Below are 57,297 nucleotides of genomic sequence, written 5' to 3'. Positions count from 1 at the left end.
GCCGGGATCGGGTCTGGGACTGGCGATCGTACGTCAGGTGGTCGAACGACACGGCGGCACCGTGGTCGCCGACACGTCGCCGCTCGGGGGAGCGCTGATCCGGATGACCCTGCCGGGCCGGGCAACTGCGGCGGAACCATCCCCGCAGGTGATTCGTCAGTAGAGGAGAAGCGGGTGGCGCCGGGCCGACGACTCGGTTGTCGACGACTGCGAACAGCCTTGAACTCGCCCGGTGTGACCTGGTCTCGGATCACCTAGGGTTGACCGAAGGCGCAGTTCGGGTACGACGATGCCGAGGTGTTGCGGTCCCGGCCCGGCCACTGACAACAAGCACCGGCGCATGGCCGGGCCGACGAGGAAGAGACGAAGATGACGACTGGCGGTTCGCACGGTGACAGCTCCTACGGGGGCGGTCAGCACGGCGGTGGTCAACACGGTGGTGGTCAACACGGTGGGGGCCAGCCGGGCGGGGGCCACCGCGCGGCGTCCGGCAACGAGGCGTCGGGACAGGGCGGGCCGTTCGGTCCGCCGTCGGGCTCCTTCCCCGCACCGGGCGGCCAGGGCTACCCGGGTACCAACGCGCCGACATCGTCGTACGGCAGGCCCGGGACGAGTCCGTTCCCGCCCCAGGGCAACTTCGGTCCGGGTCCCTCGTACGGACAGTCGGGACAGCCGCCGTTCGGCTCCCAGCCCGGCTTCGGGAACCAGGGCCCGGACGGCCCCTCGGCCGCACCCGCCAAGAAGAAGAGTGGCGGACGCCTCGTGGCGCTGGGGGTGGCCGGACTCGTCCTGGCGTTGGTCGCGGGCGGTGTGGGTGGCGTGGCCGGATACAACCTCGCCGAGTCCGACGGTGGTTCCAGTTCCAGCAACGGTCCGCTGGGCGGCGATCCCGGCAACGACAACACGACGCCGGTCGCCGCGCCGGCCGGTTCCGTGCAGGAGGTCGCGGCCCGGGTCACCCCGTCGGTGGTCTCCATCGAGGTCGCGTCCGGCGGGGCCATGGGTTCCGGCTCGGGCGTCGTCCTCAGCGAGGACGGCGTCATCATGACGAACAACCACGTCGTCAGCGCCGGCGGCGACGGCCCGGCGTCGAGGGTCGCGGTCAACTTCGCCGACGGTTCGCGGGCCGAGGCCCGTGTCCTGGGCGCTGACCCGATCTCCGACATCGCGGTCATCAAGGTCGACCGCGACGACGTCACCCCGATCACCGTCGGCAACTCGAACAACCTCGCCGTGGGGCAGGACGTGATCGCGATCGGTTCGCCCCTGGGACTCGCGGGCACCGTCACCACCGGCATCATCAGCGCGCTCAACCGTCCCGTGCTGACCTCGCGTGACCCCGGGACCAACACCACCTCGGTCATCGACGCCATCCAGACGGACGCGGCGATCAACCCGGGCAACTCCGGCGGTGCCCTGGTGAACGCCCGGGGCGCGCTGATCGGGATCAACACCGCGATCGCCACCCTCGGTGGGGGTGAACAACAGGCCGGTGGCAGCATCGGACTCGGGTTCGCGATCCCGATCGATCAGGCCATCCGGGTGGCCCGGGAGCTCGAGGCCACCGGCAAGGCCAGCCACGCCAACATCGGTGTGTCGGTACGGCCGAGCGGCGCGTCCGACGCACCCGGGGCCGTCGTCACCGCGGTGACGCCCGGCGGTCCGGCCGCGAACGCGGGCATCCCCGAGGACGCGGTCATCACGAAGGTCGACGACCGCGTCATCGCCTCCGGGGACGCCCTCGTCGCCGCGGTCCGATCGCACGCCCCGGGCGACACGGTCACCGTGACGTACCTGGACAACGGCGCCACCAAGACCGCCCAGGTGAAGCTCGGCACGCTCGCGGCCGGCTGACCGCCCACCACAACTGCATCGAGGAGGCTGTTCCGGCGCCCACCGCGGGCGCCGGCACAGCGCAGCACGAACGACCGTTTCGACGGTCCCACCCATCAAGAAAGGGCCTGTCATGTCCGACGCTGCTCCGCGCAACCCGGGTACCACCGCCGTCTCCGCCGAGACCGATCTCGACGAGAATTCATTGGACGTCCGCCTCGCGGGCGGGCCGGGTCCGGTCGACCCCGCCGACGTGGTCGCGGCCGACGCCGCGGCACGGGAGTTCGTCGCGCGCCACGAACAGGCCGCTCACCGCCCGCAGGGCGAGGAGATCGGTCGTGCGCTGGTCGTCGTCGTCGACGACGAGGCGGCCCACGGCGAGGACCAGCGCCTGCTCGGGCCGCTCGTGAGTGAACTGCTGGCCGAGGCGGGGTTCCACGTCGACGCCGCCGTGGTCGTCTCCGGGGACGAGGTGGAGATCCGCAATGCGCTCAACACCGCGGTGATCGGCGGAGTGGACCTCGTGGTCTCGGTGGGCGGCGTCGGCGTCGGCGCCCGGGATGTGACGCCCGAGGCCACCGAACCCCTTCTGGATCGGCGTCTGCGGGGTATAGAAGAGGCCGTCCGCAGCTCCGGGCTGGCGGCGGGAGCCACCGACGGCGGACTTTCGCGCGGGCTGGCTGGAATCTCCGGACAGACACTCGTGGTGAACCTGGCCAACTCGCGGGCCGCGGTGCGCGACGGCATGGCGACTGCCGCTCCCCTCGCCAAGTACGTGATCGAGTCGATCAGCGAGTTCTGAGCCGGTCGCTCCGCGAGGCCTCCGAGCGACCCCGAAATCTGTTCAGCAATACAAAGAAAACTCCTGGTTAACAGGGTGACGGGCCACTTTCGATGGGATATCCGACCGGTGGGAACAGAGTCTTCCGAACCCGGAAATTGCCGATGAGCAGCGATGATGACGCCGCGCAGCACCGAGCTGCGCGGCGTCGTCGTCTCGACGCGGTGTTCGGAAATGCGCTGCCTGAACTGACTTCAGACGAGAGTGACGAACATCACACAGGGCGCTCTAAGGATTGGTACGAGGCGCAGCGGCCGCCGCATCACGGCTGATTTCGCTCTTTACGCACGTAGTCACATCAGCGTGTTTTCCTGTCGTTAACTTTCGCCGTTCTATCGTTGGCGAATCCGAGATTCACGCTGGTGCGTGGCCTCTTCGTGACACGCTCGAGTCCTCCTGTTGCTCGACTTGAGACCGCTCCGATAACGTTCGGCTCGACAACACGCCGGTCCTCAGAGTCGGGGACCGGGGGAGTCCTGCGATCTGTCGCGAGTGACGACGCAGCAGTGACCAGGAATTCGATGGATTCTTAACGACGGCTAAGACATGCGTAAGAGCGGGCTTAGTGGTAACTGTGTGGAAGCCATCGAACGTCGAGGGTCATGACTTGCGGGTGTGAGTGCATTCCGCGGGGTAACAGCCGAATCCTGTGAGAGGGAACGAATGAGCAAGTTCAGCAAGCTTGGGCTGCGCCGCGCCGCGGGCGCGGCCGCGATCGCCTCGGCCGCGGTCGTGGGCCTGGCCGGCATGGGCGTCGGTGAAGCGGCCGGAGCGCCGCTGCCGAACGGGTACAAGAACGCCACCGGCATCGACGGCGAGTCCATCCAGACGTGGCGGACCGGTGAGAACTCGTACCCGATCCCGACCGTGGCGAACAACCCCGCGTCGCGTGGCTTCGTGATCTCGGGTACCTACACCGCCAAGGCATCCGCCGGCGTCGGTGGCAACCTGGCCGTGAAGTACATCGTCGGCTGCCAGGTCGACGTCAGCGGCATCACGCTGGACCTGAGCGGAGCCATCAGCCTCTCCGCGACGACGCTGTCGGGTGAGCTCGGCCTGCCGCTCGCGCCGGGTCAGGTTGCCGTCGTCGACATCACCGACAAGGACTTCTCCGACTCGGGTGTCGCCGCCATCCAGCTGTCGCAGCTGTCGTTCAACCTCAACAAGTGCGGTGGCTACGCCTCGGCCCGCTCGGCTGTGAAGACCATCGGCGCCAAGGGCTACAGCACCGACGACGGTTCGCTGAGCGGCGAGGGCACTCTGATCCAGTCCACCCTGTACGGCAAGCCCTTCACCATCGGTTGATCCGGGCGCAGATAACAAGCTTTACCTGACTTATCTGCCCTGAGCAGATCGATATTCCACGAAGGGGAATCATGAAGAAGAACATCACGCGTCGCGTGGTTGCGGCGGCCGGTCTCGCCGGTGCCGTCGCGATGGGCCTCACCAGCCTCGGTGCCGGTGGCGCCACCGCCGGCCCGCTGCCGGGTGGCACCATCACCAAGACCCTGGTCGACGGCACCCCCGTCACCGTCCAGCTGTTCGACGAGTACGTCAACGTGCAGCGTCCGATCAGCAACGTGCCCACCACCCGTGAGGTGTGGATGTCGGGCAAGGTCCGCGTGACCGTCGGCGGCAAGGCCGAGGGTGGCTCGATCAAGGTCGGTTACGACGTCGGCTGCCAGGTCAACTTCGGCGGTCCCGACGTCAGCGTTCCCGGTGTCACCGGTGGTGTCGACTACAGCGATCCGTCGAACATCACCGCCGGCGGTGGCCTCGATGGCGACTCGGTCGGCGCCGGTGTCTCCCTCGGCCCGGGCGAGGTCAACCGTGTGTGGCTCATCAACGAGACCTCCGGCTCGGACACCTCCTACAAGGACTACGAGCTGAACGCCTACTCCTTCAAGGGACAGAAGGGTGGCGTGGCCTACAGCCAGCAGCAGTTCAAGGTCGAGAGCTGCGCCGGTTACGCCGCTGCTCGCGCCTTCGTCCAGGTGACGGTCAGCACCGACGCCGTCAAGGGTGTCGTGGTGCTCAACGGAAAGCACTTCAGCCTCGGCTGATCGACTTCCATCACGCCGCGGGGCGGGAATCCGAACGGATTCCCGCCCCGCGGTCGTTGGTGTGGGGTCGGTTCGGTGTCGCTGTGAGTCTGCTGTATTCGGCTGCCTGACAGTGAAACTCATCAGTTCTCGGTCGTAGTCTCGGTGCCGGCGGATCTCGTCCCGCCGGTGAGGAGCCATCGACATGTCCACCGCCACCGAACTGCGACCGGTTGACGATCCGAGCACGGGCGACGGGGGGCCACGCGTCCCGACGTCAGAGTCCCGTCCGGCGACTCTCACCTTGTCGGCGACCGTCCGCCGTTTCGCGCCCCTGGTCGTCGGACTGCGATGGCGTCTCGCGGTCGCTGTCATCTGCCACCTCATGCAGGTCGGCACCACGGTCGTCACCGTCGCGCTCTTCGCGCACATCGTCGACGACGTGCTGGTGACCGGCGATCTGAGCGCGCTGTCCACCCCGATGATGATCTGGGTGGGTGTCTCCCTTGTCGGCGCCGTGTCGTCGTATGCGGGCGGGATCCTGACCGCGGGCGTGACCGAGACGGTGCTGCTGCGTCTCCGGGGTCAGCTGTACGCGCACATCCAGCGACTCGCACCGCACACACGGGACCGGTTCGGTGACGGAGACCTGGTGTCGCGCACCACCGCCGACGTCGAGGCGGTCGACAGTCTCGTGTCGTCGGGTGTGGTCTCCGGCGTCGTCGCCACCGTGAGCCTCCTCGTCTACGGTGCCGCCGCCTTCGCGACCAACTGGCAATTGGCCCTCGTCGCCGCCCTTCTCGCTCCGCTGCTCTGGGTGACGGCCCGCCGATTCGGCGCCGTGGTCAAACGTGCGTCGCGTCGCGAGCGGCAGGCTGCCGGCCGGATCAGTTCACTGGTCGCCGAGGGGATCGGCAACATGGTGGCGTTGCAAGCCGACAACCAGACCTCGCACCACCGAGCCCGGGTCCTGGAGCAGAACCGCCGATGGCGGGAGGCCCGGATGTCGGAGTCCCGCGCCGGGGCGGCGTTCGCCGAGGCGGTCACCGTCGTCGAAGTGCTCTGCATGATCGTCGTCATCGCGTTCGGGGCGTGGCTCATCGCCGGCGGTGATGCGCAACTGGGCACGCTCATCGCCCTGACCGGATATCTCGGGTACCTCTATCCGCAGATCCAGACACTCGGCGGTCTGCTCGTCGAGGTCACGTCCGCGACCGCGAGCGCCGAACGGGTGGCCGAGGTCCTCGACGCGCCGGCGGGCGTCGCCGAACCGATTGCGCCCGAATCGATTGCGCCCGAATCGATTGCGTCCGAACCAGCGGCCATTGACCCGATTCCGGCCCGTCGTCCGGTCGCGCCCGCATCGGTGAGTCTGTCGTTGACCGGGGTGTCCTTCGCGTACCCGGACAACGGGTCCCGAGTCCTCGAGGACGCCCACCTGGAGATCCGTGCGGGCGAGACAGTCGCGGTCACGGGACCCAGTGGTGCCGGCAAGAGCACCCTGACCCGTCTGCTGCTTCGTCTGTACGACCCCGACGCGGGGTCGATCCGACTGAACGGCACCGACATTCGCCATCTCGACGTGAGCGATCTGAGAGAGCATCTGTCGGTGCTGCATCAGCGGCCGGCGTTGATGCGCGGCACGATCGCGGACAACATCCGTTTCGGCTGCACCACGGCGACCAGAGCGGACATCGCAGCTGCCGCGCGGGCCGCAGGGGCCGCCGAATTCATCTCGCGGTTGAACGGCGGCCTCGACGCCGAGGTCGTCGAACGTGGGGAGAACCTGTCCGGTGGTCAGCAGCAGCGAATTGCGCTGGCGCGCACGATCCTTCGAAACCGCCCGGTACTCGTCCTCGACGAACCGACCACAGGTCTCGACGACGAGACCGTCAGCGGGATCCTCGAACCACTCGCCGGGGTCGCGTCACTTCGGACCACGATCCTCGTCACCCATGATCCGCGTGTGCTCGACCTCGCCGACCGGACAGTCGAGTTGCGCGACGGACGGTTCGCCGAGGCGGTTCCGGTGGCGCCGCGGTCAGGCGAGGGCGCGCTCGTAGAACGACCACGAACGGTGCAGCTGGTCCTGCCAGTACAGCCATGAATGGGTTCCCGCCGGCGGGAGGTCCACCGTCGCCGGGATGTTCAACTGCCCGAGACGATTCAGAAGCTGGACGGTGCAGCCCAGGGTGGCGCCCTCGATGACTCCGCCCACGACGATCTGGTCGGCCAGGGTGTCCAGGTCCTTCACGTAGCGAGGATTGTCGTACTGCCCGGGCAGACCGCCGGCGTTCGAGATGTAGAGCTTCTGGCCACGCAGCTTGGCGGCGTTGACCACGGGATCGTGGGCGCGCCAGCCGGAGCCGCCGTACGGACCCCACATGTTGGTGGCGTCGCCGTCCCCGCGGATCTCCACGACGAGTCGGATGTACTCCTGACCGAACGGGTCGGACGTCGTCGGACATCCGCTGTAGGAGCCGACGGCCTGGTAGAGATCGGGATGCTCGATGGCGAGATTCAGCACCGACGTCGCCGACGAGGAGATCCCGCCGATGGCGTTGCGCCCTGAGGTGTTGTAGGTGGCATCGACGACCGCGGGGAGTTCCTTGCCCAGGAAAGTCGACCACTTGTGCACGCCGAGAACCGGATCGGGCTTCTGCCAGTCGGTGTAGTAGCTGTACTGGCCGGCATTCGGGATGACCACGTACAGGTTCTTGTTGCGCGTGAACTCGACGATGTCGGTCTTCTCCAGCCAGTTGGCGCGATCCTCGCCGCCGCCGGCACCGTTGAGGAGGTAGAGCACCCCGCGCGGCTTGGACTCGTCGGCCGGCTTGATCACGGTCAGCGGTACATCACGGTTCATGGCGTCGGAATGCACGACGATGTCGGTCACGCGCCCGGGCGATCCGGCGTCGACGAGTCGTGGTGCGGCGCTCGCCCCGCCGGTCATCGGAGCGGCGAGCGAGACACTGAGGGCGACCGCCGCTGCCATCCCGAGTCTGCGCAAACCTCTGTACACGTTTCCTCCTGATCGGGAGACGGCGGGCCGGTGGTCCGACTCGCGCTGGCTCCTGCCTTCTGTCACGGGTCCGACCTCGCGTCCGGACCGCTGGGACTGCTGCCGCTCACACTCTCGTCGTCGCCGGCCGTGGCGTCCGCCGGCGGCAGTCCGCACCGTCGGGCGTAGATCCCGCCCGCGGCGAGCAACTCCTGGTGGGTCCCTGCCTCGGCAATCACCCTATCGTCGAGGACGACGATCTCGTCGGCCAACGCCGCGGTCGCCATGCGGTGGGTGATGAGCAGGGTGGTGGTCCCCGCACGCAGACGGTGCAGGGCACGTTGAACGAGCAACTCGGTGCGGGGGTCGGCGGCGCTGGTCGCCTCGTCGAGAATGAGGATCTTGGGCGACGCGGCAATCGCGCGCGCGACGGTGACCAGCTGTTTCTCGCCGGCGCTGAGATTCTCGGATTCCTGGCCGATCACGGTGTCGATGCCTTCGGGTAGTGCGGCGACGATCTGCGCGACGTGGCTGTCCGTGAGAGCCGCATCGACCGCACGGCCGTCCTCGATGCCGAAGGCGATGTTCTCGCGGACTGTCCCGGTGAACAGCCACGGTTCCTGGGTGACGACGGCCATGTCCGCCCGTGCCCGGTGCGGTCCGAGTTCGACGAGATCGACGCCGTCGATGGTGATCGAGCCCCGGCTGGGTGCGTAGAACGCCTGCAGGAGATTGGTCAGCGTGGTCTTGCCCGACCCGGTGGTCCCCACCACGGCGGTGGTCGTGCCGGGTGCCATCCGGAAGCTCACCGAGTCGAGAACGGGGTTGTCCTCCTCGTAGGCGAAGCCCACGTCGTCGAAGACGATCTCGGGTGGGAGCTGGTGCCGGCCGGACGAGACCGGCACCGGCTGGCCGGTGTCGGCGCCGGCGTCCTCGGGAGCTTCGAGCACCTCGCGGACCTTGCTCGCCGACACGGTGCCGGACTGCACCTTGGTGACGAACCCGGCGAGTTCGCGAACCGCGCTCGTCAGCTGCTGGGCGAACACCACCACCACCTGAGCCGCCCCGAGACTGAGGTGCCCGTCGACCACCATGATCCCGCCGAGGACCGCCAGGATCAGGAACACCAGGGCGTTGACCGCGGTGAGGACCGAGGGCAGGGAACCGCCGATCCACTGGGCAGAGCGGACCGAGGAGAAGAGTTTGTCGTTGAGGTCGTCGAAGCGGCGCGCGGCGGTCGGTTCGGCGTTGTACGCCTGCAACATCCGGCGCGCGCTGAGTTCCTCTTCGATGTGCCCCGTGAGGGCGGCCGTGGTCGTCCAGCGGGACTCGAGGTGCGGTCGTGCCCGGCGGGCGAGCAGGACCGCGGCCAGCGCCGACACGGGTGCTGCGACCAGGGCGACACAAGCCAGCACCGGGGAGATGACGAACAGCACGGCGGTGACGACGACAAGCGTCAAGGCATTCGTCGGAACGGTCACCAGCACCGGTGCGATCACCGTCGCGGCGTTGTCGGTGTGGGCGGTCAGCTTGCTCACCAACACGCCGCGTGTGGTGTTCTCGAAGTAGCGCAACGGAAGACGGTGGATCTTGTCCTCAATGCGTGCGCGCAACCCGGCCACCGACCGCTGCACGGCGACGGTCAGCAACCGGCCCTGGGCGAGGCTGCAGACCGCGGCCGCCACGAACACCCCGACCTGGATCGCCAGCAGCGTCCAGAGCAGTCCCCAGTTCATCGTCACGTCGCCGACCGTGCCGTCGACGATCACGTTGGTGACCGCACCGAACAGGATCGGCGCGACGACGCCGCCGACCGCGGCGAGGATCGCGAAGAGGGAGATGGCCGCCCCACGTCCTCTGCTCAGGTCGAGTTGCCGGACGATCCAACGCAGCGATCCATCGCGCCGTCGAGCCGTCGGTCGGTCTGCCGACGCCTGCTTCCCCCTCGGCCCGACCGCCGGCGCCTGCGATCTCTGGTCAAGCATTGGTCACCGCCTGCGCGTAGGCGATCTCCCGATAGATGTCGCTGCGGGACCGCAACTCCGAATCTGTTCCGAGGCCGACGATCCGCCCCGCGTCGAGCACCGCGATGACGTCCGCGTGCTGGACCGACGACACACGCTGCGCGGCGATCAGGACCGTCGCATCCGGATCGGTCCGGCGCAACCGTCCGATGATCTGGGCCTCGGTGTCGACGTCGAGAGCGCTGAACGGGTCGTCGAGGACGTACAGCGCGGGCCGGCGGAGCACGGCACGCGCGAGTGCGAGCCGCTGGCGCTGGCCTCCGGAGAAGTTGCGACCCTCCTGCGCCACCGTGGCGTCGAGAGCGCCGGGGCGAGCCGAGACGAAGTCGGCCGCGGCGGCGACCTCCAGGGCGTCCCACAGCTCGTCGTCGGTGGCGGTCGGTCGGGCGATCCGGAGGTTGTCGGCGACCGTCCCGGTGATGAGCTCCGCACCCTGACCCACGGAGGCGCTGCGTGCGCGAACCCATGCGGGCGCCAGGGCGGTCACGTCGGCGGCATCCCATCGGAGCACGCCCGACGTGGGGTCGGCGAACCGCAGGGGTAGGGACAGCAGCGTCGACTTGCCGCTGCCGGTTCCGCCGAGGACGCCGGTCACCGTGCCGGGTGCGCAGAACAGGGAGACCTGGTCGACGGTGGGGGACTCGGCGCCCGGATAGGCGACCGACACCGCGTCGAAGACGATCGCGGGCGGTGAGGGCGCCCGGCCGTCACCGGGGTCGCCGGGGTCGAGCGGCTCGGTGTCGAGTACCTCGGTGATTCGTCCGGCGCTGGTCACCGCACGCGGGATGACCCCGGCGATCATGGTCAGCAGCGACACCGCCAGCAGGATCTGGGCGAGATAGCCGACCGTCGCGGTGATCTGGCCGATCTGCATCTCCCCGCGGTCGACAAAGATCGCACCCAGCGCGGTCACCGCGACCACGGCGAGGTTCGAGACCACGGTGACCAACGGCAGCATCAGGACCTGCAGTCGGCCGAGGCGCAGGGCCACGTGGGTGAGTTCGTCGTTCTCCACCGCGAACCGGGCGCGCTCCCGGTCCTCTCGCCGAAAGGTGCGGATGATCGCGATGCCACGCAGCTGCTCGCGCAGCACCCGGTTCACGACGTCGAGGCGACGCTGCAACTGCGCAGCCCACGGCACCAGACGCCGGACGAGGACGGCGACGACGACGACCAGCACCGCCCCGGCGACCACCAGCACGGGCGCCATCCGCCAGCCCTGCGCCAGCGACAACACCAGCGCGCCGAACAGCATCAACGGCGCGGTCACCACGACGGTCAGGCTGATGAAGAGGAATCCCTGGATCTGGCCCACATCTCCGGTGGAGCGCGTCAGCAGGCTCGAGAGGCCGATGGAGTGGACCTGCGGATCGCTGAAGGCGCTGATCCGACCGTGCACACGCGTGCGGAGGTCGCGAGCCGCGGTCGCCGAGATATGGGAGGCCAGGAATGTGGCACCGATCGACACCACCAGGTTGACCACGGCCACCACGACCATGAGTACCCCGACGCGCTTGATGGTCGCCACGTCACCGCGCAGGATTCCGTCGTCGATGATCGCGGCGTTGAGAGCGGGCTGGGCGAGCGTGGTGAACACCGACGCGAGCTGGAAGACGACGAAACCGGCGCAGGCCCAACGGGTTGTCCGGAGCGCGTCGAACAGGAGCGCGAGCAACGCGCGTACCTCATCCTTGCTCATCGAGCGGGTGACGGGCATCTGGTGAGGCTACTCCGGGTCGTCGTGACGCTGGCGCGGTGGTTTGCTCGGTGACGGAAGCCGCTCACGCCGGTTCCAGCGCAGTCTATGCAATTGATCCATGTGGCAAGCTCTTACCAGGAATGCTGATCAACAATGTGTCTCAAACGATTGTTAAATGGAGTGTTCAGCGATCAATTCGAGGAGCTCCAGAGACGAAGAAAGCCGCTCCGCAGTTGACCACGGAGCGGCTCAGTATTCGGGTCGTTCAGGCGGGTGCGTCTTCAGAACCCGATTCGATCGAGCCGGTGACGAGTTCGACGATAGCGTCGGAAATTGCGCCCTGAATCACTTCTGCCATGAGATCTCCTTCGTCGGTGGTGGTGCATACGTGCTCGCACGCACTTCGATTGGCGAGCACGTCGCAGACAGTACGTTATTCGATTACAGGAGGGCTAGCATTTCGTGCGGGGTCGATAAATAGGGTTGACCGCAAGAGTTCGGCGTTCGGTCATCTCTCGGTCATCGTCGTGATGGTGAGGGGACAATTACTAGAAGAGTTCTCGCAACCCCGTATGGTTCAGCTTTCCGAATGCCAAGACCGGGGTTGTTGCTGACCGGTGGCGCGTACAGGCAATCGATGTGCTGATATGAACCGATGACGCATCGCGTACAAGTGGGCGGCACGACGACCCGACATTTGGTCGAATCGGATCAAGATGCCGCCCTCGATCTGCTCGAACACGGCCTGCGCGAGGTCCCGGTGTACCGATGGCTGATCGGGCGGGACTCGCCAGTCGAGGCGTACCGCTGGTACGGAGAAATCTTGTTCGTCGAGTACCTGCGAGGCCTACACGGAGTCTTCGACGAGTGGGGTGACCTCATTGCGCTGATCGCGGTCTCGGCCCCCGGTGACGAGGCCGGGCGGATCGACGAGGACATGAAGGCGCGCACCAAGCATCAGGTGCATGTCATAGACGGCTTCATCCACCGCTTCACCGAGTTGCAGCGGAAATCGGAGGAAGCGCAGGTCGCGGAGAATCCGATCCGGGTGATCTTCGCGCTCGTCCATCCGGATCATCGGCGAGGCGGGACCCTCGCCGGGCTGGTCGACCCGGTCATCGAGCGCGGCCGTCGCGAAGGCCTGCCGGTCACGTGCAGCACGAGTGACGAACGACTGTCGGCCCTCTACGCGCGCCGGTGGGACGCGCAGGTCCGGGCTCAGTTCACCCTGACCGACGGGCCGACCGTCTGGGTCCAGCGCGTCGATCCGCCGGCGTGAACTGGCACTGTCCCTGAGGTGCCCTCCCCATGCTCCCTGAGGTGTGAGCGAAGCGCCCTCCCCATGCTCCCTGAGGTGTGAGCGAAGCGTCCTCCCCATGCTCCCTGAGGTGTGAGCGAAGCGAGCCACGAAGGGCTGACGAGGTAAGTCGCCAAACCCTTCGTGGCTCGTCGCTTGCGCTCCTCGCACCTCAGGGAGCAGAGGGGGCGTAGCATGCGCTCCTCGCACCTCAGGGAGCAGGAATTGTGCAGACTTTTGGATTGGGAGCGGGGTTACTCAGCTACCGAAGAACCACGGGAACGTCCTGGGGCGGGCCTGCGCACGCGGTTGGGTGCGCTGCTGCGGACGCGCCGGACGCCGGTTCTGGGTCTGCGACTGACGGTTCGGTGCGGGCTTGTTCGGCATTCGTTCATCCTGTTCTCGTTCGGTCGCACCGGTCTTTCAGGTCCGGTGCGGTCGCACGTTCCGGCGACGAATCCCAAAGTAGGGGGCCGACCTTCGGGTTCGGATGGCTCCCGCTGTCAGCTTCCTGGGAGACGGGGCCCGCGTGTCAGCGCGAGTGACGCCCCGGCGCGTCCGGGCCCTCACCCGGGAAGTCGCCCGGGTATTGCTCACCGGGATAACCGCTTCCGGGGCCAGGAGGCGGGTAGTTGCCCGGGCCGGGGTAGTTCCCGGGCGGCGGGTAGCTACCGGGTGCCGGCTGCGGCGTCGGATACGGCTGACCCGACGGGCTTCCCGGCGGCGGGCCCTGCGGAGGACGATTCTGCGGGACGGACTGGGACGGAACGTTCTGCGGCGGAATCGATTGCGGGGGAGTGGGGTGCGACGGCGGGCCCTGCGGTGCCGGCGGAGTCGAGATACGTTGCGTCGTACCGGCTCCGGCGGGTGCTTCGTACGGGGCGAAGGAGCCCGACGGCGGACCGTAGGAGTCGCCGGCCGAACCGGACGGATCGGAGAGATGCGCCGGCAGATCACTCTCGGCCTCTGCCTTGGCCTTCGAGGTGCCGTCGGGGTCCAGCAGGTCGCGGATCTCGGACAGCAGGGCGATCTCGGTGACCTCCGCCTTCTTGCCGAAACCGCCCAGCTCGGCCAGCTTGTTGTACGGCAGGATGATGATGAAGTACACCACCGCGGCGATGATCAGGAAGTTGATCACCGCGGTGATGACACTGCCGAGGTCGACGAATGTCGATGGGTTGTCGGTGATCTGGAAGCCGAGTCCCTGCGCCGCGTCGGAGCCGACGGGAATCGAATTGATGATCGGCTGGACGATGCCGTCGGTGAACGCGGTGACGATCGCGGTGAAAGCGGCACCGATGATGACCGCTGTCGCCAACTCGACGACATTGCCCTTGAGTATGAAATCCCTGAATCCCTTGAGCACGGTGTACGGCCTCTTTTCGGTGATGTTCCTGCTCTTGTCCGGTGATTCTGCGCATGATCGGAGCAAATCCGACATGCGCTGTGCGAGCTCGTACCACCCTATCCACGATCGTGAACGAACCGATCCATTTGAGTTGATTGACCCGGCTGTGTCGTCATGCGGTGACCCGGCCGTTCGTCAGTGCAGGACCACCGCGAGCGCCGTATCGAGCCCCGCCGCCGCGACCCGATGGGCGGATGCGGCGTCCATCGCGAGCAGCACCGGGGCGGCCGCGGTCCCGCCGGGAGCGATACCACCCGACTGTGATTCGGCGGCGTGGAGTGCGACGACGGCGCGGCGGGCCAGCACTTCCGCCTCTTCGGTCAATACGTCGACAACGTCGCCGGGTCGCAGCAGCGCGGTCACGGCATCGTCCGACAGTCGTATCGGTACGAGCCGGGCATCGTCGTCCCCGGTCAGGTCGGCGGGTAGACGTGACGACAGCAGGCGAGCATCGGTGAGGATTTCTCCTCCGCGGACACGCCCGGTCACGGTTCGCCCGAGTGCGGGTGCCGCCTCGGTGAGGACACCGTCGGGAACCGTGGCTTCCGCGACGCTCCGCGGCGCCAGATCGTCTATCTCGACCACCTGTCCCGGCAGCAGGTCATGCGCGGCAACCATGACCTCGACGTCGCCGTCGGCGCGTGTTCCGGCAACCCCCACCACCACGGCCGCGACGACCAGTCCTGTCGCGGCGACACGTCGGATCAGGACGCTGCGCGTCCACCCCGGTCGCAGCGCCGAACTCACCCGGTCACGAATTCGAGGCCCGAGTGAGGCTTTCGACGGAAGCTTCGACGGGGGAGACATGTGACGAAGGCTAGGTCCGTCTGCCCGGGTGATCGGCCCGTGGAACTCGTCTGTGGACAACATCAATCGGGCCGTCGACCGGTGTGGACAGCGGTCCGGCCGTGGGCCCGGAATGGCCCGCGGCATTGCGGTGGGGGAGAATCGATGTTCTGTGCTGGGAAGTCTGGTCGGCCGCTCGTCGCGCGGGCCGCGTCCGGCGCACCGCGTGCGATCGAGCAGAGGAGAGCCTATGGCCGACGAGCAACCGACAGCAGACAGCGCACGCAAGGCCGATCGCATCCGGCGCTGGGCGGCGCTAGACACGACCAGTGGGGCGCTGCTTCTGGTGGCCGCCGCTGTTGCAGTGTTCTGGGCGAACTCGCCGTGGCGGGAGGCCTACGATTCTCTGCTCCATGTCGAGGTGGGGCCTGAGGCGCTGCACCTACATCTGTCGCTGGCGCACTGGGCGTCCGACGGGCTGTTGGCGATCTTCTTCTTCGTCGTCGGAGTCGAACTGAAACACGAGTTCGTGGCCGGAAGCCTCCGGGATCTCAAACTCGCCGGTGTTCCCATTGCGGCCGCGGTGGGTGGCATGGTCACGCCCGCGCTCTGTTACGTCGTCGTGGTGGCGATCGGCGACCCGGACGGGCTGCACGGCTGGGCGATCCCCACCGCCACCGACATCGCCTTCGCTCTCGCAGTTCTCGCGATCTTCGGCCGCGGTCTCCCGCTCGCCCTGCGGACGTTCCTGCTGACGCTCGCAGTGGTCGACGACCTGCTCGGGATCATCGTCATCGCGACGTTCTACACCGAGAAGATCGACTTCGTCATGCTGGTGGCCGCCCTTGCCGCGGTGGCGCTCTTCGCCGTGCTGGTGCGGCAGGCGTGGCGGTGGTGGCCGGTCCTCATCCCGGTCGCCGTCGTCGCGTGGGGTCTGATGCACGCGTCCGGGGTGCACGCGACCGTTGCGGGCGTACTCCTCGGGTTCGTGGTGCCGGCCGTTGCGATCCGTGGTGAGGAGGAGCCGCGCACCGAGCGACTCGACGACGCGGTCCGCCCGTACTCCTCGGCGCTCGCCCTGCCGGTGTTCGCCTTCGCGGCCGCGGGCGTCACCGTCGTGGGTGGTGATGGTTCGATCGTCCAACCGGTGTCGATCGGAATCGTCGTCGGTCTCGTCGTCGGCAAGGTCGTGGGTGTGATGGGTTCGACGTGGCTGATGACCCGGTTCACGCCGTTGCGCCTACCAGACGCGATCGGCATCCGCGATCTGCTGCCCGTCGGATTACTCACCGGAGTCGGTTTCACCGTCGCGTTGCTGATCGCCGAGTTGAGCTTCGAGGGCGGCTCCGACGACCACGCCGCCGCGGCCAAGGCGGCCATCCTCGTCGGATCTGTCGTCTCGGCAGTGCTCGCCGCGTTCCTGCTGCGGTGGGACGCTCGACAGGCCCGCGATCCGGACATGAACCGCGACAACATCCCCGACATCGACAAGGACGTCATCGGGGGGTAGACACGCCCCGCCGCCGCCCGCGGTTCCCGGTGACGGGAACCGCGGGCGGTCGGCTCACTTCTTGGACAGGGTGACTTCTTCGGGGCGGTCGTCGGCCCGGCCGTAGGACTCCCAGAACGTCGCCCCGACGATTCCGAGAGCGATCGGGTCGAAGATCGGATCCTTGCCTTCCTTCTTCTGCTTCTCGTAGTCGCGCAGCGCTTTGAACGCGGGTTGCTGCAGGATGATGATGCCGACGATGTTCAGCCACGCCATCAGCCCGACTCCGATGTCGCCGAGGGTCCACGCCTCGCTGGCGGTCGAGACGCATCCGATGGCCACCGATACGAGGATCAGTGCCTGCAGGAGCATCGTGAGGTTCGAGCCCAGCGTGCTGCGCAGCGGACCGATGTAGATGGTCGCCGCCTTCCCCATCAGGAACCGCAGGTTGGTCTCGGCCATGTAGTAGTAGGCGATGATCGTGGTCAGGCAGAAGAACATCAGAGACACCGCGACGAAGGTCGAACCGGCGCCGCTCCACATGCTGTCGAAGCCGATCTGGACGAAGGTGGGTCCGACGTCGGTGGCCGTCGGCAGCAGTCCGCCGTCGGCGATCACCGCGCCGTCGGCACTCTCGCCCTCGAACACCCGGTACGCACCGGTCGAGATGATGAGGAAGCCGGTGGCCGAGCACACGAAGAGGGTGTCGATGTAGACGGCGAACGCCTGCACGAAGCCCTGCTTCGCCGGATGCGAGACCTCGGCGGCCGCGGCTGCGTGCGGTCCGGTGCCCTGGCCGGCTTCATTGGAGTAGATGCCGCGCTTGACGCCCCACATGACCGCAGCGCCGACCACCGAACCGAAGACGGAGTCGATCCCGAAGGCGCTGGCGAAGATCATCCGGAGGACTTCGGGAATCTCGGACGCGTTGAGGAACACCACCACCAGCGCGAAGAGGATGTAGAGGACCGCCATGAACGGCACGACAACGGTGGCGAAGGTAGCGATGCGCTTGACCCCGCCGATGATGACGAAGGCGAGCACGATGACGACGCCGATCGCGACGGCCCAGTCCGCGATACCCCACGCCTGGTTCATCGCCAGGGCCATGGAGTTGGACTGCACGCTCGGGAGCAGCAGCCCGCAGGCGAGGACGGTCACGGCGGCGAAGATGAGCCCGTAGACCTTGAAGAACGGGGCCGCCTTGGTGTGGGCCAGCGCCTTGCTGAAGTAGTAGGCCGGGCCGCCGCGGTACTCGTTGGTCAGCGGATCGCGGGTCTTGTAGATCTGGCCCAGCGTGCACTCGACGAACGACGTCGACGCCCCGAGGAAGGCCATCGCCCACATCCAGAACAGGGCGCCGGGACCGCCGAAGGCGATCGCTGTGGCCACACCGGCGATGTTGCCGGTGCCGACCCGGCCGGCCAGCGTGATCATCAGCGCCTGGAACGACGACACGCCGTCGGGGGAACTCTCGCCGTGCCGCATGACCCGGATCATCTCCGGTACGTGCCGGATCTGGAGGAATCTCGAACGGATGGAGAAGTAGACCCCGACACCGAGGCACAGGTACACCAGCGGATTGCTCCAGATGATGCTGTTGAGGTCGTTCAGGAAGTCGGTCATGGGACTCCAGCGTCGTGCGGGCGGCCGCTCAGGGCGTCGCTATCGGTCGGCATGCGGTGAACCGTTGGCTTCGGCTAGGGGAACACTTTGCACGACGGCACGCGGCGGTGCGCGACAAGGTGCGAAATCCGCCGGTCGGAACTCGCGCTTAGCACTCGGAATGAGGGAGTGCCAAAGTCGGTTACACTGGTCATCGTTTACTGACATTCGGAGGTTTCGCGGTGCCCACCTACTCGTATGCCTGCACGGAGTGCGACAACAAGTTCGACATCGTCCAGTCCTTCTCCGACGACTCGCTGACCGAGTGCCCGCAGTGCGCAGGCCGCCTGCGCAAGCTGTTCAACTCGGTCGGCATCGTGTTCAAGGGCAGCGGTTTCTACCGCACGGACTCGCGTCCCGGCTCGTCCTCGGACACCTCGACGCCCTCGTCGGACAGCTCGTCGTCGTCGTCGAGCTCCTCGTCGTCGGACAGCTCGTCGAGCAGCTCCAAGTCGGACTCCGCAAGCTCGGCGTCGTCGACCAAGAGCGAGGCCAAGGCCGCGACCCCCGCCTGACCGGCGTCCCGCGACGACAACGTCATAAGCCGAACCCGGGCCGGTGTCCCCCGACACCGCCCGGGTTCCGCTGTACCCGGGTCAGCCGAGTCGGCGGAACCCGTCTCCGGGAGTGAGAGTCCAACCGACCGGGACATCGTGGTCACCGGACGGCAGTGAGTCGACGACCTCGTCGTCATAGACCACGCCGACGAGGTCGGCCGACAGACCGTGCAGGGTCCGGTCGTAGTATCCGGCGCCGCGTCCGAGCCGCACACCGCTCTTGTCGATCGCGAGCGCCGGAACCAGGATCACCGACGCCGCGCGGATCGCGGTCACCCCGACGCGGTCGGTGGTCGGTTCCAGAAGTCCCCAGCGTCCGGGAGCCAGCGAGTCCGGCCCCGTGTACGGCGCCCAGTCCATCGGTGCGGGGTCGCCGTCGGGGACCACCGGGACCAGAACCGACACGCCTCGGTCGACGAGCGCGTCGAGCATCGAATTCGAGCCGGGTTCGTTGCCGACGGGGACATGCGCGGCGACCGTGACGTCGTATTCGAGCCGGAAGGGGCAGGAATACATCCATTCGGCGAGGGCCGCGGCAGACCGGTCCCGCTCGTCGGCGGACCGACGCGATCGTCGATCCTCGATCTCTTGTCGCAGTTGCTGTTTCAGCGTTGTCAAGACCCGACCGTCCTTCGCGTCGTCTCGAGACCGGTGGCATGTGCGCCCCGGCCGGGACAGCCGGGACGCCCGCACTGTATCCGACCGTCGGAACGAGCGTGGTGAGGTCCCGGTCACCGCCGTCTGTCCGGCCGAGAACCGGCACCTGTCCTAGGGTGGATTCATGAGTGCGACGGATAAAGCTGGTTTCAGTGAGTACGAAGGTGTACCCAACACTCCGCCGATCCCGCGTACCGCGGTCGTCCCGGCAGCCGGGTTGGGCACGAGGTTCCTGCCGGCGACCAAGACGGTGCCCAAGGAGTTGCTGCCGGTGGTCGACACCCCCGGCATCGAGCTCGTCGCCGAAGAGGCCAAGGCGGCCGGCGCCGATCGTCTCCTGATCGTCACCTCCCCGGGCAAGGACGGCGTGGTCGCCCACTTCGTGGAGGACCTCGTACTCGAGAACACCCTCGCCACGCGTGGCAAGGAGTCGATGCTGGCCAAGGTGCGCAAGGCGCCCAACCTGCTCGAGGTCGCGTCGGTCGTGCAGGAGAAGCCGCTCGGCCTGGGGCACGCGGTCGGTTGCGTCGAGAGCTACCTCGACGACGACGAGGACGCCGTGGCAGTTCTGCTGCCCGACGATCTGGTGCTGCCCGGAGGTGTCCTGGAGGTCATGGCGCGCACCCGTCAGCGCCGGGGCGGCTCGGTGCTGTGTGCCATCGAGGTCCCCGAGGAGCGCATCAGCGCCTACGGCGTCTTCGACGTCGAGCCGCTTCCCGATGCCAACAACCCGAACGTCATGCGCCTCAAGGGCATGGTCGAGAAGCCCGAACCGCAGGATGCGCCGTCGAATCTGGCCGCCGCGGGTCGCTACATCCTCGACCGCAAGATCTTCGACGCGCTGCGCCGTATCGAACCCGGCGCCGGTGGCGAACTTCAGCTCACCGACGCCATCGCGCTTCTCATCGAGGAGGGCGAGCCGGTCCACGTCGTCGTCCACCACGGCACCCGACACGATCTCGGCAACCCCGGCGGGTATCTCAAGGCGGCCGTCGACTTCGCGCTCGACCGCGACGACTACGGTCCCGATCTGCGCGAATGGCTCGAGAAGCGTCTCGCCGACAGCTGATTCCGCACGGGCGATCACCGGTCGCATCCGCGCGCCTCGCACGCTGCCGCGGGCGCGCTCGATAACGTTCTCCTGTGTTGTATCGAGTGCACGACGTGCCGAGAGCTGTCGGCCGCACGTCCCGGTGCACTGACCGGTTGAGACGGGAAGAGCGGTGAGATGCGGTCTGTCGAAGATCATCTGACGCTGGTGACCGCGGCGGCAGTGGCGCCGCGTCCGGTGCGCGTCGCGATCTCCGAGGCGCAGGGCCTGATGTGCGCCGAGGAGGTCGTCACCGAGCACCCGATGCCCGGCTTCGACCAGGCCGCCATCGACGGCTACGCGGTACGCGCGGTCGACGTCGGTCTGGCCGGGGTGCTCGCGCCCGAGGACCTTGAGGACTTCGACGCCAACGGCGCCGAGCTCGTCGACCTCGAACCGGGCGAGCCGATGATCGTGTCCCTACCGGTGGTCGGCGAGGTCGGGCCGGGCTCGCGGACACCGACGCGGCTGCAACCGCGTCAGGCGGTGCGTGTCGAGACCGGGGCCCCGATGCCGACGCTCGCCGACGCCGTGGTCCCGTTGCGCTGGACCGACGGCGGCGACCAGAAGGTCAAGATCGGACACGGCGTCGAGAGCGGCAACTACGTCCGGCGGGTCGGCGACGACGTCCAGCCGGGCGATGTCGCGGTCCGCGCGGGCTCGATCATCGGCCCGGCCCAGGTCGGGCTGCTCGCCGCGGTCGGTCAGGCACGCGTGATGGTGCACCCGCGCCCGCGCCTGTCGGTCATCTCGGTGGGCAGTGAGCTCGTCGACATCGACCGCACACCCGGTCCCGGTCAGATCTACGACGTCAACAGCTACGCGCTGGCCGCTGCCGCCCGCGACGCCGGCGCCGACGTGAACCGCGTCGGCATCGCCGAGCGCGAGGCGTCGCGGATGCGGGAGGTCGTCGAGGCGCAGCTCATCCGCTCCGAGATCGTGGTCATCTGCGGTGCGGTGGGGGGAAGTGCGTCGACCGCTGTTGCCGACGCCCTCGCCGACCTCGGCGACCTGGAGATCGTGCGCGTGGCGATGCACCCCGGGTCGGTCCAGGGCTTCGGGCGCCTCGGACGCGACGAGGTGCCGACGTTCCTGCTCCCCGCCAACCCGGTGAGCGCTCTGGTGACCTTCGAGGTGATGGTCCGGCCGCTCATCCGGATCGCGCTGGGCAAACGGCAACCGATGCGGCGGATCATCAAGGCGCGCACCATCGGACCGATCGCGTCGGTGCGCGGCCGCAAGGGTTACCTGCGTGGGCAGCTGATGCGGGACGAACGGTCGGGGGACTACCTGGTGCAGGTGCTCGGCGCCTCACCGACCGGGTCGTCGCACCTGCTCGCCGAACTCGCCGAGGCGAACTGCCTGATCATGGTCGACCCCGATGTCGAGGAGATGGGCACGGGCGACGAGGTCGAAGTGGCGTTCCTCGCGCAGCGCGGGTGAGCTCACCCCCGCTGGTTGAGCCGGCACCGAGCGCAGCCGCCGGGCCGAGCAAGCGACGAAGGAGCGCGTCGAGGTCGAGGAGCCGAGTCGAAGCCACCCTCGTTCGAGATACAGGTCTCATGCCGACTCGGGTGTGACAGCGCATAAACTTCTTCTCGTGTTCAGGTGGTTGAGCGGCAGTCAGGGAAGTCCGGGATGGCCGGCCACCCTCGGGCCGCTGCGCACCCGGACCGGCACGGTCACCCTGCGGCCCGTGAAGGTGCGGGATGCCAGGACGTGGAGCGAGTTGCGGATCCGCAACCAGAACGCCCTGTTGCCCTGGGAACCGACGGGTGTCGGAAGCTGGGCTGAACGCCATCAGCCCGGGTCGTGGCCGCCGCTGTTCGCGGTGCTGAAGTCGGAGGCCAAACGAGGTGCGCTGCTCCCGTTCGTGATCGAACTCGACGGCCGCTACGTCGGGCAGCTGACGGTCGGCAACATCCAACGCGGCGCGGTGCGGACCGCGTGGATCGGCTACTGGGTCGACTCGGCCGTCGCCGGCAACGGCATCGCGACCGCCGCGGTGGCACTCGGGGTCGACCACTGCTTCGGGGCCGTCGGCCTGCACCGGCTCGACGCGACGGTCCAGCCCGCCAACGAGGCATCGCAGAAGGTGTTGACCAACATCGGATTCCGGCAAGAAGGTCTGCTGCAGCGGTACATGGACGTCAACAAACGCTGGCGTGACCACATGCTGTTCGCGCTCACGGCCGAGGAGGTCGTCGGCAGTGCCGCCGAGGCGCTCGTCCGGGCGGGTCGTGCGTCGTTCCACTGACCCTCCGCTGGCGATACGGCGGTCGCCCTGAGTTCGCGGCGGCGTCACCGCCCGGTTTCGACCGGGAAATCCCGTGCGCGCATTTCGGTTTCGATCGCGGCGCGCGTCCGGAGGTACGAACTCGTCCGTATCGAGTCGTCGGCGGTGTACAGCGACGGCATGAAGGTCGCACCTCGCTGATCACGATGTGCACCATCGGCTCCCGCCTGTAGCAGGGCGAGGCAGTGGTCGATGTTGAGTACGTCGGCCGCGGTGAACAGCGGTGTCCGGCCGGCCAGGGGCTGCACGGAGTCGAGGTCGGCGCCGCGGTCGATCAGCAGGCGCAACGCATCGTCGCGACGATGGCGCACCGCGGTGTGGACCACGTTGCCGCCGATCCGGTCGGATGCCTCGACCAGTCCCGCGTCGAACTCGATCAGGGTGCGGAAGGCAGCGAAACGGTCGAGCAACACGCTGTAGGCAACTGCGTTGTATCGGCCGGCGCCGGGGAGATGCGGGTCGGCGCCCGCCTGCAGCAATGCCGCCACCGCGCCCGGTGGTTCGAACTCCACTGCCCACTGCAGCGGCGCTATGTCCACGCGGCGCGGGTCGGTGTCCGGATCACCGCCGTGTTCGTGGAGGTCAGCGCCCTGTGCGAGAAGGGATTCGATCTGCGCCCGGTCGTCCCGCCGGGCGGCGTCGAGTAATCGAACGGTGGGGGCGGTGAAGTAGTCGGCCGCGTCCACGCGCGTCGAGACGACCTCGGCGATCCACCCGCACCCGGCGACCGCGCACGCCGACATCGCTGTCGCGAACAACGCAATCAGTCTTCTCATCCGCACCACGATCGTCCCTTCACGGCACTTGAACGATGTCCGATTTGTACGATAGTCCGCGCCGGCTCGCCGACGCATAGGCTCTTCGCATGACCGAGCACACCGACCATCTCGAGATCGTCGTCCGTGGCTCCGCCCGCGGGCGCTACCGGCCCGAACGCGGGATCATCCACCTCGCCGTGCGAGTGGAGGGTGCGGACAAGTCGGCCGTCTACACGCGGGCGGTCGAGGTCCACGCAGACCTGACGCGCGCGCTGACCGATCACGAGACGGCCGGCGCGGTGGCCGGCTGGTCCGCCGATTCGGTCCGGGTGTACTCGTACCGCCCGTACTCGGAGACCGGTGATCTACGAGACCCGGTCTACAACACGCGTATCCGCGTCGAAGCGGAGTTCGTCGACTTCGAGCGGCTGTCGGAGTTCATCGACGTCTGGGCGTCGGTCGACGCCGTCGAGATCGGTGACGTCGACTGGGACCTCCGCGCGGAGACCCGGCGGGACCGCGAACGGGAGCTGCGTCGTGCCGCGGTCGACGACGCGATCGTCAAGGCGCAGGCCTACTCCGACGCCGTGGGTCGAGGGCCGGTGGTTCCCGTCCTCCTGTCCGATCCGGACATGGCGCCGCGGGTGCCGCAGGCATCTCGTCGGGCCATGCCGATGGCGGTCGCGGCCGGCCCGCCCCCGCCGTCACTGGAACTGCGGACCGACGACATCGAGATCGGCGTCGCGGTCGACGCGCGCTTCCGCACGGCCTGACCCGCTTCTGCTGCCGGTGTTGCTGAGAGGCGCGTGTGAAACCACGCCGATTCGGTTGTCCCACGGCGCGTCTACCCGGGCGTGACTGCTCGCAGCCCTAGATTGTGGAGTGGCCTCGTGTGACCAGAGTGAATGAAGGGAGAGTCGCATGCCCAACTCCGTACTGTGGGTCTGTCTCGTCGCGGTCTGGCTCTTCGTGCTGGTCCCGATGGTCATCAAGGGACGCCCGCAGATCCTGAAGTCCACCGACGCGGCACGGAAGACGCGACTGCTGCATCGCGGAGGATCGCGTGCCACGACCGCGACGAAGAACCGCCGCCGGTCGTCGGCGCGTCACCCGCACGATCCGTCCTGGAAGTCCTCGCGCCGCAGCGCCACCGCGACGCTCGAGGCCGACGCCGACGCCGACGCCGAGAACGATGTCGACGCCGAGAAGGCCAAGCCTTCGACCCGACGTGCCGGCAGCGCGAAGGTCGAGAAGCCGACGGTGGAATCCGTGGATGGCGACACCGACTCCGAGACGGTGGACGCGGCTTCCGACGACGACTCCGTGAACGGTGACATCTCCGCCGACGCCGACGCGGACACCGACCGGGACCTCGATGCGGAGTCCGACGACGAGGCGACCGCGGACGCGGACAGCACCCCTGCCGCCGAGGTCGATGACACCGACGAGCTCGACAACGAGTACGAGGACGACTTCGCCGACGTCGACGGAGAAGTCGAGAACGGCGAGCTCGAGGACGCCGAATACGACGACGCCGAATACGAGGACGACTCCGAATACGAGGACGCGACAGACGAACTCGACGAGGACGAGTACGACGACTACGCCCGCGGGTCGCGTCGCACCGAATCGTCGTCGGCTCCCGTCGCGGAGTCCGAGGAGGATGACGTCGACGACGCCGCCGACACCGACTTCGACGAGGTGGCCGACAGCCGCCCGGCGGCGCGGACGGCGAGCAGCCGTCGGACGGGGCGCAGTGTCTACTCGTCGGAGAAGGAACGCGAGCTCAAATACCGGGAACGTCAACGGGTCACGGTGGGTCTGTTCGTGCTGACGCTGCTGTCGATCGTGGCCGGCGTCGTCGTCGGGACGCCCGGCTGGGTGGCCACCGGCGTCCTCGGCCTGCTACTGGTCGGCTACCTCGCCTACCTGCGGCGCGCGGTGAAGACGGAGCAGCAGATCCGGGCACAGCGACTCGCCCGTGCCAAGCGGTCGGCGCGCGCCGAGGAGGAGCGTCGTCGACGCGCCGCCGCGGTTCCGGAGTTCGCCGCCGCCCCGCCCCCTCCGCGACTTCGGCGACCCGGTGGCGCAACGGTTCTCGAGATCGACGACGAAGATCCTGTGTTCGATCACATCCCGCCGTTCCAGCGTCGACGGATGGACCGCGAGGACCTGCAGTACCGCCGCGTCGGCTGACTCGTCGAGAGCACTTCGGCAGCGGATCCGTTCAGCAGTGGGTGTCGCCCGGCGGCACCCACTGCTGACGCGTTCAGGGCCTACTTGGTGAGTGCCGGCTTGCCGTGCGCGTCGAGCCACGCCTGACCGGCTTTCGCGGCCCGGGACAGTGCGAAACGCTCGCCGAGGTAGGTGGCCGGCGCCCCGATCACGGGGATGTAGGCCAGCATGCGGAAGAACGCCATCGGCTGCGGACGCTTCTCGAACTCGTCGTCGACGGCGCGAAGCAACTTCGCCGCATCCCAGATCGCGGCGAACAGCGACTTCTCCCGCTCCTTGGGTTCGGACGGTAGGGATTTGCCGGACTCGGCGGTGACATCGGGGTTCGTGAGGTCCCGTTTGCACAGCACCGACGCCAGCAACTGCACCTGTCGCTTGCGATCGGTGACGTCGTACTCCCGGGCGATCGCGACCAGCACCATGGCCTGGTTGGCGAACCCGAGATAGGGCGTGATCGGCAGACGCTTCGCCCACACCCCGAAGACGCCCGGGAACGCCACGGCGCCGGTGTTCAGGGTGCCGATCCGGGTCACCCACCAGCTCGCGCGCTTGTGCATCGACCGCTCGGACCAGCCCTTCGTGCCGGGCCACTCCGCGACGTCGAGCAGCTTCGACGCAGCGTGCTGGGCCTGCTGCAGGCGCGAGTCGGAATGGTCGTCATCGTGGAAGGTGTGGCCCTTCAAGCCGAGCGGATCGCGCTCGGCGAGTGCATCGAGCACCGGGTTGATCACCCCCACGACATTGTCGAGAACACCGGCCAACTGCTGATCAGACATCTGAGGCACCCGACCAGCCTAGCCGTTTGGGAGTCGGCGGCCCCGGGCTGATAAAGTGGCTCGCGGTTGGTCGCAAGGCCTCCCGGGGCTATGGCGCAGTTGGTAGCGCGACTCGTTCGCATCGAGTAGGTCTGGGGTTCGATTCCCCATAGCTCCACCGCACGAGAGGCCCCGTACGCCCGAGTAGGTGTACGGGGCCTCTCGTTCTGACGCGCTGGTCGTCGAGCCAAGGCCAACAATCTGAGAGACTGGTGAACATGATCACCGCGATCCCGCTCGACGTCGATGCGATCGGTGCGGTGTGTGCGCGTTTCGGCGTTGCCAGGTTACGAGTCTTTGGTTCGGTACTCACCGAGAGTTTCGATCCCAGCAGCGACGTCGACTTTCTCGTGGAGTTCAGGGGGGATCGTGACAACGTCTTCCATGACTACTTCGACCTTGAGGCGGCGCTCGAACAGATCGTGGGGCGCGACGTCGACCTGGTGATGGCCAACGCGGTGAAGAATCCGTTCGTGGCGAAGTCGATACTCGACAATGCCGAAGATGTCTATGCGGCCTGAGAAGAATCGGGCTGCCTACATCTGGGAGGCACTAACCGCCGCACGAAACGTCCGGCTCATCGTGGCCGACGTGTCTTTGGACCAGTACATCGGTGACCTCCTGGTCGAGTCAGCGACGGAACGTCAGATCGAGATCGTCGGTGAAGCCCTTCGCGGTCTCAGACGTCGGGATGAGGTTCTTGCTAAGCGAATACCGCATGTACACAAGATCATCGGGATGCGAAACATCCTCGTTCACGGCTACGCGCAGGTTGACAGCTCGATCGTGTGGACGGCGGCAACCAAAGACGTATGCGCGCTCATACCGGTGCTGGAGCGCCTTCTCGCCGAGTTCGACCGTGAAGCCGGCGACGTTCGAGGTGAGAGCCACGCGTAGGGTCCGCACTCTTGCCCGCAGTCGGTAGCGCGACACGTTCGCATCGAGTAGGTCTGGGGTTCGATTCCCCATAGCTCCACCGACAACCCGTTCCGGCGCTCGCCGGGGCGGGTTTTCTCGTAGTCCATCCACTCGCTAACGGCCGCATCACCGCGGGCGTCGTTGTAGATTTCGCGCATGACCGCCGCGATGCTGACGTTCGCCGGAACGCTGCTCGTCGCGATGATCGGCGCGGTCATCGCGCGGCTCGACGCCAACGACCGGCACCAGAAGCTGTCGCAGAAGGTCGACATCCTGGCGAAGCTGCCGCACGACTCGGCGGCACATGCGCGGATGAGCGGAATCGTCCTCGACGCCATCGACGAACTCGCGGAGTACGAACACCGGCGGCGGAGCGCGGTCTTCCAGCGGCGGGCACTCACCATGGCGTTACTGGCCTGGCTCGTGGTGGTCGGCCTGCGCATCGCGGCCGAGCAATTCGACGTCGGGCACTACGAGCAGATCATGCACTACGTCGCGGTCACGCTTCTCGTGCTGGGATTCGTCCTAGTCTTCGCCTCGGTGGTGGCCACCATCCGCGACATCCGGCACCGTCACGACGAGGAAGCCGCGTCCAACTGACGACGTTCCGCTCCCGGAAGCCGAGGTCTGTCGCGCTGGGATCTGCCATTTCACAGTGGGTCCTGTGAAACACACATCGTGCCCTGAGACGGTTTGTTAGTTTCCGTCCATGAGATCGCCGAGGATCGTGTGGGGCCTGGTCGTCGCCGTGATCGGGGTGCTGGTCGTGACCGTGGCACCGGCGCGCGCCGACCCGCTGCCCGTCACCTACAACTTCCTGGCCGGGATACCGAACGAGCTCGCGAACCCCGGGGATTCGCTTCCGGGGTCGAACGACTGGAACTGCAAGCCTTCGGCGCGTCATCCCAACCCGGTCATCCTCGTGCACGGGACCGGCGGATCGCAGCAGACCAACTGGGGCACCTACGTCCCCCTGCTGAAGAACGAGGGTTACTGCGTGTTCGCGTTGACCTACGGCGCGGTGAAGGGAACCCCGTGGCCGATCAGCGCGATCGGCGGCATGGGTGAGATGTCCGCCAGCGCAGCCCAGTTCGGTGCATTCGTGGACAAGGTCCGCCGGACGACCGGCGCGTCCAAGGTCGACATCGTGGGCCACTCCCAGGGGACGGTGGTGCCCGCGTACTACGCGAAGTACCTCGGCGGACGGGACGCCATCGACAACTATGTGTCGCTGGCGCCGGCGTGGCGGGGCTCCGGGGTCGGCGGGAACGACGTGATCATGCCGATCGTCCGGTCTCTCGGGTTGCGGCCCGAGCAGGTGCCGTTCTGTCAGGCCTGCGCCCAGCTCGATCCCGGCGCGGCGGTGCTGCGCAAGATCGCCGCCGGGGGCTACTACCTGCCGTCGATCCGGTACACCAATATCGCCACCCGCTACGACGAGCTCGTGGTGCCGTACACGCTGGGATTGCCACCGGGCGGATCGAACGTGCGCAACATCGTTGTGCAGGACGGGTGTTCGGTCGACTACACCGAGCATGCCGGGATCGCCGGGTCGCGTCGCGCGGCGTTCTTCGTGCTCAACGCGCTCGACCCGGCGAATCCACGACCGGTTCCGTGCGATCGCGCCGCACCCATCACCGGGAGCCCGTTCTGAACGTGAGCAGGCGACGTCTCGGTGGTGGCCGTCGGCGGGTGCGGGCCGGCGTCGTGGCCATGTCGTGCGCCGCGATGCTGCTCGCGATCTGCGGCCTCGGCGGTGTCGGAACCGCCTCGGCATCCGTTCCGCCGCTCGGCCCCGCCTTCGAATTCGGTGTCGCCCAGTCCGGTTTCCAGTCCGAGGGGTACAACCGTGACTCGAACTGGGTCCGTTACGGGAACCAGGGCCGGGTCGCCCATCGTGTCGGCAACGCTGTCGACTTCTACCACCGATACGCCGAGGACATCGCCCGCGCGAAAAGTCTCGGCGTCGGCATCTATCGAACGTCGGTCGAATGGTCGCGGGTGGAACCATCGCGCGGCCGGGACGACCCGGCCGGGTGGGCGTTCTACGACCGGGTGATCCGGGCGGTCGTCGATGCCGGGATGCGACCCATGATCACCCTCAACCACTGGGTGCACCCGGGCTGGGCGGTCGACCTCGGCGGTTGGAACCGTCCGCAGATGTCCGCGGACCTCGTGCGTTTCGCCGAGCGGGTGGTCGACCGGTACTCCTGGGCCGACCCGTTGTGGATCACCTTCAACGAACCCACCGAATACGTTCGGCGCGAACTGATGTACGGGGGAGTGGCACCGCAGAACGCGGGGCTCATGGCCGACGGGATCGTCGCCGCGCACCGGGCGGTCCACCGATACATCCACCGCGTGCAGCCGGGCGCCCAGGTGTCGTCGAACATGGCGTACTACCCGATCGCCGGCCTGCAGACATGGCTGGAATCGGTCTTCCCGCAGCGAATGCGCGACACGCTCGACTTCGTGGGCGTCGACCACTACTACTCGTTCTCGGTCACCGACGCCTCCGTCGCCAACGGTGCCTCCGGTGAGTTCTGGAAGGGCTCGCAGGCACCGGAGAGCATCTACTACGTGCTACGTCATGTCGCGCAACAGTTCCCGGGTAAGCAGATCCGGGTGATCGAGAACGGACTGGCCACCGACCCGCAGGGCCGGCGGCCCGACGGTTACCGCCGGGCCGATCACCTTCGCGACACCGTCTACTGGTTGCAGCGCGCCCGACAGGACGGCATCGACGTGGCGTCCTACAACTACTGGAGTCTCACCGACAACTACGAATGGGGCGACTTCGATTCGCGCTTCGGCCTGTACACCGTCGATGCGGAGCGTGACCCGACTCTGACCCGTCACCCGACCGATGCAGTCGCCGCCTACCGTGAGATCACTCGCGACAACGGCGTTCGCCCGGGGTACCGCCCGACGCGGATGCCGGTGACGTGTTCGCTCGTGGCGGTGCCGGACAGTTGCGCGAATCCGGCTGTCGTGCGGTGACTTTCTCGCCGTCACTCACGCGACGCCGAGGGCCCGCAGGCCGGCGGCGGTGGCCGCGGCGAGGATGACCACGACCGCGAGGGGTGCCCTCAACAGCGCCGCGATCACCCCGACCGTCACGCCGGCGGGCCGCGCCCAGCCGGCGAAGTCGTGGTCGATGAAGAACGCGCCGGTCAGCGCGACGGCGACGAGCAGGACAACGGTCGCCCGATCCATCAGCTTCTCGACCCCGTCCGAGACCGAGATGCGGTTTCGCAGAACGGGTCCGGCGGCGCGCATCGCATAGGTGCCGAGCGCGAGAACCGTGATGCCGACGGCGAGGGAGATGCCGGTGCTCATCGACAGCCCGGAGCGCTGTTGTGCTGGAGCGCCTCTCGCGACGATGCGGTCTCGTTCACGGTGTCCGTCCTCGTGCCGGGTAGGGCCGGTGCGCTCGGTGGGGTCCGCCGAATCCGGCGGAGTGACTCCACGGCGGCGAAGCCCACAAGCGCTCCCATGATGGGCAACCCGGCCGGTAGGAACGGCGTCGAGGCCACGGCCACCGCCGCGCCGACGGTCACGGCCGCCCAGGTGGCGCCGTCGCGCAGGGCCGGGATGGCCAGCGCGGCGAGCAGAGCGGGGAAGGCAGCGTCCAGCCCGAGGCTCGCGGGATCGGCGACCACACCGCCGAGCGTGGCACCCAGTGCTGCGCCGACGGGCCACGAGACCAGAACGCCGAGTCCGCACAACAGGAAAGCGGCCCGTGCCCGACGCGGGTCGGATTCGGCGGTCGCCAACGCGGCCGTCTCGTCGTTGATGAGGTGGGCGCCGAGGACGATCTCGGGGGTGCCGCGCAGGTGCTTCCCGACGGCGAGGCCGTACCCGAAGTTGCGGGTGTTGACCAACAAACCCGCCAGTGCGGCGAGGATCGGCGCGCCGCCAGCGGCCAGGATGCCGACGAAGACGAACTCCGACGATCCGGCGAGGACGACCGTGGCGATCACAACGATCTGCCAGAGGGCGAGACCCGCGCCGTGCGCGGCCACCCCGTACGACGTCCCGATGACCAGAACGGACAGGGACATCACCACGACGGCGCGCAAAGTCGCCGTGTCGAGTGTTCTCCAAGCCGAACGCATGACTATCATAGTGAACAAGAGAAGTGTGTTCGTCAAGATGGACGATCGGACGGTTTGATGAACGAGGCTCGGTCGGTGAACCCCAAAGAGCTGGTCGCCGCGTCGTTGAAGAGGGAACGCACACGAGCGGGTCTGTCGCTGACCGAGCTCGCGCGTCGTGCCGGGATCGGGAAGTCGACGTTGTCCCAGCTCGAATCGGGGGAGGGGAACCCCAGTGTCGAGACGCTGTGGGCGCTCTCCACGGCGCTCGGTGTGCAGTTCTCGGCGTTGCTGGACTCGCCCACGCCAACCGTCGAGGTCATCCGGTTCGGTGAGGGGCCCGTGATCCCCGCCGCGGACGCCGACTACTCGGCAACCCTGTTGTCCACCGCGTCGCCGGGGTCGCGGCGCGACATGTATGTCATCCGCGCCGAACCGGGCAAGCCGAGGGTGTCGGCACCACATGCGCGCGGGATCATCGAACACGTCGTGATCAGTTGCGGCCGAGCGCGTCTCGGACCCACCGAGGCCACCGAGGTGCTGTCGGCCGGTGACTACATCTCGTACCCCGGCGATGTCGAGCACGTCTTCGACGCGCTCGAGCCCGGCACTGTCGCCGTGATGCTCAGCGAGGCGTTCTGAGGTTGCGGGACACAACCTTTCAAGTTCGTGCAGGCCCGGGAAGCGCCGGTGAAAACCGCCCTCGGGCGGCGCAGCGTCGACCGCCTGCCCTCGTGAGCACCGTCCTGGGCGGTCTTCGGTCGGATTATCGACGACCCTGCCGGTGTGGGCGAAACGCGACGTGCATCACAGCGATTCGCGGTATCGATCACCGACGCGTACTGTTGCCAGAAGTGATGCGCCCGTACAGGCCGCGTCTAGCGTCGTAGAACGCCTCTCTCGCAGGTCCGGACATCCGACACCGGTCGGCCACCTGCCATTGACTTCATACGGCGAACGAGCTCGCGCACCCGCGTGTTCGCCACCGGCACCGCCCTTGCACGTCAGTCGTGCTGTTCGCGTGCCAAGCACAGGAAGAAACCTGCACACCACATGACTGCTGTCCTCGAAAACCCGGCCACCTCCACCGATGCTGCTGCGTCGGCGCCTGGTGTGTCGTTCGAATCCCTCGGTGTCCCAACCGAACTCGTCAAGGTTCTCGCCTCTCAGGGCAAGACCGACGCCTTCCCGATCCAGAAGGACACCCTCCCCGACACCCTCGACGGCAAGGACGTCCTGGGCCGCGGCAAGACCGGCTCGGGCAAGACCCTCGCCTTCTCCATCCCGCTCGTCGCCGGCCTGGCCGAGATGCAGGTCAAGCGCTACGTGGGGGCACCCACGGGGCTGATCCTGGCGCCGACCCGCGAACTCGCGACCCAGATCGCCGCGGTCGTCGAGCCGCTCGCCGCCTCCGTGGGACTCACCGTCACCACCGTGTTCGGCGGCGTCAAGCAGACCCGCCAGGAGCAGGCGTTCCGGCGCGGTGTCGACATCGTCGTCGCGTGCCCCGGACGTCTCGAGGACCTGATGCGTCAGGGCATCGTCCGGCTCGACGAGGTCGAGATCACCGTGATCGACGAGGCCGACCACATGGCCGACCTCGGCTTCCTGCCGGTCGTGACCAAGATCCTCGCCGCGACCCCCGCCGACGGTCAGCGGATGCTGTTCTCGGCGACGTTGGACAACGGCGTCGACAAACTGGCCAAGCGGTTCCTCGACAACCCGGTGCTCCACTCGGTGGATTCGGCGGAGTCGCCGGTGGCCGCGATGACCCACCACGTCTTCGAGGTCTCCTCGGCAGACAAGCAGGATCTCGTCGCCGAGCTCGCCTCCGGCACCGGTCGACGCATACTGTTCATGCGCACCAAGCACCAGGCCAAGAAGCTCGCCAAGAAGCTGACCGAGGCCGGGATCCCGGCCGTCGACCTGCACGGGAATCTCAGCCAGGCGCAGCGCGACCGCAACCTGGCCGCATTCGGCGAGGGTGACGTCCGCGTCCTCGTCGCCACCGACGTCGCCGCCCGTGGCGTGCACGTCGACGGCATCGAACTCGTCGTGCATGTCGATCCGCCGGCCGAGCACAAGGCGTACCTGCACCGCTCGGGCCGTACCGCCCGCGCCGGTTCGGCCGGCGACGTTGTGACCGTCTGCCTGCACGAGCAGCGTCGCGAGGTCGCACAACTACTGCGCAAGGCCAAGATCAAGGTGACACCCATCGCTGTCGACGCATCGTCGGCAGCCGTCGACGAGCTGGTCGGCGAGCGCGCCGACCGCGTGTCCGCTGCGGCACGCGCAGCCGCCGAAGCCGCTCGTGGCGGTGGTGCACAGGGCGGCCGGTCCCAGGGAGGTCGTTCCCAGGGCGGTCGTTCGCAGGGGAGTCGACGCGGCGGTCGTGGTCGAGGCCAGGGCGGCAACGGCGGCGCTCGTGGCGAGAGCCGGAGCGCCGGAACCGGCGGCGGCCGGAACGCCACCGGCGGTGACTCGCGCGGTACTCGCGGCGAGGGCCGCGGCCGTCCGGCTCGGAGCGACTCGCGCGCGGGCGGTTCGCGCTCGTCGGACGCGCGCACCGGAGGCCAGGGACGCGGCGCCGGGCAGTCGCGCGGCGCCGGGCAGTCGCGCGGCGGCGACCAGCAGCGGGCGGGCGCCCGCGGGCAGGGACGCCGGGCGAGCCGTCCGGCGGGTTCGCCGACCGGTCGCTGACCGGGGCTCACCCGCGAAAGACAACTGAAGAACGATGTCGAGCCTCGAGGGGCCGGTGACCACGGTTGCCGCCCTTCGAGGCTCGTCGCTTTCGCTCCTCGCACCTCAGGGGGCAGGGGCGCTCGACGTTATTGCGCGCCCGGAGTATCTGAGGCCTGGCGGCGCCGTTGTGAACTACGAAAGAACACCCGTGAGCGTCCAGATTCATGCTCCCTGAGGTGCGAGCGAAGCGAGCCACGAAGGGCGAGGTGCAACGCTCGCCAGCCCTTCGTGGCTCGTCGCAATCGCTCCTCACACCTCAGGGAGCAAGGGTTATGTGCTTCTTTCGGAACAGGGAGCGGGGGGTGGTCGCGCGCTTTGTAGCGGGCGCGATCAGGCAGGCAGGAACCGCTGGGCGAGTCGCGGTGCGAGCCACGGCCGGGCACCCCAGGCGATGCCCTTCCCGGTGAGTCCGACCCACCCCGGGGACAGGCGACCGTAACCGGCGAGGAGAGCGGTCGCGGGGTCCACGCTGATGTGGACGTCGGCCCGGCGTGGCTCCGGTGGATCGATCTGCAGCTCGCCGTCGGTGAACTCGTAGACGTGCCGTTCGCCGCACCCGCGGAGCCGGATGTCGTAGGTGCCGGAGTGCCCGGCGGCGTGCAGCGGATCGACCCAACTGGGCAGGATGTGTTGGCGTGCCCGGATGATCATCAGCACCACGTCCGGTTCGACCCACCAGCGGGCCCCAACAGCGCGTGCGATGTCGCGGGCGTGCACCACGAACTCGCCGATCAGCAGGCCGAGAGCGGCGTCGGCCCGGATGACGCGGTCGCCGTCGAAGTGCATCTTCGGGACCTGCGCGTGGAAATGCGACACCTCGTCGACGAGTTCGCGGAGGTCGTCGGTCAATCGTCGGCAGAGCACTGTCACGTCGCGCGTCGGCAGGTTGGCGATCTGCTTGGCATTGAAGTCGGGTACGTCGACCGCCGAACAGCACCACTCACCTTCGCCGCGCGCGAGTTCGAGAAAGCGCGACGGCGCCATCGCGACATGGCCGACACAATCGGTCAACGTCCAGGCGGGGGTGTCGGGGAGCCGGGTGTCGGGGTCGCCGACGCCGAGCACGAGATCGGTGAACCGATCCGCAGTCGTGAGCGCGGCGTCGATGTAGTCAAACCTCGAGAACATCCCCGTCGCGCGTGGTTCCTCCCCCCACATGGGGCACGAGATTACCCCGGCCCGTTGCGACGTGCGACACATTCCGTGCCGACACGTCGAACCTGTGGACAGATGTGCAAGGTGCGCAACATTATTCACAAACGCGCACGATGATTCTCAGTCACGCGACACCGCCGGGGCGGCTTCGCCGAGCCGTACGCAGACGACGCCGAGCACGATGAGCAGGCCGCCGGCGAGTTGAATCGGTGCCGGCAGTTCGTCGAGCACGAGCCAGGCGAAGACCACCGCGAACAGCACCTCGGACAACGCCACGAACGACATCACCCGGGCCCCGAGCAGCCGGCCGCCCGCGATGCCGAAGCCGTAGGCCATGGCGGCCGAGACCACACCCAGCAGCACGAGCGGGATCCACCAGGCCACCTCGAGCGCACCGACCTCGACCGGGTCCGTGGTCATGGTCATCGGCAGGATCCCGGTCAGCCCCGCGACGACGAGGGCCAGTGCGCCGATGAGCAGGCCACCCGCGGCCAGGCTCAGGGGCGGCCAGCCCGTGCGGTCGTCGGCGGAGATCACGAAGTAGGCGGCGGCCCCGACCATCGCGGCGAGCGCCCACAGCACCCCGATCGCGCTGATCGGGACGTCGCCGGTCAGGTCGAGGACGAGCGCGAGTCCCCCGATCGCGAGTGCCGCGCCGAGCACGGTGACGCGACCCGGACGCTGACCGTGGCGCAACCACATCCACACCAGCACGGCGACCGGGGCGGTGTATTCGATGAGCAGCGCGACGCCGACCTGCAGGTAGGTCACGGCATAGAAGTAGGCCAGCTGACAGCCGGCCACCGCGAGGAGTCCGTAGGCGACGAGCACCGTCCAGGACCGTCGGCCCGGCTGCTCGGGCAGCGGCTGCCGACGGTCGCGAAAGGCGAGGAAGCCGGGAATGGCCAGGACCAGACCGCCTAGTGCGATGCGGACGGTGACGGTCGCACCGGCCGTCCATCCCGCCTCGATCATGGCCCGGGCCAGCACCCCCGAGATGCCGAAACAGGCCGACGAGATCAGCGCGAGTGTGAGACCCAGCGCGGGTCGCGAGAGCGGGGCAGTGCGGTCCGCGGTCCTCACGGATTCTTGGCGGCGACGATGGCCGAGCGAACGGCCTCCCGGCATTCCGTGCCCGCCGGCTCACCTGTTCCGAGGTAGAAGCTGCCCGGGCGCCCTTCATGACCGGCGAACCCGGTCACCGAGAATCCGTCCGACTCCGGGACATACGGGGTCGACGACATCGACGCGACGGCGAGCGGACACGACAGCGCCGACACCCCACGTTCGGCCCCGGACACCACGACGATCAGGTGGGTCGGATGCAGCACGATGAGCGTCTGGTGCTCGGAATCGGGGTCGACGGGGTTGCTGCGTCGTCCGAAGAGCTTGCCGAAGAACGTGGTCGACGGCGGGTTGATGCTCCGGGTGATCCACGCCGGCAGGTCGTCGGTGACGGTGAGCTGTGTCGAGTCGGCATGGTCGCGCAGCGTGGCGGCGACGTCGGCGGGCAGATCGGACAGATCGGCGCGCACGGTGGTGCGCTGGTACACGGGGAGCCCCATGGCTGAAATCTAGCGCAGCAGTCCGTCAATCGAGGCCGGCGACGGACGACGCGACGCCGAGGCGTCGGCCGAGCAACCGACGGCGACGCGGCGCCGAGGCCTCGGTCGCGTTCGACTCGAGGTCGTCGAGCAACGAGGCGACGGTCTGCGCCGAGTCGGTCTTGTTGGTGCCGATGAAGCCCGACGGACCGCGCTTGATCCAGCCGGTCACATACATCCCGGGTACGGGCACGGTCCCGTCGAGCACGCGGCCGTCGAGGTGCGGGACGATCCCGGCCGCGTCGTCGAACGGGAGACCCGGGACCGCGACACCGCGGTAACCGACCGAGGTGAGGACGAGCCCGGTCTCGAGCCCCACCGTCTCGCCGGTGGGTTCGATGCCGACCGCGGCTCCGGAGTCGTCGGTGACCGGGCGGTTGCGGCCCGCGGTCAACGTGCTCGCGCGGCCGTCCGCACCGGCGGTCACCTCCATCGGAGAGGCGAAGAACGCCAATCGGATTCGACGGCCCTCGGGTTCGGGGCGGGCGGCGCACTCGGCCAGGAGATCGAGCTTGGCACGAGTCGTGGTGTCCAGGTCGGCGGGTGCGGGCAGCGCTTCGAGGTCGGCGGCGTCGACGGTGACCGGGACCCCCGAGTCGACCAGTCCGATGAGTTCGGGCAGGGTGAAGGCCGCGTGCGCGGGTCCGCGACGGCCCATCACCACCACCTCGCGGACCGACGAGGACCGCAGCTTCGCCAGTGCCGGACGGGAGATGTCGGTGGCGGCGAGGGTGCCCGGGTCGGCGACGAGGATGCGTGCGACGTCGAGGGCGACGTTGCCGTTGCCCACGACCACGACGCGCTCGGTGTCGAGATCGACGTCGAGGTCGGCGAAGTCGGGATGGCCGTTGTACCAACCCACGAAGGATGTCGCGCTGGACACTCCGGGGAGATCGAAACCCGGCAGCGCGAGTTGCCGATCGGTCGGTGCCCCGCCCGCCCAGATCACGCCCTGGTGACGGGCGCGCAGGTCGGCCAGGGTGAGGTCCCGCCCGACCTCGGTGTTCAGCAGGATCTCCAGTCGGGGGTTGCGCGCGATGTCGTCGAACAGCTCCATCACCTTGCGGGTGTGCAGGTGATCGGGCGCGACGCCGAACCGTGCCAGCCCGAACGGCCGGTCGAGACGTTCGTACATGGCGACCGAGACCTGTGGCTGCCGCAGCAGCTCGTCGGCCGCGTACATCGCCGACGGGCCCGAACCCACGATGCCGATCGAGATCGAGGTGTCGACGGCCAGCTGCCGCGGACGATCGATGGGCGCGAGGGGCAGCCGACGGGCCGGGTCGACGGGGAAGCGCGCGGCTCCGTCGGCCGGATCGTGGTACTGGGTCGCGTTGACCTCGACGAACCGTTCCTGCCCAGCCGGCATGCGATGTCCCGGAACGATGGCGCCGACCGGGCACGCACTGACACATGCGCCGCAGTCGACGCAGGTCGCGGGATCGATGTACAGCATCTCGGCGATGCCGAAATCGGGCTCTTCAGGCGTGGGGTGGATGCAGTTGACGGGACATGCGTACACGCACGACGCGTCGCCGCAGCACGCCTGGGTGACGACGTGGGGCATGGTCTCGGGTTCTACCTGCGTTCGGGGTTCGGGTTCAGGCCGCGGTGTAGGTGGGCTCGCTGCGGAACCGCGACGGGCGGCCGCTGATGCCGAGCGCGCGCCACAGCAGGCGCGAGACCGGGTTCATCAGTCCGCTCTGCTCGCCGAGCATGCGGACGTCACCGAAGACGTTGCGCAGGAACCGCTTCGACTCCGGCGACCGCCAGAAGATGTCCTTCATGACCGCGTCGGGCACGTCGAACCGCTTGGCGAAGCTTCGCGGCGGCACCACGATGGCGCCACAGAGGATGCGCATGGTCAGCGGGAGCATCAGCGACAACAGGAAACGCTGGACGCGTCCGCGCTGCGGCACCTGCTCGCGGATCAGGTGATGGGCGAACGAGATGTGCCGTGCCTCCTCGGCGACATGGAGCTGCATGACTGCGGCCATCGTCGGGTGCAGGCTGGCGCGGGTGCGCAGGAAGTCCTTCTGGATGTGGTCGATCGGTTCCTCGCCACCGAGCACACCGAAGAAGAAGACGGTGGGGAAGATCGTCGAGACCAGCGGAACGAGAGGGGAGATGAGCCGGTAGCCGAGTTTGGCCCCGGGGACGTCCATGCCGGTCCGGTTGACGAACTCCTGGAACATCAGGGTGTGGTTGCACTCCTCCTTGGATTCGTGCGTGGTGTAGCGGAACTCGCGCGCACCGTTGGGGAGTTTGAAGCTGTACTGCATCAGTCCGCGGATCAGGACCGACTCGAACTGCAGGCCGACCTTCGCGACATTGGCCTGGCGCCACATGCCGATCTCGATCTGCTTCTCCTGCGGAAGCTGCTGGTACCACGGATGGCGGCCGATCGGATCGACCTCGTAGGACAGGATCCACCGGGGATCGTTCTCGACGATCGCCATGTCCGGCGCGTCCCAGTCGATGTCGACGTAGGGATCGAAGTTGCGGTGGACGGACGCGGCGGACAGGTCGTCGAGGACCTGGGCGAAGTCGTGGTCGCCGCCGGTCTTGTCGTGCTGCGGCACGTAGCGGGCGGGCGCCTCGTGCTCCTGGTCGGTCCGGGTCAGTGCTTTCGTCATCGTCGCATCCCTTCGGCGTGGGCGGCTCGGTCGGTGAAACAGACCACAGCGGATGACTCGAACGTATTTCGACGGGCCGCTATTTGTCAACACTCGATGTCACGTTCGATACCGGCACAATGCACCGGTGCGTTCACCGGCAGGCCTGCCCGACTCCGTGCAGTTCAGGGGCTGACCTGGTGCGACGGGTGTAATTCGTTCGGGTTATATAACCCCGTCGCGAGCATCGCCGCGGGTTAGAGTTACCGCACCATCCGTGCCCGCGTCTGCTCACCTGGAGGAGCGATGTCCCGTCGTGTTCCGCACGCGTCCCGGCGTTCTAGGGACGCGACGCATGCCGCCCGCGTCGGTCGACGCGGCCTGCCGGCGGTACCACGCACCCGGGTCCGGTCGTGACCCAGCCGCCGCACGGTCCGACGCGTGTCGTCCCCGACCCCGGCGGGCCCCTGCCGGGCGCGCCGGGTCCGCGGCCACCGGGGCCCGCCCCGCGTCGCCCGGGACCCCCACCGCCCGTTCCGCCTCGTCCCGGACCGATGCCCGGCCAGGCGCCCCCCGCGCCGCGGCCGGGCCCTGGGCCTGTTCCGGCGGCGCCCGGGCGAGGCGCTCCCGGGCCCGCAGGTGCAGTCGGTGATCTGACACCGGGGCTGGTCGACACCGACATCTGGACCGATGCGATGGTCGAGGCCGCGGGCATCCCGATCGTCGACGTCCCGTTCGTCACGGTCGGCTCGGGCATCGGGTCATTCGTGACCGTCGACTATCTGCGCATCTGCGGGGTGCCGCTGGACCGGATCGCGGTGCTCGGCCCCCAGGACGTGCCCTGGCACAGCTACGAGTACCTGACCCGGGTGTCGCAGATCCCGCGCACGGAGCGCCTGCGTTCGGATTCGGCGTCGACCCCGGACAACATCTGGGGTTTCCCGTCGTACGCGGTGCGGGAGGCCTGGGCGGACAAGAAGCTCAAGCCGCTGTGGAATGTGCTGGTGGAGCCCGTCTTCGCGAACTTCTACACGCCGAGGGCCGGGCAGGCGTTCGAGTCGATGCAGAAGGAATGCGAACGGATCGGCTACCTGAAGTGCCTGCACCGTGGTCAGGTCCGGATGATCCGACGCCGCGCCGCCGGTGGCTACTTCACGATTCTCACACCGCCGCAGGGGACTTCGCCCACCAAGCGGGTGGCCTTCCGCAGCCAGTGGGTCCATGTCGCGATCGGATACCCGGGCATCAAGCTCCTGCCCGATCTCCAGGCGTTCCGCGAGACCTACCGCGACGCCAGCAAGGTCGTCAACGCCTACGAGTCGCACGAGCACATCTACCAGTCGCTGCAACGCAAACCCGGCACCGTGGTGATCCGCGGTGCGGGGATCGTCGCGTCGCGGGTCCTGCAGCGGCTCATCGACGATCGCGACGCGTACGGGCTCCAGACGCAGATCGTGCACCTCTTCCGCACGTACTACGACAAACCCCACGGCCCGCACATCTTCATGCGGCGCAAGGGCAAAGACGGTTGGGCCTACCAGGGCTTCAACTATCCGAAGTCGGTCTGGGGCGGGCAGCTCAAGGCCCGCATGCGCAAGCTCGAGGGGCACGAGCGGGCGGAGGCGTACAAGCAGATGGGCGGGACCAACACTCCGGTCCGCGACGACTGGCAGGAGCAGTTGGCCCGCGGGCGGCGCGAGGGCTGGTACCGCGTCGCCGTCGGCAAGGCGGAGAGTCTGTTGCCGGCTGCGGGCGGGCAGGGGGTGGTGACCACCGTGCGGGTCGACCCGCACGCACCGATCCGGCAGGACCACCGGCCCGACGGCACCTTCGAGATCTACGCCGACTACGTGATCGACTGCACCGGACTCGAAGCCGACGTCCGCGAGCACCGCCTGCTGCGTGATCTGCTGGACCACACCGGCGCCGGCATCAACCCGGTCGGTCGCATGGACGTCGAACGCGACTTCGAGCTGAAGGGGACACGCAGCGGGAACGGCAAGCTGTACGCCTCGGGCAGCGCGACGCTCGGCGGTTACTTTCCCGGCGTCGACACCTTCCTCGGTCTGCAGATCGCCGCCCTCGAGATCGTCGACGACCTTGCCCGCCAGGGGTTCTGTCGACGACTGACGCCCTGGCGATCGACCGCCCAGTGGTGGCGCTGGATGAACAACAAGGGAGTCGACTGACATGTTGCCCACCCTGTGGGGGCGAATCCAGACCCGCGTGCTGGTGCTCGGCATCCTCGGCGGCCTGTGGACCATCGTGCTCGTCCCGTTCCTGTGGCTCATCTCCTCGGGGGACCCGTCGATCCTCGACGTCTACCGGGTCGCCTTCACCGTGCTCGTCACCGTCATCGTCCTCGGGGTGCTCTGGGAATTCCTGTACCACTTCCTGCAGCAGTTCCGTTGGGAAAAGGACTGGCCGACGCTCTTCGGGCTCCTCACGGCGATCAACGAGGGCATCCTGGTGTGGATCGTGATCGATGGCACCGGACTGATCCCGGAGCCGCTGCAACCGTCGCCCGTCGTGTTCACCGTCCAGTTCGTCACCACCTGGTTGCTGGTGTGGGTGGCGGTCAACGGTCCACTACGCGCCGTCTTCCCCCACTGGCGATTCCAGGGAGGACGGTTCCTGTGACCGGTCCGGGCGACATCCCGAGCGTCACGCCGACGGTGACGCTGATCCCCGGTGCGGGGATCGTGATCCGCACCCCGGCGTTCCTGTGCCTGACGAACGACGCGGTGCCCGCGTCCTTCCTCACCGATCTGCTCGACATCGAATCAGCGGTGGTCGTGCCGGATTCGGCACCGCGGCGGGGCCGGCACCTGGTACGGGCGCTGGCTCAGCTGGTGGCCACCGCCGACGACCCTGTCGACATCGCCTTCGCGGCTCCCGACAATGCCGGCATCGCGATCTTCCTCTCGGGTCGGGTGTACGGGGAGACCGACGGCAAGCGGATCGAGCCGCCCGCGGGCGACTCCTATGACCGCGCCGTGCCGTGGCCGTTCGAGGGTCTCGGGCTCTACCTCGCCGGCACGATGCCCGCGGAGGTCGGTGACGAGCGCTTCGACCTGGTCCAGGGCACGGTGCCTGCCGCAGGCGCGCTGCTTCACACCCCATTGGGGTTGCGCGGCACCGAATTCCACTCCCTGGCCGAGCGCCCGCCGCAGCCGCGGCCGGAGCCGGCGGCGGCGCGGCCGGAACCGGCCGTCGAACCGTCCCGACCCGACCCGGACGCGGGTCCACCGACCGAGGCCCTGGACGGTCTCGACAAGCCGGCACCCGGGGCGCCGGAACCCCCGGCGCCCGAGCCCATCCGGAAGCGGTCACCCTTCGACGACTTGCCGCCGGAGCCGGACCCGATGGGCACGACCGAGCGGATGGCGCCCGGCGCCGATGGTGGTGCCGACCTGCCGGCGCCCGATCCGTTGCCGTTCACCTCGACTCCGCTTGGCGGTCCGTTCGGGTCGGAACCGTTGTCTCCGAACGCTTCCCACCCACTCGAGCGGCCGCCGCGGGACGCCACCCCGCCGAGCGGCCGGCCCCGCGTCGAGCCGGCTCCCGCGCCGAATCCGTTCGCCGAACCGCTCGAACCGCGCGCGCCGCTGCCCAAGGAGGAGCATCAGAAACCCGCGACCGAGGTCGTCAAGATCGAGGCGTCGCGGGCCATGGTGCACGGCATCCGTTGTTCACGAGGCCATCTGAACCATCCGCAGTCGTGGCTGTGCGGGGTCTGCGGAATCCGGATGGACCAGTTGACGACATTCCTCGTCGAGGGGGAGCGGCCGCCGCTGGGCTGGTTGCTGCTCGACAACGGGTTCACCTTCCTCCTCGACGAGGACCTGGTGATCGGCCGGGAACCGGGCTCGGCCGGCGGTGGACCGGCGGGTTCACCGAAACCGATTCGCGTGCAGGACGAGACAGGTCAGCTCTCGCGCCGCCATGTGGAGATCCGGCTGGTGGAGTGGACGGTGCAGCTGGTCGACCTCGGGTCGGCGAACGGCACCTTCGTCGCCGATCCGAGCAGCGGCARCCGGGAGACCCGGCTGCTCCCGCATCGTGCCCACGTGCTGGTGCCGGGGTCGCATGTCCGGATCGGCGGGCGCCACTTCATCTTCGAGTCACACCACGCCCGTATCTGAGAACGGACCCGAGGTCATGGACAAACACACGGTCGCCTTCCTGCTGCTCGACGTCGCGATCGTCATCGCCGCCGCCCGGGTGGGTGGGATGATCGCGCGTGCCTGCCGTCAGCCGGCCGTGGTGGGCGAGATCGCCGCCGGGATCGCGTTGGGTCCCAGCCTGCTCGGGCTCCTGCCCGGCAATCCCGACCAGTGGCTCTTCCCGGACGACGTCCGGCCGCTGCTGGGAGCACTGGCCCAGATCGGCCTCGTGCTGTTCATGTTCATCGTCGGCCTCGAACTGGACATGCGGCTGACCAAAGGGCGTGAACGCGCGGCGGCCAGCATCTCGGCATTCTCGATCGCGCTGCCGTTCGCCCTCGGCGCAGCCCTCGGCCTGCTGCTCTATCCCTCGCACAACATGGTCGGGGGAATGGAGATCGAGCGGCTGGGGATGGTGCTGTTCATGGGTGTCGCGATGTCCATCACCGCCTTCCCGGTGCTGGCGCGGATCCTCACCGACCGCGGGATGATGAGAACGATTCCCGGGGTGTTCAGCCTGGCCGCCGCCGCCATCGACGACATCCTCGCGTGGACACTGCTGGCGTTCATCATTGCCATCATCCAGGGCGGCAGTCCCCTCGAGGTCGCCAAGATCGTCGGACTCACGCTCGTCTACGCCGCGGTGATGTTCGGTGTCGTCCGTCCACTGCTGGCGAAGCTGATCGCTTGGCGCGACAGCGCCGGCCGGCTCACGCCGGACATCCTGGCGGTCATCCTGATCGGACTCTTCCTCTCGGCGACGGCCACCGACGTCATCGGCATCCATCAGATCTTCGGCGCCTTCGTGTTCGGCGCGGTGATGCCGAAGGTGGGAGCCGAAAAGCTGCACCGGGAGATCCTCGAACGGCTCGAGCAGGCGAGCGTGCTGCTCCTGCTGCCGATGTTCTTCGTCGTCACCGGCCTCAACGTCGACCTCACCCAGATCGGCGTCGCGGGCATGGGGCAGCTGCTGCTGGTCCTGCTCGTCGCGATCGCGGGCAAGTTCCTCGGCGCTTATGCGGGCGCGCGGGCGAGCGCCATCCCCACCAGACAGAGCGCGGCCATCGCGGTGCTCATGAACACGCGGGGACTCACCGAGCTGGTGATCCTGGCCGCGGGGCGCGAACTCGGTGTGCTGAGTGACGAACTGTTCGCGATGCTCGTGGTGATGGCGCTCGTGACCACGATCCTGACCGAACCCCTGCTGCGCGTGGTGTATCCGGACAAGGTGGTGGCCAATGACATCGCCGCCGCCGAACGTCGCGCCCTGGCCACCGCCACTGCCCCGCGGGTTCTGGTGCTGATGCGTGATCCCGTCGGCACGACCGCCGACCTGCGGGCGCGGCATCGGCGAATGCTGGACTGCACCACGGGATTCGACGTCGTCCTGGCCGGGTTGCTCACCGCCCCGGACCGGTCCGTGCGTCCGCTCGAGGTCGGGATTCCGGTCGTACCGGACTTCGCGGCGATCGCATCGGCCGTCGAGCGCCTCAACGAGCTGGGCTCGTCGCTGACCGGCGCGGGTGCCGTGTCGGTGCTGTGCCGGTTCAGCGCCGATCCCGCAGCCGACCTCGAGGCCATGTCGGAGAACGCCAATGCCGACCTCGTCCTCGTGGACAGTGGCGACCGGCTTCTGGGGGAGTCGCTGCGATCGGCTCCGGTGGCCGTCGTCGACGAGACCGCCGATGACACTGTGGCACCGAGTCGTAGCACCATCACCTGTATCGCCGCGGACGATCGCAGCGGGCGGRCCGCTGCGTTGATGGCCGCGGGTCTGGCGCTCTTCGGGTCGCGGTCGCTGACCGTCGTCGCATCCGGCTCTCGGCGTCGGTGGCTGGCCGACCTCAACGCTGTTGCCGAACAGGGGGTTTCGGTGTCGGTGCAGGATCCCCGCCGACACCGCGACAACGCCGTGTCGTTCACCGTCGCCGGATCGGACGAAGGCGATTCGGCCGTACCCGTTCCGGTCACCGTCGTCGACAACACCGAGACGAGCGAGGAATCGCTGGGCGACCGCGTCGCGATGCTCTACCCGTCTCCGGCCGCACCATCCGCACCCACGAGGGCGGCCGACGATCCGTCCGGTCCGAACATCGGCTCATCATCGGAGAGGCACTGACATGCCAGAAGTCGAGATCCCGCAGCAGCTGGCGGATTTCACGGTGCTCGAGAAGCTCGGCATGGGGGGCAACGGCACGTTCTATCTCGCCGTACCCCCCGCGCGACTGGGCCTGGCCACCGACCGCGTCGTGGTGAAGGTCTTCGGCGGCGTCTGCAGCGACGACGCCTACCGCCGCGGGGTACGCGAATTGCGGGCGTTCGCCGCGGTCGTGTCGCCCTACCTCGCCGGGCTCTACGACGCCGTGCTGCAGGGCCAGTTCATGTATGCGATGGAGTATTTCCCGCTCGGCTCGCTGAGTAGTCCGGCGCGCGAGCTCAGTCGAGACGAGAAGCTGGCGGCGATCGCCGACGCGGCGCGCGGCGTGGACGCCTTGCACGAGGCCGGTATCGCGCACGCCAACATCACGCCGTCGAGCATCATGGTCACCGAGACCGGCGGCAAGATCTCCGATCTCGGTCTGGCCCGGGTGCTGGCGGCCGACGAGCCCATCACGAGCTTCGCCCAGCCCGGGGCGGTGCAGTACATGGACCCCGCGCTGCTGGCCGGCGATGTGCCGTCGCGGGCGACCGACATCTGGTCGCTCGGGGCGTGTCTGCACCGTGCCCTCACCGGCGACGGGGTGTACGGGGAGGTGCCGGACACCCAGCCGCTGCTGGCGATCCGGGCGGCGCTGTCGACGCCGCCGGCGCTCTCGGAGAACCTGGACCGCGACGAGCGCACCCTCATCGCCAACTGTCTCGCCCTCGCCGGCTCCCGTCCGTCGACCGCGATGGAGGTCGCCGGCCGGATCGACGGGCTGCGCGGACGCTGACGACAGGCGGCACGGGCCGCCTCATCGGGGTCAGCCGAGCGGCGCCGTGCGCCACCAGTCGTCGAGGATCTCGCGGCCGGTGTGTCCGGGCCACGTCGTCACCAGGGTGTACTGCGCATGCGGTGGCCCGCTGAAATTGGTGACGACCCAACCGTCGACGACGCTGTCCCGGCTCGCCGACGCCGGACCGTCGCGCCAGCTGATCTCATCCCCGGGGTAGCCCTTGAGGCGGGTGGTGACGGCAGCGCGTGATGGTGACGTCGGCGTGTGCCACACCACGAATCCGACGTTCGCGGCGTCGGTGCACGAGATCCCGTCGATGCCGTCTCCGACGACGGGCTCACAGTCGGCATCTCCCCATCCCGACGCCTCGGGCGTCTCCGGCAGGAGTTGCGGGAAGGCGGCAGCGATAGGAGCGACGCCCGCCGGCCACGGCGGCGGTGTGGTGCGGGCGCCGAGCAGCATCACCGTTCCGACGACGACCGCGACGATCGCCGTGGCGACGAAGAACGGCGCGATCAGCCGTCGTCGACGCATCGACGGGGAGGCCGTCGGCGGGGGCGCCAACGGTCGGGGTGTCGACGGCCGGTTCACCGGCCCGGCCCCCCGCGGCCGGTCGGTGACGACCTCGGTCGGCCGATCCGGGTGACCGGCGGGCTGGAACACGCGCGGGACGCCGGCGGCCGGCCCCGCGTCCACGACCTCCGTCGTGTCGGAATCGGTTGCGGCGAACTCATACTCGGATTCAGGGTGGCTGGCGGGGATGACCTCGGTCGGCGGTTCGCCGTCGGAGTGGGTGAGGTGCAGGGCGAGCTCGGCCGCTCGGACGAATTCCGCGCAGGTGCGGTATCGGTGTTCTGAATCGGCGTCGAGCGCCCGTGCCAGCACGGCGTAGAACGCCGGCGACACTGCACCCGACACCCGGTGCCGAGCGACCGAGCTTGTGCCGGTCACATTCGGCCCGCTCGCTTCGCTCCCGGCGCCGGTGAGCATTTCGACGAGGGTACGTCCCAACGAGGCGACATCGGCTGCCGGGTGCGGCATCTCGTCGCCCGCCGTCGGCGCGGTCAGGCCGAAACCGGTGAGCGTGACGGCGCCGGGCACCGACGCCCCGGCGACGGTCGGGTCTGCGGAGCCGGTGAGCAGGATGTCGGCGGGGGAGACGTTGCCGTGGACCAGGCGCCGGCGATGGGCCGCGTCGAGCGCCTCGCCGACGACGGTGACGATGCGCACCGCCAGATCGATGTCGATGCCGTCGGGGTGGCGCCGGATCAGCAGGGCGGCGTCGGAGGTGGGCACGGGGGCCACCGCCACCCAGACGCGGCCGTCGACGATGCCGTGTCCGGTGATGCGCGCGATCCCGGGATGCGCCATCGCGGAGGCCTTTTCGATCGCTTCCCGGAACCAATTGCCGAACGCGGGGGTGATCGAGGCGGCCCGGTCCACGACGGTGAGCAGCACGCGCTCGGCGGGCGCCCCCGGATATGGGGCCGTCGCCAGGTAGTCGGCGCCGGCGACGCGTCTGCGCAGGAGGCGCTCGATGCGGTGACGCCCGACGAGAGCGCCCGGAGGAAGTGGTTCGTCGTGGGTCGGACCGACGGACACGGCGCCTCCCTCACCTCACGTGGAAGACCCGACTCTACCGGTCAGGGGGCGTCCACCGGGGCGAACAGGCGCCGGGCGACCCCGCCCGGGTCATTCGAAGAGGACCGGCGCGGAGTTGAACAGCATGACGATGAAGAAGAACAACAGGAACCACGCCGCCCCCTGCCACACCTGCCAGCGACCGTTGCGTTTCCAGACCCGGTACGTGCGGTACAGCATGGTGCTCGCGCCCAGGAGAACCACGACGGGAGAGGCGACGACCAACACGGTCTGCAGGGGATCCGACGACGCATGCGCGAAGAACAGCAGGCCGAGTCCGAGTGCGACGGTGATCCCGATGTGGATCATGATTGCGCGAAAGTCGTTGGTGCCGTTCTGCGGAAGGGGTGACGTCATGGTGTCCGCCAGGTTACACGGCGCCCGAATCGTGGAGAAAGCGACGGTGGTCGGGACCTCGTACTCATTGCCGCGGCAACGGCGCCGGGGCAGGATGGGGGCCGGGGCCGATACCGGGCCGCCCGGGGCGAGCCCGGGCCGACCCGCGGCCGAACCGAAGACCCCGCCAGGGGCCGTCGCGATCAGAGGAGATGAGCCACAACATGAATGCGATACTCGTCGGCGTGGACGGGTCGGACGCGGCCACGGGCGCGGTGCGCTGGGCGGCGCGGGCGGCCGCTGCCGAAGGTCTCGACCTCAAGGTCGTCGGTGCGTACGACGCCAGCACGAGTGACTACGCCCCCGGCCTGATCATCCCGCAGGATGTCGTCGACGCCATCCGCCAGGACGCCTCCGACGCGGTCCATGCGGCCGCCGACGCCGCGAAAGAAGCGGCACCCGGCGTGACGGTCGCCACCTCGATCGTCGACGGCGACGCCGCGCGCGTGCTGCTCGAGCTGGGCAAGGACGCCGCGATGATCGTCGTCGGCACGCGCCGTCTCGGCAGCGTCAAGGGCCTGTTCCTGGGTTCGGTGAGCACCAGTGTCGCCGCTCACGCACACGGCCGGGTCACGGTCGTCGCCGCCGGGGGCAACCCCGACGGACCGGTGGTCGTGGGGGTCGACGGTTCACCTGTCAGCGATGCCGCGGTCGCCGAGGCGTTCCGGCAGGCCTCGCTGCGCAACGTGCCGCTCCGCGCGGTACACACCTGGACCCCGCTCGACGCGGACGCGCTCCACGGGTACGGCATCGGCGCCGACGAGGTGGCGCGGATGACCCAGGACGCGGTCGAGGTGCTCGCCGAGCGCCTCGCCGGATACGCCCAGGACTACCCGGACGTGACGATCGAACGGTCCGTCCTGCCCGAGGAGCCGGCGAAGGCGCTGCTCGACGAGGCGGGCGCGGACGCATCGCTGCTCGTGGTCGGCAGTCGCGGCCGGGGTGGCTTCCGCGGACTCCTGCTGGGCTCGACCAGCCAGAAGGTGATGCACCACGCCGACTGCCCGGTGATGGTCGTCCGCACCTGACCCCACGGTGAGCGCTGCCCGTCGTCCCCGGTCGCGCACCGGGGACGACGCCGTCGGTGGCGCTTACCATCGACCCATGACGCTGAAGAAGCTGGAGCTCTCGGTCGGCGAGCTGGCCCAGCGAGCCGGGATCGCCCCGTCGGCGGTCCGCTTCTACGAGGACCAGGGCCTGATCTTCAGCCGGCGCACCTCCGGGAACCAGCGCCGCTACCACCGGGCGATGCTGCGGCGCGTCGCATTCATCCGCGCGTCGCAGGTCGCCGGGATTCCGCTGTCGGTCATCGGCGAGGTGCTCGCCGAACTGGGCGACCACGAGTCGCCCCCGAAATCGATGTGGGAAGCGGCGTCGAAACGCTGGATGGACGACATCAACCAGCGCATCGCACTGCTCGAGAACATGCGGGACATGATCGGGTCCTGCGTGGGTTGCGGTTGCCTGTCGCTGGGGGAGTGCCATCTCCTCAACCCCGGCGACGAACTGAACAAACTCGGCCCGGGGCCGCGGCGACTCCTCACCGAGCAGTAGCCGTCTCCGCCAGTTGCGATGTCGGGGAGCAGAACAGGCGGCGGTACTGTTGGCCCATGGCTCGACCGTCGCGCGTGGCGCTGGCTCTGGGAAGTGGCGGCGCCCGCGGTTACGCGCACATCGGGGTGATCGCCGAACTCGAGGCGCGGGGGTTCGAGATCGTCACCGTCGCCGGCTCGTCGATGGGTGCTCTCGTCGGCGGGTTGTATTGCGCGGGGAAACTCGACGACTACGTGGACTGGATCTCGGGTCTGTCCCAGCTCGACGTCGTCCGGTTGCTCGACGTCTCGCTGACCAAGCCGGGCGTCATCGGGGCCGAGCGGATCCTGCTGCGGGTGCGGGAGATCCTCGGAGACACCGCGATCGAGGACCTGCCCGTCCCGTTCACCGCGGTCGCCACCGATCTGAACGCCGGCCGCGCGGTCTGGTTCCAGCGCGGTGTCCTCGCCGACGCCCTGCGTGCGTCGATCGCGATCCCGGGCGTCATCAGCCCGCACGAGCACGGTGGGCGGCTGCTGGCCGACGGCGGGATTCTCGACCCGCTGCCGGTGGCGCCCACCTCGACGGTGCCCAGCGATGTGACCATCGGCGTCATCATCGGTTCCGACGGTGGCCCGGAAGCGGGCGCCACGCGCGAACAGAAGGCCAGGGGACTGCTGCGGCGCAACGTGGCGCCGATCCTCGACAACGAGTTCATCCGCGCGGTCCGTGACCGGCTCGGCCACGAGATGCCCTCGGGGGAGGCCGAGGCGTCCGATGCGGCGGTGGCCGCCACCGGTGGCGGCGCCGTCGCGGTCGATGCCGCGGCCGAGTCCGGCTCCGTCCCGTCCGCCGAACAGGTGGCGCCCGCCTTCGGCGTCGACGAACCGGCCCGGATGGGACGCGTGGAGGTGCTGAGCCGGTCGCTCGACATCATGCAGGAGGCCCTGACCCGCTACCAGGTAGCCGGCTATCCGCCCGACGTGCTGATCCGGGTACCCCGCCGGACGGTCCGCACGCTCGACTTCCACAAGGCCTCGGAGATGATCGAGCTCGGCCGGACCCTCACCGCGCGGGCCCTCGACGACCTCCCCGAGCTGCCATGAGGCAGATCCCCCGCGGCATCTGGGTGCTGCTGTCGGCGAACGTCGTCATCGCACTCGGATACGGGTTCATCGCGCCCGCGCTGCCGACCTTCGCCCGCACCTTCAACGTCTCGTTCACCGCCGCGACCGCGGTCATCTCGGCGTTCGCGGTGATGCGCCTGGCGTTCGCGCCCGCAACGGGACGGTTGGTCACCGTCTTCGGCGAGCGGCGCATCTACCTGACCGGTCTGCTGATCGTCGCGGCCAGCACTCTGGCGTGCGCGTTCGCCCAGTCCTACTGGCAGCTGCTGATCTTCCGCGGTCTCGGCGGCATCGGGTCGACGATGTTCAGCATCTCGGCGATGGCCTTGCTGATCCGTATGGCGCCGAGCGACATTCGCGGTCGCGTGTCGGGCTTCTTCTCGGCGGGGTTCCTCATCGGCAGCATCACCGGTCCGCTCATCGGGGCGGCGCTGGTCGGCTTCGGACTCCGGGTCCCGTTCGTGGTGTACGCGGTCGCGCTGCTCGTCGCGTCGACGGTGGTGGCGACCCAGTTGCGGGAGGTGATCGCACCGGATCAGGCCGACGGCCCGACGGGCGGGCTGATCGGTTTCCGGACCGCCCTGCGCGACAGCGCCTACCGGGCGATCCTCGCGTCCAACTTCACCCAGGGCTGGGCGTCGATGGGGGTCCGGGTCGCGGTGGTGCCGCTGTTCATCACCGAGAGTCTCGGTGCCGGAGCGGGAATGGCGGGAATCGTGCTGGCGATCTACGCCGCGGGCAACGTGCTGGCGATCCTGATCGCGGGCCGTCTGTCGGACCGGTTCGGACGGCGGCCCATCATGCTGCCCGGACTCGTCATCACCGTCGTCGCCACCATCGCGCTCGGGTTCTCGCCGAACGTGGGCGTCGCACTGGCGTTGTCGGTGGTCGCCGGGGTGGGCTCGGGACTGTTCGCACCCACCCATCAAGCCGCTCTCGCCGATGTCCTCGGCAACCGTCAGCAAGGCGGTTCGGCGTTGGCGGCCTATGGCATGTCGTCGGACCTCGGTGCCGTCACCGGTCCGGTCATCGTGGGATTCGTCGCCGATCGGGTCGGTTTCGGGCCGGCGTTCGTGCTGACCGGGGTGGTGGCCGCGGTGGCACTGGTCCTCTGGATCTTCGCGCGGGAGACCGCGCCGGTGATCGTGGGCGACGGCCCGACGATGACGCCGACCGACACGAAGGCCCGCGCAGACGATGAGTGATGTGCGCGGGCGGACGACGAATTACGGTTGAGCGATGACCGCGCCCGCCTACGACTACGCCCTCGGCGCCGACTCGGAGGTCGGCACCCTGCGAGCGGTCATGCTGCACCGCCCGGGCGACGAGTTGCGTCGGCTCACCCCGCGCAACAGCGACCAGCTCCTGTTCGACGGGCTGCCGTGGGTCGGGCGTGCGCAGGAGGAGCACGACGCCTTCGCAGAGGTGCTGCGCGAGCGGGGAACCGACGTCTATCTCCTCGGTGACCTGCTCGCCGAGACCATCGCGCACAGCGGTGCGGCCCGCATCCAGGGCATCGCCGCGGCGGTGAGCGCGCGGCGGCTGGGCACACACCTCGCGGAAGATCTCGCTACCCATCTGCGGGGGTTGTCGCCGACCGACCTCGCGTACGTACTGACGGCCGGCATGACGTTCGACGAGCTGCCGATCACACCCTCTGCCGAGCGGTCCTCGCTCGTGCGTCGGATGCACCACGGACCCGAGTTCGCGATCGAACCGCTGCCGAATCTGCTGTTCACCCGCGACAGTTCGTTCTGGATCGGCGGCCGGTTCGCGATCACCTCGCTCGCGCTTCCCGCCCGCGCGCGGGAGACGTCACTGACCGATCTCATCTACGCCCACCACCCGCGATTCACCGGGGCGCGGCGGGCCTACGAATCGCAGGTCGCGCCCATCGAAGGCGGTGACGTGCTGTTGCTCGCCGCCGGAGTGGTGGCCGTCGGGGTCGGCGAACGGACGACGCCCGCCGGGGCGGAAGCACTGGCGCGCAGTCTGTTCGACGACCACCTGGCGCACACCGTGCTGGCGGTGCCGATCGAGCAGTCGCGCGCCTTCATGCACCTCGACACCGTCTGCACGATGGTCGACACCGACGCCGTGGTGATGTATCCCAACATCCGCGACACCATGTCCGCGTTCACCCTCGTCCACGACGCTGCGACCGACGCGGTCCGGATCACCGGGGAGCGGCCCTTCGTCGACGCCGCCGCCGAGGCGATGGGCATCACCAAACTGCGTGTCATCGACACCGGGCTCGACCCGGTGACGGCCGAGCGGGAGCAGTGGGACGACGGCAACAACACCCTCGCCCTCGCGCCCGGGGTGGTGGTGTCCTACAACCGGAACGTCGAGACCAACCGGCGACTCCGGGACTCGGGCATCGAGGTCATCGAGATCGAGGGTCGGGAACTGGGATCGGGCCGCGGTGGGCCGCGGTGCATGTCGTGTCCGTTGGCCCGTGATCCCCGGTGAGGGGGAGTATCCGGTGACCCCCGACACCCCGGCGGCGCTCGACGCACTGCAGATCGACCCGGCCTCCGACCGGCCGCCCTTCGAGCAAGTACGAGTCGGCATCATCGAGCTCATCGAGTCCGGCGAGCTGCTCAGCGGCGAGCGTCTGCCGACGGTCCGGGCGCTCGCCTCGCGGCTCGGCGTGGCCGCCAACACCGTCGCGCGGAGCTATCGGGAACTCGAGGCGGCCGGCGTCATCGAGACCCGCGGGCGGCAGGGCTCGTTCATCAAGGCGGGTCGCCACGATGCGCTCGACGCGGGTTTCGCGGCTGCCAAGCAGTACGTCGAAACCGCTCGCGAGCTCGGCCTGGACGATCCCGTGATCGTTGAGATACTCAACCGTGCGCTCGGACGAACTTGAATACCTGAACCGAGATTGATTGGCTTGACGAATGACAAGTGAACAGGATGTGATCAMCGGGCGTCCGAAGCAGACACTGGACCCGGTGGTCTTCACGGTCACCGCGGTACTGGTCATCGCGTTCGTGATCTGGGGGATCGGGGACAAGGAGAGTCTCAACACGACGACCACCGAGGTGCTGGGTTGGATCACCAAGAACCTCGGCTGGCTGTTCATCCTCTCCGCCACCGGCTTCGTGATCTTCGCGGTGTTCCTCGCCGTGTCCAAGTACGGCCGGATTCCGCTCGGCCGGACCGGGGAGAAGCCGCAGTTCCGCACCGTGAGCTGGATCGCGATGATGTTCAGTGCCGGCATGGGCATCGGCCTCATGTTCTTCGGTGCCTACGAGCCGCTCTACCACTTCGCCAGTCCGCCACCGGAGATCGGCTCCGACGACATCCGCGCGGCCATGGCGACGACGATGTTCCACTGGGGCTTCCACCCGTGGGCCATGTACGCGGTCGTCGGGCTGGCGCTGGCCTACAGCACGTACCGGCTGGGCCGGACCCAGTTGATGAGTGCGGTGTACACCCGGCTCCTCGGACCGCGGGTGGCCAACGGCCCGGGCGGGAAGATCATCGACATCCTCGCGATCTTCGCGACGCTGTTCGGGACGGTGGCATCACTCGGCCTAGGCGCGCTGCAGATCGGATCGGGACTCGACACCCTCGGTTGGGTCAACGAGCCGACGAAGATGCTGCTGGTCGCGATCATCGCCATCCTCACCGCCGCGTTCGTCGCGTCGGCCGTGTCGGGGATCGCGCGCGGCATCCAGTGGCTGTCCAACATCAACATGGTGCTCGCAATCGTGCTGGCACTGTTCGTGTTCGTCGTCGGACCGACGATCTTCATCCTGAACCTGCTGCCGACGACCCTCGGCGCCTACTTCACCGATCTGACGAGCTTCGCAGCCCGCTCGGACGCCACGATCATGACCGAGGAGGGTCATCAGTGGCTGGCGGACTGGACGATCTTCTACTGGGCGTGGTGGGTGTCCTGGACCCCGTTCGTGGGTCTGTTCCTCGCGAAGATCAGCCGCGGCCGCACCATCCGCGAGTTCGTGATCGGTGTGATGGTGGTACCCACGACGGTCTCGCTGGTCTGGTTCTGCGTCTTCGGCGGTACCGCGATCCATCAGGACATCGAGGGCACCCTGGCGTTCGATCCGGCCACCGCGGCCAGTGAGAGCACGCTGTTCGACGTGCTCGCCCACCTGCCGTGGACCGGGGTGGCCTCGGCGCTGGTGATGATCCTGGTCGGCATCTTCTTCGTCTCCGGCGCCGACTCCGCGTCCCTCGTGATGGGCACTCTCTCGCAGCGCGGCGTCGAACACCCGTCGCGTCCCCTCACCGTGTTCTGGGGCGTGCTGACCGGTGTCGTGGCTGCGCTGCTGCTGGCCATCAGCGGCGACGACGCCCTCGACGGCATCAAGACGATGGCGATCATCGCCGCGTTGCCGTTCGTCGTGGTGATGATCGGCATGTGTCTGTCGCTCTATCTCGACCTCCGACACGATCCGCTGATCGTCTCCCGCCACGTGCTGACCGCTCAGGTCGACGAGCATGTACGGGAACAGGCCAACGCCATCGCGACCGGCGAGCTCGAGGCGATCGATGCCGACGCGATACGACACCTCGAGAAGATCGACCCCGACTACGTCGACCAGGCGAACGGATCGGCGCCCGCCGAGCCGACGGTCGACCCGGCGCCGGACGACGAGCCTCGGGACAAGGGCACTCACGGCACCGACCGGTTGACCGGACCGGCGGTGTGACAACCCCCACCGGGGTCGGCAACCGATCCCGGTGGGTGAGCCCGTCGTCGGGTCGGTGGGTCCTCAGCCCTGTCCGACCGCCCCGGCGAGCGCTGTGCCGAAGGTCTTCGCGGTCGCCCGGTCGAGCCGGGAGGTGGTGACGCGCAGACCATTTCGCTGCTCGGCGCCGTCGACGGCGAAGACCGTCCCGGGTTGCACGGCCCACCCCAGGCGCGCCAGTTCGACGCCGACCCGCTCCGCGGGCACCTCGGGCGGGAGATCGACCCACACGTTGATCCCGTCGGGCGGTCCCATGGTCGACGCCACTCCCCGGGCATCGAGCACGTCGATGAGAAGTCGTGTGCGACGGGCGTATTCGAGGCGTGCGGTGGCGATGAGCGCGGTCGTCGCCGGATCGGTGAGCAGATGCGCCGCGGTGGTCTGCAGCAGGTGGCTGACCCAGGGGCGGCCGGAACGCAGCCGGGCGTCGAGCGCGGCGGCCGTGGTCGGGTCGGCATCGACGAGCGCGACCCGCAGATCCGGACCCAGGAATTTCGCGACGGACCGGACGACCGCCCAGTGTCGGCTGTTGTCCGGGATCACCCGCTGATAGTCGCGAACCGACAGGAGTGAGAAGTGGTCGTCTTCGATGACGAGCACCTCGGGGTATCGCTCGAGAACCGTGCGTAGTTCATCGGCACGAGCCGCGGAGAGGGCGATCCCGCCGGGGTTGTGACCACGGCAGGTGACGATGACCGCTCTTGCGCCCGCTCCGAGCGCCCGCGCCAGATGATCGGGGCGCATGCCGTGCTCGTCGAGCTCCATGGGGAGCGCGCGGTACCCGTTGACGCGGATCGTGCCGACGCTGGCGAGGAAGCACGGATTCTCCACTGCGACGCAATCGCCGCGGACGAGGTGGGTGTTCAGCAGCCGCTCCATCGCGTCGACGGCTCCGTGGGTCGCGATGAGTTCCCCCCGTTGCGGGTGCTCACCGAACAGCACCGACGCCGCCTCCCGCAGTGCAGGCGCCACCGCGGCGGTTCCATACATCGTCGGTCGATAGGGGGCCGCGGCGATCGCGGCACGCAGGTCGGGGAGGAGATCGGGATCGGGATTGCCATCGGCGAGGTCGATGGTGTCCGCGGGAGCGGCGAGTTCACTGCCGGGGTGGAGCCGGTCGGCGACCACCGTTCCGCCCCGGCCGCGGGTG

At 68.5% G+C, this 57,297-nt stretch carries 52 protein-coding genes and 1 tRNA gene (1 of these 53 only partly in view); 34 read left to right on the top strand and 19 right to left on the bottom strand.

The window, feature by feature from the left end:
* The 6 genes from A9310_RS08600 to A9310_RS08575 form a co-directional block, all read left to right on the top strand.
* Positions 1-163, top strand: partial view of a HAMP domain-containing sensor histidine kinase gene (locus A9310_RS08600; protein WP_065630214.1) — the final stretch only. It extends 1,376 nt beyond the left edge of the window; the window shows 163 of its 1,539 coding nt (coding positions 1,377-1,539); its start codon lies off the left edge, out of view; its stop codon occupies positions 161-163.
* Between the two features lie 206 nt (positions 164-369).
* A complete protein-coding gene (locus A9310_RS08595; protein WP_065630213.1) occupies positions 370-1,854 on the top strand; it encodes a S1C family serine protease in 1,485 nt (494 codons plus the stop codon).
* Between the two features lie 112 nt (positions 1,855-1,966).
* Positions 1,967-2,635, top strand: coding sequence for a molybdenum cofactor biosynthesis protein B (locus A9310_RS08590; protein WP_058251498.1), 669 nt, complete (start codon positions 1,967-1,969; stop codon positions 2,633-2,635).
* 702 nt (positions 2,636-3,337) lie between these two features.
* Positions 3,338-3,979 carry an MspA family porin gene (locus A9310_RS08585; RefSeq protein WP_065630212.1) on the top strand — a complete coding sequence of 214 codons (642 nt, stop codon included), beginning with the start codon at positions 3,338-3,340 and terminating at the stop codon, positions 3,977-3,979.
* A 71-nt stretch (positions 3,980-4,050) separates the two neighbouring features.
* Positions 4,051-4,737: an MspA family porin gene (locus tag A9310_RS08580; RefSeq protein ID WP_065630211.1), complete on the top strand. Its 687-nt coding sequence runs from the start codon at positions 4,051-4,053 to the stop codon at positions 4,735-4,737.
* 184 nt (positions 4,738-4,921) lie between these two features.
* Positions 4,922-6,823 (top strand): ABC transporter ATP-binding protein, encoded by a 1,902-nt coding sequence (locus A9310_RS08575; RefSeq protein WP_065630210.1) that lies wholly within the window; start codon positions 4,922-4,924, stop codon positions 6,821-6,823.
* Here A9310_RS08575 and A9310_RS08570 read toward each other — a convergent pair.
* The 3 genes from A9310_RS08570 to A9310_RS26125 form a co-directional block, all read right to left on the bottom strand.
* A complete protein-coding gene (locus A9310_RS08570) occupies positions 6,758-7,711 on the bottom strand; it encodes an alpha/beta hydrolase family protein (RefSeq protein ID WP_254661203.1) in 954 nt (317 codons plus the stop codon). The two genes, A9310_RS08575 and A9310_RS08570, sit on opposite strands and share 66 nt — an antisense overlap.
* An 89-nt stretch (positions 7,712-7,800) precedes the next feature.
* Positions 7,801-9,702 carry an ABC transporter ATP-binding protein gene (locus tag A9310_RS08565; RefSeq protein ID WP_065630208.1) on the bottom strand — a complete coding sequence of 634 codons (1,902 nt, stop codon included), beginning with the start codon at positions 9,700-9,702 and terminating at the stop codon, positions 7,801-7,803.
* Positions 9,695-11,458: an ABC transporter ATP-binding protein gene (locus tag A9310_RS26125; RefSeq protein ID WP_217492962.1), complete on the bottom strand. Its 1,764-nt coding sequence runs from the start codon at positions 11,456-11,458 to the stop codon at positions 9,695-9,697. Before A9310_RS26125 ends, A9310_RS08565 begins: the two co-directional genes overlap by 8 nt.
* 637 nt (positions 11,459-12,095) lie before the next feature.
* Here A9310_RS26125 and A9310_RS08550 point away from each other — a divergent pair.
* Complete coding sequence (locus tag A9310_RS08550) at positions 12,096-12,719, top strand: hypothetical protein (RefSeq protein WP_065630205.1); 624 nt, start codon at positions 12,096-12,098, stop codon at positions 12,717-12,719.
* Between the two features lie 550 nt (positions 12,720-13,269).
* Here the strand turns inward: A9310_RS08550 and mscL are convergent.
* Both mscL and A9310_RS08540 read right to left on the bottom strand, forming a co-directional pair.
* The gene (gene mscL / locus A9310_RS08545) at positions 13,270-14,103 is read right to left on the bottom strand and encodes a large conductance mechanosensitive channel protein MscL (protein WP_065630204.1); all 834 of its coding nucleotides are present in this window, start codon (positions 14,101-14,103) and stop codon (positions 13,270-13,272) included.
* A gap of 177 nt (positions 14,104-14,280) precedes the next feature.
* Entirely contained in the window at positions 14,281-14,952 is a 672-nt protein-coding gene (locus tag A9310_RS08540) for an SAF domain-containing protein (protein ID WP_065630203.1), read from the bottom strand.
* Positions 14,953-15,181: 229 nt separating this feature from the next.
* Between A9310_RS08540 and nhaA the strand changes: the two genes are divergently transcribed.
* Positions 15,182-16,441 carry a Na+/H+ antiporter NhaA gene (gene nhaA / locus A9310_RS08535; RefSeq protein ID WP_083207308.1) on the top strand — a complete coding sequence of 420 codons (1,260 nt, stop codon included), beginning with the start codon at positions 15,182-15,184 and terminating at the stop codon, positions 16,439-16,441.
* Between the two features lie 54 nt (positions 16,442-16,495).
* Here the strand turns inward: nhaA and A9310_RS08530 are convergent, their stop codons facing one another.
* Positions 16,496-18,046: a sodium:alanine symporter family protein gene (locus A9310_RS08530; protein WP_065630202.1), complete on the bottom strand. Its 1,551-nt coding sequence runs from the start codon at positions 18,044-18,046 to the stop codon at positions 16,496-16,498.
* Between the two features lie 221 nt (positions 18,047-18,267).
* On the opposite strand from A9310_RS08530, the gene A9310_RS25055 reads away from it, so the two are divergent.
* A complete protein-coding gene (locus A9310_RS25055) occupies positions 18,268-18,600 on the top strand; it encodes an FmdB family zinc ribbon protein (RefSeq protein ID WP_083207307.1) in 333 nt (110 codons plus the stop codon).
* Between the two features lie 81 nt (positions 18,601-18,681).
* Here the strand turns inward: A9310_RS25055 and A9310_RS08520 are convergent, their stop codons facing one another.
* Positions 18,682-19,260, bottom strand: a complete 579-nt coding sequence (locus A9310_RS08520; protein WP_058251486.1) for a 5-formyltetrahydrofolate cyclo-ligase — start codon at positions 19,258-19,260, stop codon at positions 18,682-18,684.
* Positions 19,261-19,423: 163 nt separating this feature from the next.
* On the opposite strand from A9310_RS08520, the gene A9310_RS08515 reads away from it, so the two are divergent.
* The 3 genes from A9310_RS08515 to A9310_RS08505 all read left to right on the top strand — a co-directional run bounded on the left by A9310_RS08515 (position 19,424) and on the right by A9310_RS08505 (position 22,646).
* Entirely contained in the window at positions 19,424-20,368 is a 945-nt protein-coding gene (locus A9310_RS08515) for a UTP--glucose-1-phosphate uridylyltransferase (RefSeq protein WP_065630200.1), read from the top strand.
* 159 nt (positions 20,369-20,527) lie between these two features.
* The gene (gene glp, locus A9310_RS08510) at positions 20,528-21,832 is read left to right on the top strand and encodes a gephyrin-like molybdotransferase Glp (RefSeq protein WP_058251484.1); all 1,305 of its coding nucleotides are present in this window, start codon (positions 20,528-20,530) and stop codon (positions 21,830-21,832) included.
* Positions 21,833-21,989: 157 nt separating this feature from the next.
* Positions 21,990-22,646, top strand: a complete 657-nt coding sequence (locus A9310_RS08505) for a GNAT family N-acetyltransferase (RefSeq protein WP_065630199.1) — start codon at positions 21,990-21,992, stop codon at positions 22,644-22,646.
* Between the two features lie 44 nt (positions 22,647-22,690).
* Here A9310_RS08505 and A9310_RS08500 read toward each other — a convergent pair whose 3' ends face one another.
* Entirely contained in the window at positions 22,691-23,461 is a 771-nt protein-coding gene (locus A9310_RS08500; RefSeq protein WP_065630198.1) for an ankyrin repeat domain-containing protein, read from the bottom strand.
* A gap of 89 nt (positions 23,462-23,550) precedes the next feature.
* Between A9310_RS08500 and A9310_RS08495 the strand changes: the two genes are divergently transcribed.
* Both A9310_RS08495 and glpR read left to right on the top strand, forming a co-directional pair.
* Positions 23,551-24,216 carry an SIMPL domain-containing protein gene (locus A9310_RS08495; protein WP_065630197.1) on the top strand — a complete coding sequence of 222 codons (666 nt, stop codon included), beginning with the start codon at positions 23,551-23,553 and terminating at the stop codon, positions 24,214-24,216.
* Positions 24,217-24,364: 148 nt separating this feature from the next.
* Complete coding sequence (gene glpR / locus A9310_RS08490; protein ID WP_065630196.1) at positions 24,365-25,639, top strand: gephyrin-like molybdotransferase receptor GlpR; 1,275 nt, start codon at positions 24,365-24,367, stop codon at positions 25,637-25,639.
* An 80-nt stretch (positions 25,640-25,719) separates the two neighbouring features.
* On the opposite strand, the gene A9310_RS08485 is transcribed toward glpR, so the two are convergent.
* Complete coding sequence (locus tag A9310_RS08485) at positions 25,720-26,463, bottom strand: hypothetical protein (RefSeq protein WP_065630195.1); 744 nt, start codon at positions 26,461-26,463, stop codon at positions 25,720-25,722.
* Between the two features lie 75 nt (positions 26,464-26,538).
* Between A9310_RS08485 and A9310_RS08480 the strand changes: the two genes are divergently transcribed.
* The 6 genes from A9310_RS08480 to A9310_RS08450 all read left to right on the top strand — a co-directional run bounded on the left by A9310_RS08480 (position 26,539) and on the right by A9310_RS08450 (position 30,411).
* Positions 26,539-26,611: transfer RNA gene (locus A9310_RS08480), tRNA-Ala, on the top strand.
* Between the two features lie 100 nt (positions 26,612-26,711).
* Positions 26,712-27,014, top strand: coding sequence for a nucleotidyltransferase family protein (locus A9310_RS08475; RefSeq protein WP_065630245.1), 303 nt, complete (start codon positions 26,712-26,714; stop codon positions 27,012-27,014).
* Entirely contained in the window at positions 26,989-27,390 is a 402-nt protein-coding gene (locus A9310_RS08470) for a HepT-like ribonuclease domain-containing protein (protein ID WP_083207306.1), read from the top strand. Before A9310_RS08475 ends, A9310_RS08470 begins: the two co-directional genes overlap by 26 nt.
* Before the next feature lie 177 nt (positions 27,391-27,567).
* Positions 27,568-28,011 carry a hypothetical protein gene (locus tag A9310_RS08460; protein ID WP_065630194.1) on the top strand — a complete coding sequence of 148 codons (444 nt, stop codon included), beginning with the start codon at positions 27,568-27,570 and terminating at the stop codon, positions 28,009-28,011.
* A gap of 109 nt (positions 28,012-28,120) precedes the next feature.
* Entirely contained in the window at positions 28,121-29,065 is a 945-nt protein-coding gene (locus tag A9310_RS08455) for a triacylglycerol lipase (protein WP_065630193.1), read from the top strand.
* A 59-nt stretch (positions 29,066-29,124) separates the two neighbouring features.
* Complete coding sequence (locus A9310_RS08450) at positions 29,125-30,411, top strand: family 1 glycosylhydrolase (RefSeq protein ID WP_065630243.1); 1,287 nt, start codon at positions 29,125-29,127, stop codon at positions 30,409-30,411.
* 15 nt (positions 30,412-30,426) lie between these two features.
* Here A9310_RS08450 and A9310_RS08445 read toward each other — a convergent pair whose 3' ends face one another.
* Both A9310_RS08445 and A9310_RS08440 read right to left on the bottom strand, forming a co-directional pair.
* On the bottom strand, positions 30,427-30,750 hold the full coding sequence (locus A9310_RS08445; RefSeq protein ID WP_065630192.1) for an AzlD domain-containing protein: 324 nt from the start codon (positions 30,748-30,750) through the stop codon (positions 30,427-30,429).
* Positions 30,747-31,529 carry an AzlC family ABC transporter permease gene (locus A9310_RS08440; RefSeq protein ID WP_065630191.1) on the bottom strand — a complete coding sequence of 261 codons (783 nt, stop codon included), beginning with the start codon at positions 31,527-31,529 and terminating at the stop codon, positions 30,747-30,749. Before A9310_RS08440 ends, A9310_RS08445 begins: the two co-directional genes overlap by 4 nt.
* A 57-nt stretch (positions 31,530-31,586) precedes the next feature.
* Here A9310_RS08440 and A9310_RS08435 point away from each other — a divergent pair, with 57 nt between their 5' ends.
* Together A9310_RS08435 and A9310_RS08430 are read left to right on the top strand one after the other, a co-directional pair.
* The gene (locus A9310_RS08435; protein WP_065630190.1) at positions 31,587-32,150 is read left to right on the top strand and encodes a helix-turn-helix domain-containing protein; all 564 of its coding nucleotides are present in this window, start codon (positions 31,587-31,589) and stop codon (positions 32,148-32,150) included.
* A gap of 411 nt (positions 32,151-32,561) precedes the next feature.
* A complete protein-coding gene (locus A9310_RS08430) occupies positions 32,562-34,208 on the top strand; it encodes a DEAD/DEAH box helicase (protein ID WP_065630242.1) in 1,647 nt (548 codons plus the stop codon).
* Between the two features lie 372 nt (positions 34,209-34,580).
* On the opposite strand, the gene A9310_RS08425 is transcribed toward A9310_RS08430, so the two are convergent.
* The 5 genes from A9310_RS08425 to A9310_RS08405 form a co-directional block, all read right to left on the bottom strand.
* A complete protein-coding gene (locus tag A9310_RS08425) occupies positions 34,581-35,408 on the bottom strand; it encodes a maleylpyruvate isomerase N-terminal domain-containing protein (protein ID WP_065630189.1) in 828 nt (275 codons plus the stop codon).
* Positions 35,409-35,525: 117 nt separating this feature from the next.
* Positions 35,526-36,488 carry a DMT family transporter gene (locus tag A9310_RS08420; protein ID WP_139104562.1) on the bottom strand — a complete coding sequence of 321 codons (963 nt, stop codon included), beginning with the start codon at positions 36,486-36,488 and terminating at the stop codon, positions 35,526-35,528.
* On the bottom strand, positions 36,485-36,970 hold the full coding sequence (locus A9310_RS08415) for a hypothetical protein (protein WP_065630187.1): 486 nt from the start codon (positions 36,968-36,970) through the stop codon (positions 36,485-36,487). Before A9310_RS08415 ends, A9310_RS08420 begins: the two co-directional genes overlap by 4 nt.
* 25 nt (positions 36,971-36,995) lie before the next feature.
* Positions 36,996-38,576 carry a 4Fe-4S binding protein gene (locus A9310_RS08410; protein WP_065630186.1) on the bottom strand — a complete coding sequence of 527 codons (1,581 nt, stop codon included), beginning with the start codon at positions 38,574-38,576 and terminating at the stop codon, positions 36,996-36,998.
* A gap of 34 nt (positions 38,577-38,610) precedes the next feature.
* Positions 38,611-39,645, bottom strand: a complete 1,035-nt coding sequence (locus A9310_RS08405; RefSeq protein ID WP_065630185.1) for a diiron oxygenase — start codon at positions 39,643-39,645, stop codon at positions 38,611-38,613.
* 674 nt (positions 39,646-40,319) lie between these two features.
* On the opposite strand from A9310_RS08405, the gene A9310_RS08400 reads away from it, so the two are divergent.
* The 5 genes from A9310_RS08400 to A9310_RS08380 are packed head-to-tail and all read left to right on the top strand — an operon-like array spanning position 40,320 to position 46,723.
* Positions 40,320-41,813 (top strand): hypothetical protein, encoded by a 1,494-nt coding sequence (locus tag A9310_RS08400; protein ID WP_231742359.1) that lies wholly within the window; start codon positions 40,320-40,322, stop codon positions 41,811-41,813.
* 1 nt (position 41,814) lies between these two features.
* Positions 41,815-42,264 (top strand): hypothetical protein, encoded by a 450-nt coding sequence (locus tag A9310_RS08395; protein ID WP_065630183.1) that lies wholly within the window; start codon positions 41,815-41,817, stop codon positions 42,262-42,264.
* Complete coding sequence (locus A9310_RS08390) at positions 42,261-43,769, top strand: FHA domain-containing protein (RefSeq protein ID WP_065630182.1); 1,509 nt, start codon at positions 42,261-42,263, stop codon at positions 43,767-43,769. The genes A9310_RS08395 and A9310_RS08390 overlap by 4 nt, the downstream gene beginning before the upstream one ends.
* A 16-nt stretch (positions 43,770-43,785) precedes the next feature.
* Positions 43,786-45,909, top strand: coding sequence for a cation:proton antiporter (locus A9310_RS08385; RefSeq protein ID WP_065630181.1), 2,124 nt, complete (start codon positions 43,786-43,788; stop codon positions 45,907-45,909).
* A gap of 1 nt (position 45,910) precedes the next feature.
* Positions 45,911-46,723 (top strand): protein kinase, encoded by an 813-nt coding sequence (locus tag A9310_RS08380; protein ID WP_065630180.1) that lies wholly within the window; start codon positions 45,911-45,913, stop codon positions 46,721-46,723.
* 30 nt (positions 46,724-46,753) lie between these two features.
* Here A9310_RS08380 and A9310_RS08375 read toward each other — a convergent pair whose 3' ends face one another.
* Together A9310_RS08375 and A9310_RS08370 are read right to left on the bottom strand one after the other, a co-directional pair.
* A complete protein-coding gene (locus A9310_RS08375) occupies positions 46,754-48,328 on the bottom strand; it encodes a serine/threonine protein kinase (RefSeq protein ID WP_065630179.1) in 1,575 nt (524 codons plus the stop codon).
* A gap of 90 nt (positions 48,329-48,418) precedes the next feature.
* Entirely contained in the window at positions 48,419-48,724 is a 306-nt protein-coding gene (locus tag A9310_RS08370; protein ID WP_058251465.1) for a hypothetical protein, read from the bottom strand.
* Between the two features lie 203 nt (positions 48,725-48,927).
* Between A9310_RS08370 and A9310_RS08365 the strand changes: the two genes are divergently transcribed.
* The 7 genes from A9310_RS08365 to A9310_RS08335 all read left to right on the top strand — a co-directional run bounded on the left by A9310_RS08365 (position 48,928) and on the right by A9310_RS08335 (position 56,108).
* Entirely contained in the window at positions 48,928-49,791 is an 864-nt protein-coding gene (locus A9310_RS08365) for a universal stress protein (RefSeq protein WP_065630241.1), read from the top strand.
* Between the two features lie 76 nt (positions 49,792-49,867).
* The gene (gene soxR / locus A9310_RS08360; RefSeq protein WP_065630178.1) at positions 49,868-50,317 is read left to right on the top strand and encodes a redox-sensitive transcriptional activator SoxR; all 450 of its coding nucleotides are present in this window, start codon (positions 49,868-49,870) and stop codon (positions 50,315-50,317) included.
* Positions 50,318-50,373: 56 nt separating this feature from the next.
* Positions 50,374-51,402 (top strand): patatin-like phospholipase family protein, encoded by a 1,029-nt coding sequence (locus A9310_RS08355; RefSeq protein WP_065630177.1) that lies wholly within the window; start codon positions 50,374-50,376, stop codon positions 51,400-51,402.
* Positions 51,399-52,628, top strand: coding sequence for an MFS transporter (locus tag A9310_RS08350; protein ID WP_058251462.1), 1,230 nt, complete (start codon positions 51,399-51,401; stop codon positions 52,626-52,628). Before A9310_RS08355 ends, A9310_RS08350 begins: the two co-directional genes overlap by 4 nt.
* A gap of 34 nt (positions 52,629-52,662) precedes the next feature.
* Complete coding sequence (locus A9310_RS08345; RefSeq protein ID WP_065630176.1) at positions 52,663-53,895, top strand: arginine deiminase; 1,233 nt, start codon at positions 52,663-52,665, stop codon at positions 53,893-53,895.
* 13 nt (positions 53,896-53,908) lie between these two features.
* Entirely contained in the window at positions 53,909-54,295 is a 387-nt protein-coding gene (locus tag A9310_RS08340; RefSeq protein WP_065630240.1) for a GntR family transcriptional regulator, read from the top strand.
* 31 nt (positions 54,296-54,326) lie between these two features.
* Entirely contained in the window at positions 54,327-56,108 is a 1,782-nt protein-coding gene (locus A9310_RS08335; protein ID WP_175401101.1) for a BCCT family transporter, read from the top strand.
* Between the two features lie 63 nt (positions 56,109-56,171).
* On the opposite strand, the gene A9310_RS08330 is transcribed toward A9310_RS08335, so the two are convergent.
* A partial coding sequence (locus A9310_RS08330; RefSeq protein ID WP_065630174.1) for an aminotransferase class I/II-fold pyridoxal phosphate-dependent enzyme occupies positions 56,172-57,297 on the bottom strand: 1,126 nt, incomplete at its 5' end.

Source organism: Gordonia sp. UCD-TK1, assembly GCF_001691435.1.
Lineage (GTDB): Bacteria > Actinomycetota > Actinomycetes > Mycobacteriales > Mycobacteriaceae > Gordonia > Gordonia hongkongensis.
This window is presented reverse-complemented; position numbering and strand designations above follow the sequence as displayed.

What these genes read in the sequence shown, in the direction of transcription:
- A9310_RS08595 (WP_065630213.1), top strand. Translation starts at nt 370, where the DNA reads ATGACGACTGGCGGTTCGCACGGTGACAGCTCCTACGGGGGCGGTCAG.
- A9310_RS08590 (WP_058251498.1), top strand. Translation starts at nt 1,967, where the DNA reads ATGTCCGACGCTGCTCCGCGCAACCCGGGTACCACCGCCGTCTCCGCC.
- A9310_RS08585 (WP_065630212.1), top strand. Translation starts at nt 3,338, where the DNA reads ATGAGCAAGTTCAGCAAGCTTGGGCTGCGCCGCGCCGCGGGCGCGGCC.
- A9310_RS08580 (WP_065630211.1), top strand. Translation starts at nt 4,051, where the DNA reads ATGAAGAAGAACATCACGCGTCGCGTGGTTGCGGCGGCCGGTCTCGCC.
- A9310_RS08575 (WP_065630210.1), top strand. Translation starts at nt 4,922, where the DNA reads ATGTCCACCGCCACCGAACTGCGACCGGTTGACGATCCGAGCACGGGC.
- A9310_RS08570 (WP_254661203.1), bottom strand. Translation starts at nt 7,711, where the DNA reads ATGGCAGCGGCGGTCGCCCTCAGTGTCTCGCTCGCCGCTCCGATGACC.
- A9310_RS08565 (WP_065630208.1), bottom strand. Translation starts at nt 9,702, where the DNA reads ATGCTTGACCAGAGATCGCAGGCGCCGGCGGTCGGGCCGAGGGGGAAG.
- A9310_RS26125 (WP_217492962.1), bottom strand. Translation starts at nt 11,458, where the DNA reads ATGCCCGTCACCCGCTCGATGAGCAAGGATGAGGTACGCGCGTTGCTC.
- A9310_RS08550 (WP_065630205.1), top strand. Translation starts at nt 12,096, where the DNA reads ATGACGCATCGCGTACAAGTGGGCGGCACGACGACCCGACATTTGGTC.
- A9310_RS08540 (WP_065630203.1), bottom strand. Translation starts at nt 14,952, where the DNA reads ATGTCTCCCCCGTCGAAGCTTCCGTCGAAAGCCTCACTCGGGCCTCGA.
- nhaA (WP_083207308.1), top strand. Translation starts at nt 15,182, where the DNA reads ATGGCCGACGAGCAACCGACAGCAGACAGCGCACGCAAGGCCGATCGC.
- A9310_RS08530 (WP_065630202.1), bottom strand. Translation starts at nt 18,046, where the DNA reads ATGACCGACTTCCTGAACGACCTCAACAGCATCATCTGGAGCAATCCG.
- A9310_RS08515 (WP_065630200.1), top strand. Translation starts at nt 19,424, where the DNA reads ATGAGTGCGACGGATAAAGCTGGTTTCAGTGAGTACGAAGGTGTACCC.
- glp (WP_058251484.1), top strand. Translation starts at nt 20,528, where the DNA reads ATGCGGTCTGTCGAAGATCATCTGACGCTGGTGACCGCGGCGGCAGTG.
- A9310_RS08500 (WP_065630198.1), bottom strand. Translation starts at nt 23,461, where the DNA reads ATGAGAAGACTGATTGCGTTGTTCGCGACAGCGATGTCGGCGTGCGCG.
- A9310_RS08495 (WP_065630197.1), top strand. Translation starts at nt 23,551, where the DNA reads ATGACCGAGCACACCGACCATCTCGAGATCGTCGTCCGTGGCTCCGCC.
- glpR (WP_065630196.1), top strand. Translation starts at nt 24,365, where the DNA reads ATGCCCAACTCCGTACTGTGGGTCTGTCTCGTCGCGGTCTGGCTCTTC.
- A9310_RS08475 (WP_065630245.1), top strand. Translation starts at nt 26,712, where the DNA reads ATGATCACCGCGATCCCGCTCGACGTCGATGCGATCGGTGCGGTGTGT.
- A9310_RS08470 (WP_083207306.1), top strand. Translation starts at nt 26,989, where the DNA reads ATGCCGAAGATGTCTATGCGGCCTGAGAAGAATCGGGCTGCCTACATC.
- A9310_RS08460 (WP_065630194.1), top strand. Translation starts at nt 27,568, where the DNA reads ATGACCGCCGCGATGCTGACGTTCGCCGGAACGCTGCTCGTCGCGATG.
- A9310_RS08455 (WP_065630193.1), top strand. Translation starts at nt 28,121, where the DNA reads ATGAGATCGCCGAGGATCGTGTGGGGCCTGGTCGTCGCCGTGATCGGG.
- A9310_RS08450 (WP_065630243.1), top strand. Translation starts at nt 29,125, where the DNA reads ATGTCGTGCGCCGCGATGCTGCTCGCGATCTGCGGCCTCGGCGGTGTC.
- A9310_RS08445 (WP_065630192.1), bottom strand. Translation starts at nt 30,750, where the DNA reads ATGAGCACCGGCATCTCCCTCGCCGTCGGCATCACGGTTCTCGCGCTC.
- A9310_RS08440 (WP_065630191.1), bottom strand. Translation starts at nt 31,529, where the DNA reads ATGCGTTCGGCTTGGAGAACACTCGACACGGCGACTTTGCGCGCCGTC.
- A9310_RS08435 (WP_065630190.1), top strand. Translation starts at nt 31,587, where the DNA reads ATGAACGAGGCTCGGTCGGTGAACCCCAAAGAGCTGGTCGCCGCGTCG.
- A9310_RS08430 (WP_065630242.1), top strand. Translation starts at nt 32,562, where the DNA reads ATGACTGCTGTCCTCGAAAACCCGGCCACCTCCACCGATGCTGCTGCG.
- A9310_RS08425 (WP_065630189.1), bottom strand. Translation starts at nt 35,408, where the DNA reads ATGTGGGGGGAGGAACCACGCGCGACGGGGATGTTCTCGAGGTTTGAC.
- A9310_RS08415 (WP_065630187.1), bottom strand. Translation starts at nt 36,970, where the DNA reads ATGGGGCTCCCCGTGTACCAGCGCACCACCGTGCGCGCCGATCTGTCC.
- A9310_RS08410 (WP_065630186.1), bottom strand. Translation starts at nt 38,576, where the DNA reads ATGCCCCACGTCGTCACCCAGGCGTGCTGCGGCGACGCGTCGTGCGTG.
- A9310_RS08405 (WP_065630185.1), bottom strand. Translation starts at nt 39,645, where the DNA reads ATGACGAAAGCACTGACCCGGACCGACCAGGAGCACGAGGCGCCCGCC.
- A9310_RS08400 (WP_231742359.1), top strand. Translation starts at nt 40,320, where the DNA reads ATGGTCGAGGCCGCGGGCATCCCGATCGTCGACGTCCCGTTCGTCACG.
- A9310_RS08395 (WP_065630183.1), top strand. Translation starts at nt 41,815, where the DNA reads ATGTTGCCCACCCTGTGGGGGCGAATCCAGACCCGCGTGCTGGTGCTC.
- A9310_RS08380 (WP_065630180.1), top strand. Translation starts at nt 45,911, where the DNA reads ATGCCAGAAGTCGAGATCCCGCAGCAGCTGGCGGATTTCACGGTGCTC.
- A9310_RS08370 (WP_058251465.1), bottom strand. Translation starts at nt 48,724, where the DNA reads ATGACGTCACCCCTTCCGCAGAACGGCACCAACGACTTTCGCGCAATC.
- A9310_RS08365 (WP_065630241.1), top strand. Translation starts at nt 48,928, where the DNA reads ATGAATGCGATACTCGTCGGCGTGGACGGGTCGGACGCGGCCACGGGC.
- soxR (WP_065630178.1), top strand. Translation starts at nt 49,868, where the DNA reads ATGACGCTGAAGAAGCTGGAGCTCTCGGTCGGCGAGCTGGCCCAGCGA.
- A9310_RS08355 (WP_065630177.1), top strand. Translation starts at nt 50,374, where the DNA reads ATGGCTCGACCGTCGCGCGTGGCGCTGGCTCTGGGAAGTGGCGGCGCC.
- A9310_RS08350 (WP_058251462.1), top strand. Translation starts at nt 51,399, where the DNA reads ATGAGGCAGATCCCCCGCGGCATCTGGGTGCTGCTGTCGGCGAACGTC.
- A9310_RS08345 (WP_065630176.1), top strand. Translation starts at nt 52,663, where the DNA reads ATGACCGCGCCCGCCTACGACTACGCCCTCGGCGCCGACTCGGAGGTC.